The 57,671-nt window shown below is 38.7% G+C and carries 52 protein-coding genes, 1 riboswitch and 2 other annotated features (1 of these 55 running past the window's edge); of the genes, 4 read left to right on the top strand and 48 right to left on the bottom strand.

The features are described 5' to 3' along the window. The 8 genes from pstA (AC2VNP_RS15935) to AC2VNP_RS15900 all read right to left on the bottom strand — a co-directional run. Positions 1–425 carry the beginning of a phosphate ABC transporter permease PstA gene (gene pstA / locus AC2VNP_RS15935; RefSeq protein ID WP_486918279.1) on the bottom strand. It extends 454 nt beyond the left edge of the window, so the window shows 425 of its 879 coding nt (coding positions 1–425); the start codon lies at positions 423–425; the stop codon falls past the left edge of the window. A 1-nt stretch (position 426) separates the two neighbouring features. Beyond that, the gene (gene pstC / locus AC2VNP_RS15930; RefSeq protein ID WP_486918278.1) at positions 427–1,371 is read right to left on the bottom strand and encodes a phosphate ABC transporter permease subunit PstC; all 945 of its coding nucleotides are present in this window, start codon (positions 1,369–1,371) and stop codon (positions 427–429) included. 74 nt (positions 1,372–1,445) lie between these two features. Further along, positions 1,446–2,465 (bottom strand): PstS family phosphate ABC transporter substrate-binding protein, encoded by a 1,020-nt coding sequence (locus tag AC2VNP_RS15925; RefSeq protein WP_486918277.1) that lies wholly within the window; start codon positions 2,463–2,465, stop codon positions 1,446–1,448. A 333-nt stretch (positions 2,466–2,798) separates the two neighbouring features. Continuing rightward, on the bottom strand, positions 2,799–3,569 hold the full coding sequence (locus tag AC2VNP_RS15920; protein ID WP_486918276.1) for a response regulator transcription factor: 771 nt from the start codon (positions 3,567–3,569) through the stop codon (positions 2,799–2,801). A 137-nt stretch (positions 3,570–3,706) separates the two neighbouring features. Next, positions 3,707–4,522, bottom strand: a complete 816-nt coding sequence (gene pstB, locus AC2VNP_RS15915) for a phosphate ABC transporter ATP-binding protein PstB (protein ID WP_486918275.1) — start codon at positions 4,520–4,522, stop codon at positions 3,707–3,709. Between the two features lie 76 nt (positions 4,523–4,598). Next, on the bottom strand, positions 4,599–5,453 hold the full coding sequence (gene pstA / locus AC2VNP_RS15910) for a phosphate ABC transporter permease PstA (RefSeq protein ID WP_486918274.1): 855 nt from the start codon (positions 5,451–5,453) through the stop codon (positions 4,599–4,601). After that, entirely contained in the window at positions 5,446–6,447 is a 1,002-nt protein-coding gene (gene pstC, locus AC2VNP_RS15905) for a phosphate ABC transporter permease subunit PstC (protein ID WP_486918273.1), read from the bottom strand. The genes pstA (AC2VNP_RS15910) and pstC (AC2VNP_RS15905) overlap by 8 nt, the downstream gene beginning before the upstream one ends. 94 nt (positions 6,448–6,541) lie before the next feature. Then, positions 6,542–7,537, bottom strand: coding sequence for a phosphate ABC transporter substrate-binding protein (locus tag AC2VNP_RS15900; protein WP_486918272.1), 996 nt, complete (start codon positions 7,535–7,537; stop codon positions 6,542–6,544). Between the two features lie 452 nt (positions 7,538–7,989). Between AC2VNP_RS15900 and AC2VNP_RS15895 the strand changes: the two genes are divergently transcribed. Next, the gene (locus AC2VNP_RS15895; protein WP_486918271.1) at positions 7,990–8,127 is read left to right on the top strand and encodes a hypothetical protein; all 138 of its coding nucleotides are present in this window, start codon (positions 7,990–7,992) and stop codon (positions 8,125–8,127) included. 60 nt (positions 8,128–8,187) lie between these two features. Here AC2VNP_RS15895 and AC2VNP_RS15890 read toward each other — a convergent pair whose 3' ends face one another. Genes AC2VNP_RS15890 through mntA form a run of 3 tightly spaced genes read right to left on the bottom strand, consistent with a single transcriptional unit; the run spans position 8,188 to position 9,742 of the window. Beyond that, a complete protein-coding gene (locus AC2VNP_RS15890) occupies positions 8,188–8,922 on the bottom strand; it encodes an MBL fold metallo-hydrolase (RefSeq protein ID WP_486918270.1) in 735 nt (244 codons plus the stop codon). A 6-nt stretch (positions 8,923–8,928) separates the two neighbouring features. After that, positions 8,929–9,342 (bottom strand): type VII toxin-antitoxin system HepT family RNase toxin, encoded by a 414-nt coding sequence (gene hepT, locus AC2VNP_RS15885; protein WP_486918269.1) that lies wholly within the window; start codon positions 9,340–9,342, stop codon positions 8,929–8,931. Then, positions 9,335–9,742, bottom strand: a complete 408-nt coding sequence (mntA, locus tag AC2VNP_RS15880) for a type VII toxin-antitoxin system MntA family adenylyltransferase antitoxin (RefSeq protein ID WP_486918268.1) — start codon at positions 9,740–9,742, stop codon at positions 9,335–9,337. The genes hepT and mntA overlap by 8 nt, the downstream gene beginning before the upstream one ends. Before the next feature lie 198 nt (positions 9,743–9,940). Here mntA and AC2VNP_RS15875 point away from each other — a divergent pair, with 198 nt between their 5' ends. Next, positions 9,941–10,867: an NERD domain-containing protein gene (locus AC2VNP_RS15875; RefSeq protein ID WP_486918267.1), complete on the top strand. Its 927-nt coding sequence runs from the start codon at positions 9,941–9,943 to the stop codon at positions 10,865–10,867. 726 nt (positions 10,868–11,593) lie between these two features. On the opposite strand, the gene rpmA is transcribed toward AC2VNP_RS15875, so the two are convergent. The 4 genes from rpmA to AC2VNP_RS15855 all read right to left on the bottom strand — a co-directional run bounded on the left by rpmA (position 11,594) and on the right by AC2VNP_RS15855 (position 14,166). Continuing rightward, positions 11,594–11,878, bottom strand: coding sequence for a 50S ribosomal protein L27 (rpmA, locus tag AC2VNP_RS15870; protein WP_275117092.1), 285 nt, complete (start codon positions 11,876–11,878; stop codon positions 11,594–11,596). 14 nt (positions 11,879–11,892) lie between these two features. Then, positions 11,893–12,222, bottom strand: coding sequence for a ribosomal-processing cysteine protease Prp (locus AC2VNP_RS15865; protein ID WP_486918266.1), 330 nt, complete (start codon positions 12,220–12,222; stop codon positions 11,893–11,895). A gap of 11 nt (positions 12,223–12,233) precedes the next feature. Further along, complete coding sequence (gene rplU / locus AC2VNP_RS15860) at positions 12,234–12,539, bottom strand: 50S ribosomal protein L21 (protein WP_486918265.1); 306 nt, start codon at positions 12,537–12,539, stop codon at positions 12,234–12,236. A gap of 14 nt (positions 12,540–12,553) precedes the next feature. After that, positions 12,554–12,632, bottom strand: a sequence feature (ribosomal protein L21 leader region). A 55-nt stretch (positions 12,633–12,687) separates the two neighbouring features. After that, the gene (locus tag AC2VNP_RS15855) at positions 12,688–14,166 is read right to left on the bottom strand and encodes an Rne/Rng family ribonuclease (RefSeq protein WP_486918264.1); all 1,479 of its coding nucleotides are present in this window, start codon (positions 14,164–14,166) and stop codon (positions 12,688–12,690) included. Between the two features lie 352 nt (positions 14,167–14,518). On the opposite strand from AC2VNP_RS15855, the gene AC2VNP_RS15850 reads away from it, so the two are divergent. Next, the gene (locus AC2VNP_RS15850; RefSeq protein ID WP_486918263.1) at positions 14,519–14,908 is read left to right on the top strand and encodes a response regulator; all 390 of its coding nucleotides are present in this window, start codon (positions 14,519–14,521) and stop codon (positions 14,906–14,908) included. Positions 14,909–15,060: 152 nt separating this feature from the next. Here AC2VNP_RS15850 and AC2VNP_RS15845 read toward each other — a convergent pair whose 3' ends face one another. From AC2VNP_RS15845 to AC2VNP_RS15705, 29 genes are all read right to left on the bottom strand, one after another. Continuing rightward, a complete protein-coding gene (locus tag AC2VNP_RS15845; protein WP_486918262.1) occupies positions 15,061–15,843 on the bottom strand; it encodes a M50 family metallopeptidase in 783 nt (260 codons plus the stop codon). Positions 15,844–15,895: 52 nt separating this feature from the next. Beyond that, entirely contained in the window at positions 15,896–16,690 is a 795-nt protein-coding gene (locus AC2VNP_RS15840; protein ID WP_486918261.1) for a peptidoglycan DD-metalloendopeptidase family protein, read from the bottom strand. 467 nt (positions 16,691–17,157) lie between these two features. Continuing rightward, complete coding sequence (gene cobA / locus AC2VNP_RS15835) at positions 17,158–17,955, bottom strand: uroporphyrinogen-III C-methyltransferase (RefSeq protein WP_486918260.1); 798 nt, start codon at positions 17,953–17,955, stop codon at positions 17,158–17,160. Between the two features lie 19 nt (positions 17,956–17,974). Further along, positions 17,975–20,143 carry an assimilatory nitrate reductase catalytic subunit NasC gene (gene nasC / locus AC2VNP_RS15830; protein WP_486918259.1) on the bottom strand — a complete coding sequence of 723 codons (2,169 nt, stop codon included), beginning with the start codon at positions 20,141–20,143 and terminating at the stop codon, positions 17,975–17,977. A 69-nt stretch (positions 20,144–20,212) separates the two neighbouring features. Then, on the bottom strand, positions 20,213–20,539 hold the full coding sequence (gene nirD, locus AC2VNP_RS15825; protein ID WP_486918258.1) for a nitrite reductase small subunit NirD: 327 nt from the start codon (positions 20,537–20,539) through the stop codon (positions 20,213–20,215). Positions 20,540–20,554: 15 nt separating this feature from the next. Next, positions 20,555–22,987 carry a nitrite reductase large subunit NirB gene (gene nirB / locus AC2VNP_RS15820; protein ID WP_486918257.1) on the bottom strand — a complete coding sequence of 811 codons (2,433 nt, stop codon included), beginning with the start codon at positions 22,985–22,987 and terminating at the stop codon, positions 20,555–20,557. A gap of 48 nt (positions 22,988–23,035) precedes the next feature. After that, entirely contained in the window at positions 23,036–24,544 is a 1,509-nt protein-coding gene (locus AC2VNP_RS15815) for a NarK family nitrate/nitrite MFS transporter (RefSeq protein ID WP_486918256.1), read from the bottom strand. A 1,004-nt stretch (positions 24,545–25,548) separates the two neighbouring features. After that, complete coding sequence (gene minD / locus AC2VNP_RS15810) at positions 25,549–26,343, bottom strand: septum site-determining protein MinD (protein ID WP_486918255.1); 795 nt, start codon at positions 26,341–26,343, stop codon at positions 25,549–25,551. Positions 26,344–26,392: 49 nt separating this feature from the next. Next, positions 26,393–27,082: a septum site-determining protein MinC gene (minC, locus tag AC2VNP_RS15805; protein ID WP_486918254.1), complete on the bottom strand. Its 690-nt coding sequence runs from the start codon at positions 27,080–27,082 to the stop codon at positions 26,393–26,395. Positions 27,083–27,186: 104 nt separating this feature from the next. Then, entirely contained in the window at positions 27,187–27,711 is a 525-nt protein-coding gene (mreD, locus tag AC2VNP_RS15800; protein WP_486918253.1) for a rod shape-determining protein MreD, read from the bottom strand. After that, positions 27,708–28,577 carry a rod shape-determining protein MreC gene (gene mreC, locus AC2VNP_RS15795; protein WP_486918252.1) on the bottom strand — a complete coding sequence of 290 codons (870 nt, stop codon included), beginning with the start codon at positions 28,575–28,577 and terminating at the stop codon, positions 27,708–27,710. The genes mreD and mreC overlap by 4 nt, the downstream gene beginning before the upstream one ends. A 19-nt stretch (positions 28,578–28,596) precedes the next feature. Next, positions 28,597–29,637, bottom strand: a complete 1,041-nt coding sequence (locus AC2VNP_RS15790; RefSeq protein ID WP_486918251.1) for a rod shape-determining protein — start codon at positions 29,635–29,637, stop codon at positions 28,597–28,599. A gap of 140 nt (positions 29,638–29,777) precedes the next feature. After that, entirely contained in the window at positions 29,778–30,470 is a 693-nt protein-coding gene (gene radC, locus AC2VNP_RS15785) for a RadC family protein (protein WP_486918250.1), read from the bottom strand. Between the two features lie 68 nt (positions 30,471–30,538). Beyond that, positions 30,539–31,111, bottom strand: coding sequence for a Maf family protein (locus AC2VNP_RS15780; RefSeq protein WP_486918249.1), 573 nt, complete (start codon positions 31,109–31,111; stop codon positions 30,539–30,541). A 629-nt stretch (positions 31,112–31,740) separates the two neighbouring features. Continuing rightward, on the bottom strand, positions 31,741–32,913 hold the full coding sequence (locus AC2VNP_RS15775) for a hypothetical protein (protein ID WP_486918248.1): 1,173 nt from the start codon (positions 32,911–32,913) through the stop codon (positions 31,741–31,743). Between the two features lie 176 nt (positions 32,914–33,089). Beyond that, a complete protein-coding gene (locus AC2VNP_RS15770) occupies positions 33,090–34,313 on the bottom strand; it encodes a type II secretion system F family protein (protein ID WP_486918247.1) in 1,224 nt (407 codons plus the stop codon). 26 nt (positions 34,314–34,339) lie between these two features. Beyond that, the gene (locus AC2VNP_RS15765; RefSeq protein WP_486918870.1) at positions 34,340–35,374 is read right to left on the bottom strand and encodes a type IV pilus twitching motility protein PilT; all 1,035 of its coding nucleotides are present in this window, start codon (positions 35,372–35,374) and stop codon (positions 34,340–34,342) included. Between the two features lie 17 nt (positions 35,375–35,391). Further along, positions 35,392–37,065 (bottom strand): GspE/PulE family protein, encoded by a 1,674-nt coding sequence (locus tag AC2VNP_RS15760; protein WP_486918246.1) that lies wholly within the window; start codon positions 37,063–37,065, stop codon positions 35,392–35,394. 42 nt (positions 37,066–37,107) lie between these two features. Continuing rightward, positions 37,108–38,592: a hypothetical protein gene (locus AC2VNP_RS15755; RefSeq protein ID WP_486918245.1), complete on the bottom strand. Its 1,485-nt coding sequence runs from the start codon at positions 38,590–38,592 to the stop codon at positions 37,108–37,110. After that, positions 38,589–39,149, bottom strand: coding sequence for a hypothetical protein (locus AC2VNP_RS15750; RefSeq protein WP_486918244.1), 561 nt, complete (start codon positions 39,147–39,149; stop codon positions 38,589–38,591). The genes AC2VNP_RS15755 and AC2VNP_RS15750 overlap by 4 nt, the downstream gene beginning before the upstream one ends. Before the next feature lie 38 nt (positions 39,150–39,187). Beyond that, positions 39,188–40,321 (bottom strand): type IV pilus biogenesis protein PilM, encoded by a 1,134-nt coding sequence (gene pilM / locus AC2VNP_RS15745; protein WP_486918243.1) that lies wholly within the window; start codon positions 40,319–40,321, stop codon positions 39,188–39,190. Between the two features lie 28 nt (positions 40,322–40,349). Next, complete coding sequence (locus AC2VNP_RS15740) at positions 40,350–41,507, bottom strand: pilus assembly PilX N-terminal domain-containing protein (protein ID WP_486918242.1); 1,158 nt, start codon at positions 41,505–41,507, stop codon at positions 40,350–40,352. 11 nt (positions 41,508–41,518) lie between these two features. Further along, positions 41,519–41,974, bottom strand: coding sequence for a PilW family protein (locus AC2VNP_RS15735; RefSeq protein WP_486918241.1), 456 nt, complete (start codon positions 41,972–41,974; stop codon positions 41,519–41,521). Further along, on the bottom strand, positions 41,974–42,429 hold the full coding sequence (locus tag AC2VNP_RS15730; protein ID WP_486918240.1) for a type IV pilus modification PilV family protein: 456 nt from the start codon (positions 42,427–42,429) through the stop codon (positions 41,974–41,976). Before AC2VNP_RS15730 ends, AC2VNP_RS15735 begins: the two co-directional genes overlap by 1 nt. A gap of 11 nt (positions 42,430–42,440) precedes the next feature. Then, positions 42,441–43,193, bottom strand: a complete 753-nt coding sequence (locus tag AC2VNP_RS15725; protein WP_486918239.1) for a prepilin peptidase — start codon at positions 43,191–43,193, stop codon at positions 42,441–42,443. A 136-nt stretch (positions 43,194–43,329) separates the two neighbouring features. Continuing rightward, entirely contained in the window at positions 43,330–43,725 is a 396-nt protein-coding gene (locus tag AC2VNP_RS15720) for a type II secretion system protein (protein WP_486918238.1), read from the bottom strand. 203 nt (positions 43,726–43,928) lie between these two features. Continuing rightward, positions 43,929–44,012, bottom strand: a riboswitch (cyclic di-GMP riboswitch). Between the two features lie 266 nt (positions 44,013–44,278). Further along, positions 44,279–46,015, bottom strand: coding sequence for a sensor domain-containing diguanylate cyclase (locus tag AC2VNP_RS15715; RefSeq protein ID WP_486918237.1), 1,737 nt, complete (start codon positions 46,013–46,015; stop codon positions 44,279–44,281). Positions 46,016–46,136: 121 nt separating this feature from the next. Continuing rightward, a complete protein-coding gene (locus AC2VNP_RS15710; RefSeq protein WP_486918236.1) occupies positions 46,137–47,441 on the bottom strand; it encodes a bifunctional folylpolyglutamate synthase/dihydrofolate synthase in 1,305 nt (434 codons plus the stop codon). Positions 47,442–47,584: 143 nt separating this feature from the next. Then, positions 47,585–48,853 carry a bifunctional folylpolyglutamate synthase/dihydrofolate synthase gene (locus AC2VNP_RS15705; protein ID WP_486918235.1) on the bottom strand — a complete coding sequence of 423 codons (1,269 nt, stop codon included), beginning with the start codon at positions 48,851–48,853 and terminating at the stop codon, positions 47,585–47,587. Between the two features lie 126 nt (positions 48,854–48,979). Here AC2VNP_RS15705 and AC2VNP_RS15700 point away from each other — a divergent pair, with 126 nt between their 5' ends. Then, the gene (locus AC2VNP_RS15700; protein ID WP_486918234.1) at positions 48,980–49,858 is read left to right on the top strand and encodes an ATP-grasp domain-containing protein; all 879 of its coding nucleotides are present in this window, start codon (positions 48,980–48,982) and stop codon (positions 49,856–49,858) included. 131 nt (positions 49,859–49,989) lie between these two features. Here AC2VNP_RS15700 and AC2VNP_RS15695 read toward each other — a convergent pair whose 3' ends face one another. The 4 genes from AC2VNP_RS15695 to spoVID all read right to left on the bottom strand — a co-directional run bounded on the left by AC2VNP_RS15695 (position 49,990) and on the right by spoVID (position 57,187). Continuing rightward, complete coding sequence (locus AC2VNP_RS15695) at positions 49,990–52,632, bottom strand: valine--tRNA ligase (RefSeq protein WP_486918233.1); 2,643 nt, start codon at positions 52,630–52,632, stop codon at positions 49,990–49,992. Between the two features lie 149 nt (positions 52,633–52,781). Further along, positions 52,782–53,067 (bottom strand) — a binding site (T-box leader). A gap of 521 nt (positions 53,068–53,588) precedes the next feature. Next, positions 53,589–54,620, bottom strand: coding sequence for a spore coat protein YsxE (gene ysxE / locus AC2VNP_RS15690; protein ID WP_486918232.1), 1,032 nt, complete (start codon positions 54,618–54,620; stop codon positions 53,589–53,591). Further along, entirely contained in the window at positions 54,617–55,540 is a 924-nt protein-coding gene (locus AC2VNP_RS15685; RefSeq protein WP_486918231.1) for a hypothetical protein, read from the bottom strand. The genes ysxE and AC2VNP_RS15685 overlap by 4 nt, the downstream gene beginning before the upstream one ends. A gap of 153 nt (positions 55,541–55,693) precedes the next feature. After that, on the bottom strand, positions 55,694–57,187 hold the full coding sequence (gene spoVID, locus AC2VNP_RS15680; RefSeq protein WP_486918230.1) for a stage VI sporulation protein D: 1,494 nt from the start codon (positions 57,185–57,187) through the stop codon (positions 55,694–55,696). Positions 57,188–57,671 lie beyond the last annotated feature (484 nt).

The following is a 57,671-nucleotide window of genomic DNA, read 5'->3' as shown; positions in this document are numbered from 1 at the left end:
AAATCTAAACCTCGTACAAATAAAGTTAATCCTAATAAACCAAATACAATGGATGGCACTCCTGCTAAGTTAGCAATATTGGTTTGAACAAATCTCGTGAATTTTCCTTTTTTCGAATACTCTTCTAGATAAATAGCAGTTCCTACACCTAATATAAAAGAGATTGGAGCGGTGACCACCATTAACCAAATGGTTCCAAAGATTGCTGATTTAATTCCAGCATCTTCAGGACGTCTAGAAGGAAAACTGGATAAGAAATCCCAATTCAAATAACCAATTCCTTGAGTGAATATCCGATATAAAAGTATAAATAATACTAGTAAAGCGAAAAACGTTGCTCCAATAAACAGCCCTCTGTATAGTTTGTTCTTAACTAATCGGCCAGAAATATGGTGAAGGACTTTCTGCTGGTCGATAATATTCATTTTAATATTCCTCCCTGAAACGCTTCGAAATATATTGTGCTAACAGGTTCATAATTAGTGTGAATATAAACAGCGTCATACCTACGGCGTAAATACTATAGTATTCAATCGTTCCATACCCTGCATCTCCTAAGCTTACTTGAACGATGTAAGCTGTTAGAGTTTGAATAGCTGACGTAACATCATAAGTAATCGTAGGATTTGCTCCCCCAGCCACAGTAACAATCATCGTTTCACCGATTGCTCTAGATATGGCTAGTACAAATGACGCAATGACACCTGAAAGTGCTGCAGGCAGTACAACTTTAATGGCTACTTCAAACTTTGTTGAACCCATTCCATAAGCTCCTTCACGAATAGAACGTGGCACCGAACTCATGGCATCTTCTGATAAGGAAGCGATCATTGGAATAATCATGATACCAACAACAAGGCCAGGACTTAATGCATTAAATAAAGACAAACCTGGAACAACTTTTTGTAAAAGTGGTGTGACAAATGTTAAGGCAAAGAAACCATAAACAATTGTCGGAACACCGGCTAGTACTTCTAATATCGGTTTTACAATTCTTCTAGTACGATCTGAGGCATACTCACTCAAGAATATCGCTGCACCTAATCCAATTGGTATCGCAAGTAGCATCGCTATAACTGCAACCTTTAATGTCCCCACGATTAAAGGTGCAATTCCAAAACTAGGATTACTATGCATTGGATACCATTCTTTACTTGTAATAAACTCAATAAATGATACTGTTTTAAAGAAAGTGAACGTTTCACTCAACAAAGTAAAAACAATGCCGAAAGTTGTTAATACTGAAACAACTGCACACGCTAAGAATAATTTAGGCATAGATTTTTCTATTATATTTCCAATCTTTCTAGATGATTGCTTTTCTTCTATTAACTGTGCAACTGTTTTCCCCTTAGGGCTTTGCAAAGCCATGTATTACACCCCTTTGATTTTCATAAATCAAGGTAAGATGTGCGCTGCAGCACACCTTACCCCTTCGTTATTTATTATTTTGCTGCTGCTTCAATTTTCTCTAAATTAGCATCATACCGTTCTTGCGGAAGGTTGATGTAACCAACTTCAAGAGCTAAGTCACCAACATGTTCGTTTAAGAATTTTAGGTAGTCATAAACTTCAGGACGTTTTACAGACTCAATGTTTACATATGTGAAAATTGGGCGAGAAAGTGGTGCGTATGTTCCATCGTTAATTGTCTCAATTGTCGGAACGATAGCCCCGCCACCATTGTCAATTGGTACAATCTTTAATTTATCTTGGTTTTCTTCATAATAAGCATATCCAAAGTAAGCAATTGCGTGAGGGTTTGCTACCGTACCATTTACTAAAACATTATCATCTTCAGAAAGGATAGCATCTTTACGAAGGTCATTATCCTTGCCTAAGATAACTTCTTTCCAGTAGTCAAATGTACCAGAGTCTGTACCTGGGCTATAGAATTCAATTTTTTCTGCTGGCCAACCTTCACGAATGTCAGCCCAAGTTTCTACAGTAGTTCCATCTGTCCACATTTTGCTTAATTCTTCCACTGTTAAATAGTCTACAAAGTCATTCTCTTGGCTAACTACTACAGATAAACCATCATAAGCTAATTCAAGTTCAATATATTCAATGCCATTTTCCTTAGCTAACTCTGCTTCTTCTTCTTTAATGTGGCGAGAAGCATTACTCATATCTGTCTCACCAACAACAAAGCGCTTAAATCCTCCACCAGTTCCAGACACACCTACTGGAGCACGAACACCTGGTTGAACTTGTGTATACTCTTCAGATACAGCTTCTAAGATTGGGAATACTGTTGATGAACCATCAATTGCAATTTCCCCTGAGAGAACTGCCTCTTCATCTTGTTTTTCTTCATCTTGTTTTTCTTCTTGTTGTTGCTCTTGGTTCGTATCATTTGATGAGCTTGACCCACCTGTTTCATTACTACCTGCACCACATGCAGTTGCGATAATCATCATTGAAGCCATTCCTACTGTTAAAGCTGAGCGTTTAAAAAATCTCATTAATATTTCCCCCTAAGAGTTAATTGTTTTTTAAAATTTGTTTTAATAATTGATAGAATAGGTCAAATCGTTTATACCCGCTCTACCATCCCTCCTCAGCGCGCTTGTGTTTCTTTCTACGTTTCTAAGAATACTCTCAATCTATTAACCTGATATGAATAAATTGTAAACCTTTTGTAAAGATCATCATTTTAGTTGATTTACATTTCGACACATTTGCGATAAAAGCCTGATATTTCAACTTTTTTCTTGATCTTTTATTGAAAAATGTTCCAATTATTTTTTCGAGAATAAATAAAAAAACTGCTGACTTTTAGTCAACAGCCTTAAAACTCATATAATTACAACCCAACCAAAACTTAAAACCTTCGAACTCATGTCCTGAAGCATATATCCAACATTTCTAACGGTTTTAATGTACTTTTTTTCACTATGAGAAGGTTCTATTTTACTGCGAATACGATTAATAAATACGTCTATGATCCGATGGTCGCCTGTCTCCTCATAACCACGAATGGCAGTTAATAATTTTTTTCGAGACACTGCCTTCCCCCGATACTCATACAAAAACGTAAGGATTTCAAATTCCTTTTGAGTTAATTCAATTGGTTCTTTTTTATAATATACTGTATAACTCTCTGGAAATATATCAATGTCTCCTATAGTTAGTTTACGGCTTTTCTTTTGAATAGAAACTATTTCATTAAGATTTTTACTTTCTCCTAAGCCTACTTGTGCTCTCCGTAAAATAGCTTTTATTTTAGCTACAAGTTTTTTTGAATGAATCGGTTTTGCATAATAAGCATCTGCACCTAGTTCTAAGCCCAGTACGGCATCTAACTCATGGAACTGATCTGATAATAATATAATTGGTGTCCAATTTTTTTCTTCATAACGCATGTGACGACAGAGATCAATTCCATCAATTTCTGGGGCATGTATTTCCGAAATAATGGTTACTGGTTTCCTTAGTTTAATTAATTCAACAGCTTCTTTATAATTTATTGCAGTTACTAAACTATATCCTACTTCTTCAAGTCGGTACCGCAAAGTCTTGATGAGAGATTGATCAGTAGAAATTAATAGGATGTCATTCCCATTCACCTTTTCTTCCCTCCCAAACACCCTAATAATCAATCGTGGTGTCCATTTTTATTTTATTATACATGATTAATGTAAATTTTCTGTTAAATTTTTCATAGTTAAGTGCGCGCCTCACAATTAAAGGCACGCACCTCTTCTTAACCGAAACGGCCCGTTATATAGTTTTCTGTGCTTTCATTTTGAGGATTTGTGAAAATTGTATTCGTATTATCAAACTCTACTAAATCACCATTTAATAAGAAAGCAGTTTTATCAGAGATACGAGCAGCTTGCTGCATATTGTGTGTAACGATGATAATTGAATATTCTTGTTTTAATGATTGAATTAACTCTTCAATATTAGCTGTAGAGCGTGGGTCAAGTGCTGAAGTAGGCTCATCCATTAAAATCACTTCTGGTTGTACCGCTAAGCAGCGAGCAATGCATAACCGTTGTTGTTGTCCACCCGATAATCCAAGAGCAGACTCGTTCAATCGATCTTTTACTTCATCCCAAAGCGCTGCTCCTCTTAAACTTTTTTCAACTAACTCAGCTAACTTCTTTTTGTCTTTTAGTCCGTGAACACGCGGTCCGAAAGCTACATTATCAAAAATCGATTTTGGAAATGGATTGGGCTTTTGAAACACCATACCTATAGCACTGCGTAATTCAACGAGATTGACAGAAGGATCAAAGATATTCGTCTCATGATAGATGACTTCACCACTTATTTTTACTATCTGTACTAATTCAATCATGCGATTTAAAATTTTTAAGAATGTTGACTTGCCGCACCCTGAAGGACCGATAATCGCAGTAACTCCATTTTTAGGGATATCCATTTCAATATTTTTTAACGCTTGATCGTTACCATACCATAAGTTTAAGCCTTTTACATTAAAGATATTTTCTTGTACATTCGTATTAACCTTCATCGCTTCTCCCGGTTTTACGACAGTATCAATTATTGCCATTTTAGGGCCTCCCTTAATTTCATTTTCATCTACCTACGCCATTGACTAGAAAATAGCTTTACATCCCTTTTCTCACTTACAATAATTCATTCTTCTTTCGAAAATGATTTCTTATTAAAATAGCTGATAAGTTTAATAGGACGACCATCAAAATTAACACTAACGCTGTACCATAAGCAATTGGACGCACAACAGATGACTGTGCATGTTGTGTTGCTAGTATATATAAGTGATATGGCAGAGCCATAAAATTATCCTGAATAGAAGAAGGTAAAACTGGTAAGAAATACGCCGCTCCCGTTAAAATAATAGGTGCGGTTTCCCCAGCAGCACGGGCTAAGCCTAGAATAGATCCTGTAGCCATACCAGGAATAGCTGATGGAAGTACAAGTTGACGGATCGTCTGCCATTTCGTTGCCCCTAACGCTAATCCACCCTCACGAAATGTGGTCGGGACAGACTTTAATGCTTCTTCAGTTGCTGTAATAACCCAAGGTAATACCATTATTGCTAGTGTAATAGCTGCTGTAATTAGCCCAGTCCCCAGCTTTAGCATTGAAGCAAAGATCGCTAAACCGAATAATCCATAAACAATCGATGGTACACCGGCAAGATTTCGGATACTCATCCTAATCATTCGAACAACCGGACCTTGTTTAGCGTACTCATTAAGATAAATAGCTGCCCCGATACCGACAGGAACTGAAATTAATATTGTTAACGAAGCAACATAGAAAGTACCGATGATCGCTGGCCAAATTCCACCTTCAGTCATGTTTTTTCTTGGGATGTCTGTAATGAAGGTCCAACTCAATACATGAGCGCCATTACTGACGATCCAATAGAGTAGTAGCAGGAGTGCACCAATGGTCAATGTTGCAAACAGACCACAAATCGTAAACCATATTTTTTCTGTCATTTGTTTAGTCATTTTGGAGTTTCCTCCTTTGTCTAGATATGAGAATATCTGCAATTAGATTTACGATAAATGTAATTGCAAATAGAATAAGCGCTGTTACAAATAATGCACTATAGTGAAGGCTCCCCCATGCTACGTCTGAACCTTCAATTGCAATATTGGCAGTTAATGTTCGAACAGAAGTAAAGAAATCTGGAATAACGACCCCGAAAAACTCACGTAGTGGCATATCGATTGCATTACCTGCCGCCATTAACACCGTCATCGTTTCACCTACTGCACGCCCAAAACCTAACATAATTCCTGCGACAATTCCCGATTTTGCTGCAGGAACAAGAATAATTTTAATTGTTTCCCACTTTGAAGCACCTAAAGCATAAGCTGCTTCACGATAATCTCTTGGAACACTTTTAATTGAGTCTTCGGAAATACTAATGATTGTCGGTAACACCATTACCGATAATATAAGTGATGCTGTAAAGGCTGTTAATCCATTTGATAGGTTAAAAATGTTGGCAACGATTGGAGATAAGATAACTAATGCAATAAACCCTAATACTACTGAAGGGAAGATTGCTAAAATTTCTACAATCGGTTTTAAGATTTCACGTACTTTTTTAGGTGCGATTTCAGCAATGAAGATCGCTGTAAATATTCCCCAAGGTATAGCAATTAGCAAGGCTCCTGTTGTAACCATAAAAGAACTAATGATAAAAGGGAGCGCACCATAACCTGCACCTTGTGGAGAGGAAGGATACCATCTTGTACCTGTTAAAAATTCCATTAATCCTACTTCTCGGATTGCACCAGAACCTTCTCTTACTAAGAAGAAAAGCAATAAAAGTAGAATAAAGATGGCCATTATACCGAAAATAAAAAAGGCTTTTTCAATCATGTAGTCTAGAATGTTTGATTTGAACGATTTCTGGGTTAACTTTTCCTTTGTGACAAGCTTTAGCTCATTAATTTGAGCATCATCCCTTGTCTTCTCAGCTTGTAATGCCACAATGTTCCCTCCAAAATGAAAATATCATTTAAATAACACGGGGAATTATCCTAAAGTGGATAATTCCCGGCTATGTTTTTTTCAAAGATTTTAATTAGAAATCTAATCCTAACTCTGCGATTACTTCGTTATTTCGGTCTTCATATTGACCAATTTGGTAGAAACCAACATCGTAAATTACTTGATGAGCATCTTCAGAAGTAATTACCCACTTTAAGTAATCTAAAAGAACCCCTTCAGGCACTCCATTTGTGTAGAAGAATAGAGGTCGTGCGATTGGATATGTCCCTGAGTCAACATTAGCTGCTTCAAACGGTGTTACATACTCACTGTTTTCATCTAGTGCAATGTTTACAGCATTGATTCCATCAATGTATCCAATACCGATATAACCAATTGCATTTACTTCCTGCTCAACTGCTTCCTTAATTGCTGAAGAACCCGGCATGAATTTTGTTCCTGCACCAAAGTCTTCACCATCCATTACATTTTCATTAAAGTAAACATAAGTACCCGAGTTTGACTGACGAGAGTATACAGAGATTTCTCCGCCTTCTTCCCAACCTAAGTCAGCCCAATTCGTTATTTTTCCTGTAAAAATATCTTTAACCTGCCCCAATGTCATTTCAGTAACTGGGTTATCGTTATGAGTAGCTACTGCTAAACCATCTTGTGCGATAATGAATTCATATGCTACAGCTCCATTAGCATCTGCTTCTTCCAGCTCTTCTTCTTTCATCGCACGTGATGATTGAGCGATGTCAACATTATTGTTAATCATTGCTGCAATACCTGTACCTGAACCACCACCAGTTACAGAAAGACCAGCATTTTCATTGTATTCCATGTACACTTCAGCAAGCGCTTGTCCAAGGTTTACCATTGTGTCTGATCCGCGAATATCAAGAGCACCTGCAGGTAACTCTGCTACCTCTTCAACTTCTTCTGTTGGAGTTTCGTTTGAATTATCTCCTCCTGTTGTCCCGCCATCGTTTGCTGTCGGCTCTGATGAGTTACCCCCACCACATGCTGCTAAAGCCATAATTGAAGCCCCTAGAACTACGGATAAAACTCTTCCTCTAAATTTCATAGTATTGCTCCTCCTTCTCCAAATCACACTTTTGTTTTTTGTGTTTCTTATGTTTCATTTCGATTACAAGTATAAAATTTGAATATTAAGGAATTCATGAGGAGGCGTTAACAAAACGTTAAACTAATATAAACAACCATTAATATTTGGATTAAGGAAACGTTATTTTACTTAATATTTCTTTAATATACAGTTTCTTCAAACGAATAAATTATTAATTCCAGTTGATATTACGCCAATTTTCTACTATATTTATCATTACAGATTCCCAGAATATGTGAAACTATATGATGATTTGTAATTATTTAAAAATAAACTTGTCTGTCTTATATTTCCATATTTTTTCTAGTATGATGGCAATAACACATCAGCGATTGCTTATGTGAGATCAATGTCACTGTCTCATGAGTAATTAGTTGTAAGACACTCAACTCAATGGAGGGAGAATAATTATGAAAAAATGGTTACTTACTTTAATGTCTGGCGCTTTAGCAATTAGTGTTTTAGCAGCATGCGGGGAAGTTAATGAGGACTTCACGGAAGATCAAACGGATGATATTCCAATTGAGGAATCTGAAACAACAGATTAATTTCTTTCATAATGTAAAAAGGGTGGAACCTATACCTCCACCCTTTTTCTATGACTTCTTTTAGTTTTCATATACCCAGCCTGTTTTAGCTAGTTCTGCTGGTCCTTGGTAGTAGGCTTTTACTTGTTTTATTAACTGGTTACGATCACCGAAGTGTGGTAAATGTGTTAATAACAGCTTTTTAGTATTTGCTTTTTGTGCAAGTAAACCGACGTCTCGGCTGTTCATATGTCCTGCTGCAGTAGGATCTTGATGTTCATAAAAGCTACATTCGGCAATTAGTAAATCACAATCTAGAGCAAACTTATGCAATTCTTGAAAATAACTCGTGTCTGCTGTATATACAATCGTTGTGTTACCATCTGTTATTTTCATGGCATAACAAGGGGCCGGGTGTTTGGTTTTCAAAAAAGTGATTGTAAAAGGACCTACATTTAATACTTTTTCAGGATTATATGGAATTGCGTTGACATGCGGTTCATAAGAAAGCTGATTATATTTTTCCTTATCAAGTAAATGTCCATAGACGGTGAGCTTTTTGTCCTCAGCTTTCCAGGCGTTATGTATTAGACGTGCATATTGGAGCACACCAATATCTGAAAAGTGATCATGATGGTAGTGTGAGAAGATTAATGCATCTAGTTTCTCAATTGGGCAATAGTTCTGAAGTTGACTCACTACCCCGCTTCCACAATCAATTAGTAATCGAAAATCATCCTTCTCAAGTAAATATCCACTAGATGCCTCTCCCGCTTCAGGAAAACCATGCCAATAACCAATTACAGTAAACTTCATCCTGCTTCACTCTCCTTTAGTCTGTAAGATCGATTTTGTATATTGTTGAAAATCTGATAAGTGATTTTTTAAAATACTTTCTAAGATTGCTAAATTTACTTTTTGGTAATCGTGGACAGCTATATTCCTAAACCCAACCATTGCTTTCATTTTTTGATTTAAACTTTCACAAATGATATTACTTTCATGCAAGACGTCAAAAGCTTCCCTACTAGTTTGGGGGAGGCCTAACTTTCTTGTAGCAATTAAATGCATAGCAAGATCAATTGATGCTTCACATGCTCTCTGTATGTTAAGGATGATAGAATCTTGTTTCGTGTAATTCTTCAAGTTTTCTGGATTATTGGCATACTCTTCATTAATTCTTTTTAAACATCGTTCAATGACTGTTACTTTATTAATGATTACGTCATCATTCATATACGCTTCCACTCTCTTTAATTTGATCTAGAATAGGTTTTCTTTCTTCATTCAATTTGGCATACTTTTTTAAAGTAAGCATTTCAAATTCCTGCCATGCTCTTTCATCAGAACAATAAATTAATTTTCCATAACCTACAATCTGTGCTTGAAACACAGTTGATGCTTGCTCGAGATCAACTAAATCCACTTCTCTTTTTATAATGTCAGCTAATTGTTGAGCTAACATAAACCTCTCATAATGGGTTAGCTTTGTTTTTGATAAAAAGGCAATATCTATATCGCTTTTTTCAGTTTGAGAACCTTTAGCAAAGGAACCAAAAATATAAATCATAATAGGGTTGAGATGGTCTACAAGTTCATCTATTATTACCTTTTTTATTTGCGATAACGATTTCATTTGATCCCCCATCTCTTTTATCCACTTTTCATCATGTATAAGTAATTAGCCTCTTATACATTAATTTCCTGCAAAGAAGGAAATTAATACTCTGTTTGTGCTGATTATTATTCAGTAACTAAGGCCGATTTTTACTTGCCTAGAATTAGAAGATTTTCTAAAATAAAATGAAGTATTACATTTACTAGGAGGGTTTAAATGATTATTAAAGCACGTGAAGAAACATTAGAATTAAAGTTATGGCGAATTTTAGTGTCTCGCATGAGGTTATCTGAACACGATATAAGTTATTACCACAGTCTAGATAAAGGCTTTCAAGGAGAGCTGCAGTTTGATTATTTAATAAGGAATTTAAGAAATGACATATTAATTCTGAATGATTTATTATTTGAGCATAACCATACGATATTTCAGATTGACTCTGTACTTATCACCGGTGACACCATCTTCTTAAATGAAGTTAAAAATTTTGAAGGGGACTATTATATCGAAGGAGAAAAGTGGTATCCATTAACAACAGCTGAAATTAAACGCGAAGTTAAAAAACCCTTACTCCAGCTAAAACGAACCGAATCGATGTTTCTTCAATTAATCCATCATCTAGGTTTTTCATCTATTATATCCACTGTTAAATCACAATTGGTTTTCATTAACCCAAACTTTTTCCTCTATCATGCACCACCACAATTCCCTATTATCTTCCCGACACAAATCCAGCGATTTATTAACAAGTTAGATGACATGAGGGAAATAAAGAATAGAGACATTTTTTATAAATTAGCAGATGAGTTAGTATCTATTCATATTAAAAATTCTCCATATAACAGGCTTCCACAATATAATTATGACCAACTAAAAAAAGGAATACCATGTAAAAAGTGCTCGACTTTTATAAGCGAATTTAATCATTCGATATTAATTTGTCAGCAATGTGGCTTTCATGAAAAAACCTCAGCTGCCGTTTTACGATCCGTTGAGGAATATGCGTTGCTTTTTCCCGATCATCGTATCACCACAACAGCAATTTACGACTGGTGTAACATCGTCCCCACTTATTCTATTAGAAAAATTCTCTCGAGACATTTCAAACTTATGAGACAAGGAAAGTCATCGTACTATGTTTAAGGAAAGAGCAGCGTATTATGATTGCATTATCGTTATTTTACTGTATGCGTTATCTTAATTTTTCTGTTATTACGCACATTCCTTTTCCTTTCGTTCACGGTTTCTCCTAGTTTTTCCCTCTAGCGCTCACGATTCCTTCCCTTTCATTCACGTTTTCTCCTAGTTTTTTCCTTTAGCGCTCACGATTCTTTCCTTTTCTTTTACGCTTTCTCCTAGTTTTTTCCTCTAGCGCTCACGATTCCTTCCCTTTCATTCACACTTTCTTCTAGTTTTTTCCTCTAGCGCTCACGATTCTTTCCTTTTCTTTCACGCTTTCTCCTAGTTTTTCCCTCTAGCGCTCACGATTTTTTCCCTTTCGTTCACGCTTTCTCCTAGTTCTTCCCTCTAGTGCTCACGATTCCTTCCCTTTCGTTCACACTTTCTCCTAGTTTTTTCCTCTAGCGCTCACGATTCTCCCCCTATCGTTCACGTTTTCTCCTAGTTTTTTCCTCTAGTGCTCACGATTCTTTCCTTTTCTTTTACGCTTTCTCCTAGTTTTTTCCTCTAGCGCTCACGATTCCTTCCTTTTCTTTCACGCTTTCTCCTAGTTTTTCCCTCTAGCGCTCACGATCCATTCCTTTTCGTTCACGTTTTCTCCTAGTTTTTTCCTCTATAGCTCTCCATTTCTTCCCCCAAACCAAAAAACCCGTTGAACTCAATTGAGTTCAACGGGTTTTGGTTACAGCATTATTGTGCTGCTGGGTATACACTTACTTGTTTGCGATCACGACCAACGCGCTCGAATTTAACAACGCCGTCTACTTTCGCGAATAACGTGTCATCTCCACCTCTACCTACGTTTACACCTGGGTAAATGCGAGTTCCACGTTGACGTACTAGGATTGAACCACCTGTTACAGTTTGACCATCAGCACGTTTCGTACCTAGACGCTTAGAGATAGAGTCACGACCGTTCTTTGTACTACCTACCCCTTTTTTACTTGCGAAAAATTGAAGGTTCATTTTTAACATTGAATTCACCTCCCCTAATTTTGGATTGTAATATGCTTACTGTATTCTGCTTCAATTGAGCGTAAGGCTACGACCATTCCTTCTAAAAGAAGTTGTACTTTCTCATAAGTTTGTACGTCTAGTCCATCTGGAACCGTACAGCGGAGAAAGCCACCGTCACCTTCTAAGTCAATGTGGGGTTCCACTTGACAAAGCTCTGCTATTGCATTGATCGCTCCAAAAGAAACGGCAGAAGCACCTGCACAAACGATGTCCTGACCATAAGGACCAGCCTCTGCATGGCCACTCATCGTAAATGAATGTATGTGTCGCTCTTCATTACGTTCTATTTGAACTGTAATCATCGTTCTACCTATTATGCGTTGATTTTTTCAATAACAACTTTAGTGTAAGGTTGACGATGACCTTGCTTACGACGGTAGTTTTTCTTAGCTTTGTATTTGAATACAGTGATCTTCTTAGCACGACCGTGTTTTTCAACTTTAGCCGTTACTGAAGCACCTTCAACAAATGGAGCTCCAACTTTAACGTCGTTACCACCAACAAATAGTACTTTATCGAAAGTCACTTGCTCATCTTCAGTGTTTAACTTCTCGATGTAAACCTCTTGACCTTCTTGTACTTTGATTTGCTTTCCGCCTGTTTCAATAATTGCGTACATGTACTTGCACCTCCTTGAATTCTAAGACTCGCCATTTGCAGGTAGCTAAGTGATAGCTTTTAACAAACCTGATCTGTGCGGTTGTAGCTTTTTGGGTGCGATCCAAATAACTAACAAAGAATATAGTACCATATATAAAAACTAAAAGTCAATGCTCTTTCCTTAACCGTTCTAGCTTATTCTTGGCATCTTCCAGGTTGCCCATAAACGGGATTTCATATTGTTGTTCCGTCATTTCTCGGTTTTCAAAAATAAAAATACGATAATGGAGTGCTTCTTCCAAACGCTTCAAATGCTCATCCTTTTTTCCTCGCAAAACTTGAGAGACATGCGGTGGTAATTCTAGAACGAGTGCCTCATGATCCATCCCGCGGTATTCCCATAATAATCGCTCAATATGAAAAGCTTGAGCTTCATTAGAAAGTACCGAGCCTTTGCCTTTACACGTAGGGCAGACTTTTGACAGGCTGTCATGTAGATTTTGCCTGATCTTTTTTCTCGTCATCTCGACCAGACCAAGTCCTGTTAAACCAAGAACATTCGTCTTCGTACGGTCTTTTTCCAATGCATTTTTAAAGTAGTTTAGTACATCAATTTGATCTTGCTCTAATTTCATATCAATAAAATCAATAATAATGATCCCTGAGATATCTCTAAGTCTCAGCTGTCTTGCAATTTCTTTTGACGCTTCAATATTCGTGCGCTTAATCGTATCTTGTAAGTCACTTTTTCCAATGAACTTTCCAGTGTTCACGTCAATTACGGTGAGCGCTTCTGTTTGGTCGATCATAAGATAAGCGCCATTTTTTAGCCAAACTTGTTGTCTCATCGCTTTGTCTAATTCTTTATCAATACCAAAGGCTGAAAAAATATTTTCTTTTCCTTGGTAAAAATGGAGCTTATCTTTTCTATGCTCCCCTAGAAGATCAACTATCCGTTTGTAATCATAAAAGTTATCTATGTACACTGCATCTACAAGATCCAAAGAAAAATCACGAACAATACGTTCTATTAATCCAGTGTCTTGATGAATGAGAGATGGCGGCTTTTCCTCTTTCTTTTCCTTCCAGGTGTCTTGCCAAAATCCTCGTAGAATACGGATATCTTCTTCAATCTCTTCTGGTGTCGCCCCTTCACAAACGGTACGGATGATTAAGCCTTCCTCATTCTCAGTCAGCTCTTCTCCTAACTTCTGCAATCTCGTTCTTTCTTCTTCTGATCGAATCTTACGGGAAACTCCTATGTAATTTCCATTTGGCATATAGACGACAAACTTACCAGGAAACGAAACAACACCAGATAATCGAGGACCTTTTGTACCAAAACCTTCCTTTGTTACTTGTACGAGAAGCTCCTCGCCTTTTTTTACGAATTCACTAATATTCTTCTTCTTTTTTTCTTCGTCTGTTAAAGACAACTGCTGAAACGACAATAAATCATCTCGGTATAAAAATGCATTTTTATCACGCCCAATATCTATAAAAGCAGCCTGCATTCCTGGTAGAACGTTTACCACACGTCCTTTGTATACATTCCCGACAATTCGCTTCTCAACGGAACGTTCAATTAGTAACTCAACTACTTTCTCATTTTCAAGAATGGCTGCTCGCCGTTCTCTTGTTGCCATATTGAAATAAATACGATACAACTGCCATCACCAACTTCAATTTATATCTTCCTATTGTACTGTAATCTTCACTAAAGTGAAAACTCGTTACTCCTATTTTGTCCTGACTTCTTCATTTTTTCTCACTCTGTTCTTCTTCTTAAAAGAAAAAACTTGGTCTTATGAGAGCGGAACAGAAATCAAAAGGTCAAATTCAACTAATAGATACGTTAAGAAAACAACACAATTCGACCTTTTTCTATTTTAATTGTAAATATTTTAATAAAGAAATTGCTATATTTTTTACAAAGAGTTAATATAAATAATAAATAGATAAATAAATATACATTTTTTTCAGATTGCGGGAGGAATTATGGGTAGGAAACCGTTTATTTATTTGGTTGAAGATGAGCCGGCTCATGCAATGTTGATAACCTATCATATTGAAAAGCTTGGTTATGAAGTTGTTCACTTTGATAATAGTCCTGATTTCCTTCGAGCGCTGCCAGACGATCTTGATTTTCTCATCGTCAGTGATCAATTAGCTGATATGGATTCTTCTAAATTGTGTCAAATCGTCCGAGAGAAGCTCGATAAACCTGTTCGTGTCATTGTAACTAGTACTGGAGTTTTCAATCATCAACTTAGCGAATACGCTTCCTTTACTTCTCACTTACAAAAACCTTTTTCAATAACTGACTTAAAAGAAAAACTACAATTAACGTTTAAACAACCTGTTCTTACATACCAGCACGGTAACTAAGATAACATATAAAATAAGCAGACGATCTCACTTCGTCTGCTTTTTATTTTGTATTGATTTAGGTTAAACGTTTCTATAAAAGCTTCTTAAAAATGCTCCTATTGTCGATAAAATCACTACATGAGATATACTAACTGTCTTCCGTTTCACCCTTAAGAAATAAACACTTCCTTTAACTCTCGGTCAAACGCTTTTTGATTAAAATAAGCATCTAGTAACATTTTCTCTGAGACGCAGTGATTTCGGTCAATTGTAATCGTATGTTGATGTCCACGACGAAACTGCTCCAATACTTGACGGACTTTCATATTTTGGTGCACTTGCAGCGGATATCGCTTTAAGTGACGTTCTTCTAAGTAAAAACGATCCAACAGAAACCGCATAAAGATGTAATGACGCTGTTTCCATTCTAAATAATTGGCAATACATAAAAAGGAAAGAACGACCCAAAGATTTAAATGAAAAGGAAATAGTTTCAGACTGATCATTCCAATGATGACAATACCTGTTGTAGATAGTAATAATGTTAACTTCTGTCCTTGCTTATAAGGAAGCTTATACGTACAGGCTAAATGTAATATACGCCCGCCGTCCAATGGCCAGATCGGTAATAAATTAAACCCGAGTATCATTAAATTATGCCAAACAAAAAGTTGATGGTCTGCCGTTGACCAAAGCGGTGTTTGGACCAAAAGAAAAGATGCTCCAATCATCCAGAGGTGTTGGGCGGGGCCGGAAACAATGACAATCAACTCCTCGTGAAACGGTCGATTTGAGCTCTCATTCATTTCAGCCACACCTCCGAATGGAAGCAACTCTATTTTTGAAATCCTCCACTTAAACCATTTTGCAGCAAATACATGTCCCATCTCATGAATAAACACGATCAAAAACACCATGATGACTTCTTTAAAATAGCCTGTAATGATCCCCATTCCGAGCACGAACCAAAATAGAGGATTAATTTTTATTTTTGAAAGAAGCGAATTATTCAAAGCTAATCACATCGTTTGGATCAATATAGTCTTCGCCTTCTTTAATGGATAAATAATATATTCCTTTTTCTGCTCCTTCACTAGCTGAAACTCTACCAACCGGTTTTCCAGCTTCAATATGATCATACAACTTTACATCGACGGTTTCTAACATTCCATACCAAGATTGACCTCCGTCATAATGCTGAATGGCAACGGTCCGACCTAGTCTCTCTTCTTCACCTACAAAAATAACAAGACCCGACTTTACGGCTTCAACATTCGCACCGATTTCGGTTTCTACTAATATCCCTGTACCATTTTGTTGAAAGTCTTCACGGATCTGTCCGGTTGCAGGTACAGCATAGGCGACTGGAGGTGCTTCTTCTGTATCTTCAAGTGCTACGTCCATAGACATCGGTAAAAGGGCTAGCGGACGGCCGAATTGATTTTCATACCAATCAGCAATAGCTGCAAACTGAAATTCCTGCTCATAAGACTGCTTGACAACTTGCCTCGCACTTTCAAGCTGTGGCATACTACTATTGAACATGATGGCAACAAGTAAAAATAAAACAACTGCGATGAGTGATCTCATTAAAAACCAATCTTTTTGTTTCCACTTTTCTTCTATAGCCGTTTTCTTCTTTTCTTGGAAAACGTAAAAGTCTGGTTCATCTCTCGATTCGGTATGGCGATCGTATAAAAGCGGTGCTGACCGTTCTCGTTCTTTTCGAGCCCCTTTCCCTTGAGCCTCTCTTCTTCTAGACTCTATTTGTCTCCTAATTTTATCAATTCGTTTAGACATCACATACCCCATCCTTTTCACGACAAATTCTTCTAGTGCGTGTTCAAAAAGGAGGACAAAAAGATCCAAGAAGTTCGAGGCGATGCAGTTGCGAGTACCACAGCGTATGCTATTAATACGTGAGGAACACAGCAACAAACCAACGACCCTCCACAGGATGTGGTGACTTCGACGTTCCCACAGGACGTGGGGGCTTAGTCGAAGATCATCTACTGACGGAGATTTTTCCCGGACTTTTTGAACATCCTCTTCTAGTCTCGTCCCACTTTTTTACTCTATCTTATGACTTGTCCGTTCTTTATATGACTAAATCCAATGTTTAAATGTTTCATAGAAAAGCGTAGTGAGCAGATGTTGATCTATCGCAAGGAGGTGAGGAAGTGTCGCTAGTCGCTGGAGCTAGACATCTTCGTTTTTTACCGTAAAAAAAGACACACGGATAGGTATGTGCCTTTGTAAAACCAAACTTATCCAATATTCACTTCTTGCCAATTAGAAATGGAATCAGCCTCAAGTTCTTCATACCATGCGAGCTTGTTCCTTAACTGGACGACCTCGCCTACAATAATTATTGCTGGAGATTTTATTTCAGCATTAGCGGCTTTTTCAACAATCGTAGCTAGGTCGCCAACGAGTGTTCGTTGCCTTTTCGTCGTCCCTTGTTCAACTAAAGCGATTGGGGTGTTAGGTGAGCGCCCATAAGTTACTAGATTTTCGCATATCAATGAAAGATTGGACAGCCCCATATAAAATACAAGTGTATCCGAACCCGTTGCAAGGTGCTCCCAGTTCATTGCTGCTTCGCTTTGATCTGAACGCTTATGACCTGTAACAAACGTTACTGACGAACTATAATCCCTATGTGTCACCGGAATTCCTGCAAACATCGGAGCAGAAATCCCTGACGTAATTCCTGGTATAAATTCAAACTCAACCTGATGATCAGCACAATATTCAGCTTCTTCCCCGCCACGCCCAAACATGCATGGATCCCCTCCTTTAAGACGGACGACTTGTTTTCCTCGTTTCGCTTGAAGGACTAATATTTCGTTAATATGCTCCTGTGGAATCGTATGTTGATTAGGCATCTTACCGCAATATATGAGCTCGACATTACGGTTCGCATAACCGATCAGTTCAGGATTAACTAATCGATCATAGACAATGACTTCTGCGTCTTGAATGGCTTCTAACCCTTTAATCGTTAAAAGTTTGGGGTCGCCGGGTCCCGCTCCTACTAGAAAAACTTTTCCTTTCTTTTTCATGTTATCTCCCCCTCTTTATTTATGAAGTGACCACTGATTCTTGTGCAACCTTTTCTTTTACTGGTTGAACCGGACTGATTTTTACAGAACTGACTTTAAATTCTGGCATCCGACAAACGGGATCTAAAGCTGGATTCGTAACCCGGTTTATACATTGGAAATCCCCCCAATGGAATGGTGCAAATAACGTGTCCTCGCGTATACTTTCAGTGACTTTACTCTTTACAATGACAGAACCTCTTTTGGACTCAATCCGAACGAACGTGTCGTTTTCAATGTTATATTTTGAGGCTGTTTGTGGATGGATTTCTACATAAGGTTCCTTTGATCGCTCGATTAGCTCCTGGCTTCTTCTCGTTTGGACCCCTGTTAAGTAGTGCTCCATTAAACGTCCTGTCGTAAGAATTAGCGGGTATTTCTTGGTCGCTTTCTCACTACGAATCAGTTCATGTCCAGTGTGGAATTGTGCACGACCGTCTGTGGTATGAAAGGATTTTTCAAACAGGCGCACAGTTCCTTGGTGTGATGGGTCTGGGCACGGCCAGAAAACACCCCCATCTTTAACTCGATCATACGTAATCCCGAAGTAATCAGCAGTTCCTCCTTTACTGGCCTGACGTAATTCATTAAATATGTCTTCCACTTTTTCATACGTAAAATAATGATCTTTTCCTATGGATTTTGCCAGCTCACAAATGATTTGCCAATCGTGCTTCACTTCTTTTGGTGCTTTTCGTTCGGCATGTCGGTAAACGACTCTTCCTTCTAAATTGGTCATCGTCCCTTCATCTTCAAGGTAAGAAGTCGTCGGTAAAATTAAATCAGCCATTCGAGCTGTTTCTGAAATAAACATATCTACTACAACGAGAAAATCTAGTTTTTCTAGTGCCTTCTCTACAAAAATAGCATTTGGACTGGAGACGACTGGGTTTGAGCCCATTAAGAACAACGCTTTAATTTCTTCTCTGTCGATCATTTCGATAAGTTCATAGGCAGAAACACCTTTGCGTGGTAACTCACTTTCATCTACACCCCAAATGGAAGCAATATATTTTCGATCAGTTTCATTTTCGATCGACCGGTAGCCTGGGAGCTGGTCGGCTTTTTGTCCGTGTTCCCTCCCACCTTGGCCATTCCCTTGACCCGTGATGGCACCGTATCCACACGCATACTTACCAATCTTTCCTGTTGCCAGCACTAGGTTCAAAAAATGCCGAACCGTTTGATAGCCGTTCGCATGTTGTTCAACACCTCTAGCAGTAAAAATCATCCCCGTCTCCGCTTGACCATACTGGCGTGCCGCTTCTCGTATTTCATCGATAGTAATGCCGCATTGTTTTGCAATCGTGGCCATTGATAAATGATTTACCTGTTCTAGAATTGGCTCAAAGCCTTTCGTCCGATTGGCAATAAAGGTTTCATCACAGTACTTTTCATCGACAAGCACTTTGAGCATTCCCATAGCCAAATTTGCATCTGTCCCCGGTTTCACCTTAATGTGCAGATCCGCAAATTTAGTCGTTGCTGTTTCACGAGGATCAATCGCAATGATAAAAGCCCCATTCTTCTTCGCTTTTCGGAAATATGGCATAATCGTCGGCTGGCACTCCGCAATGTTCGTTCCGGCTAAGATAATACACTTCGCATCGGCAATTTCAGTCAGCTGATTCGTCATCCCACGGTCGATACCAAACGTCGCGTTGGCAGCTGATGCTGCTGCACTCATACAGAATCGTCCGTTGTAATCAATATACTTGGTTTTCAAACCAACTCTAGCAAACTTCCCTAGTAAATACGCTTCCTCATTCGTTAACGAACCGCCGCCGTATACACCGATTGAATCATTCCCGTACTTCTGTTGTAATGATGAGAATTGTTCTGCGATCATTTCTAGTGCGAGGTCCCAGGAAATTCGAACCCATTCTCCATCAATCTTATATAACGGGTACTTCACACGCTCCCCATTAATCGCATGTTGATGAGCTTGAAGCCCTTTAATACATAGCCTTCCTTCTGACGTTGGATCTTGTTTATTCGGTTTTACTTTAAATCGTTTTCGTTGAATGATGTGCTCCTCAATCAATTCCATTGAACATTGCATACTACAGTATGGACAACGGCCTTTCATGATCTGTTCAGAGCTTTGTTTTAGCTGCTTTTCACGAAAATATTGAATTAAATCGCTCATTACTTAACACCCTCTTGCTCCCCAAGTATAGATGGTATCACGGGCTATTTATAGGAACCCTCTATTCTCCTAGTTAATGACAAGAAAAACATTCTCTTCTTCAATTATCGCTTCATAGGTTTTAACGCAACCTGTATCCGGTTTTTGAACCAATCCATCATTTAAACAAACTTTCCAATCGTGTAATGGACAGAAAACATGGTCACCGGCGACAATCCCTTGAGAAAGGGGCCCGCCTTTATGCGGACATTTGTTAGCAACCGCGCGAACGGCACCCGAAGCCAAGCGGAATACAGCTACACTCTGATCACCAATGATTACTTCTTTCCCATATTTTTCAGGTATATCCGTTAGTTTGCCGATCATCACTTTACTTCCAGCTTGAATTTTACTCATAGACAGTTCCCCCTTTTATTGAATGACTTCAACGTGTTTATTTTTAAATAATTCAGTTTGCAGTTCGTTACTTTCGTAAATTTCGCTCCAAGGTTCTTTAACAGTTGATAAGACAATTTCCATTCGCTCACTTAATTCTTTTCGATTTTGCTCATTCGAAATGACCTGGTCGATGACATAATCAAGTCCAACTCTTTCAATCCAATGCGATGTTCGCTCTAAATAACGCGCATTTTCACGATATAGTTGTAAGTAAGCAGCCGTTATTTGGAGGACCTCTTCACTTGTTTTGACTTTGCAAAGCAGATCGCCTTTTCGAAGTTCAGTTCCGCCGTTCCCTCCGACATAAATCTCCCAAGCTCCTTCAACCCCTACAATTCCGACATCTTTAATTCCTGATTCTGCACAGTTTCTCGGACAAGCAGATACAGCCATCTTAACCTTATGCGGTGTATTTAAGCCTTCGAATTTTTTCTCAAGAGTAATACCCATTCCTATTGAGTCCTGCGTTCCAAAGCGACAGAAGCTCTCACCTACGCATGTTTTTACCGTTCGAAGCGTCTTGCCGTACGCATGACCGGACGGCATCCCAATTTCTTTCCAAACATTCGGGAGGTCTTCTTTTTGAATACCGAGTAAATCGATTCGCTGACCACCGGTTAATTTCACGAGCGGTACGTTATACTTTTCAGCTACTTCAGCAATTCTTTTTAATTCTGTTGGGTTTGTAACTCCCCCATACATCCTAGGTACAACTGAATAAGTACCGTCCTTTTGGATGTTCGCATGCATTCTTTCATTTACAAAACGAGACTCTCTTTCATCTTCAAAGTTTGTTGGATGAACCATTCCTAAGTAGTAGTTAATAGCTGGACGACATTTTGAACATCCACCTTCATTTTTCCACCCTAGTACATTCATCACTTCTCGTGTATGGGTTAGCCCTTTTTCACGAATTTCAGCAACAACTTCTTCATGAGTTAAATCTGTACATCCACAAAGGGCTTCAGTTTTCGCGGCAGCATCAAATTCATCTCCTAATGTATCGGCCAGCAATTCTGAAATCATCGGCTTACACGTCCCACAGGAGCGACCGGCACTCGTACAACCACTGACTTCTTCTACTGAACAAAGGTTTTGATCACGAATTGCTGAAACGATCGTCCCTTTTGTAACACCATTACAGCCGCATACATTGTCATTCGCTGTTAATGAAGCAGTTAAACTTTCAGACACCCCGTCATTACTTTGTAAAATATTAATCGGCGCCATATCTGAAACATCTGCACCTTCATTAATCATACTTAACAGTTTTGTACTTTCTTTTGTATCTCCATATAATACAGCGCCAACGACTTTGTTATTGCGTATCATTACTTTTTTATAAATCCCTTCAAATTCGTCATAAACGCGGACACTTCTCGTGGATCCATCATCGACGAACTCACCTGCAGAAAACACATTGACACCTGATACTTTTAATTTAGTTGATAGAACGGACCCTTGATAACCAGCACCGGCGTTTTCCCCGACAATATGCTTTGCAAGTACTTTTCCTTGGTCATAAAGAGGTGCGACTAATCCATAAACGACTTCGCGGTGTTCCGCGCATTCCCCAACAGCATAAACATCTTGAGCACTCGTCTGCATGTAATTATTAACGACTACGCCGCGATTGACTTCAATGCCACTTTCACTTGCTACTAGCGTATTCGGGCGGATTCCAACAGCCATGACTACGAGGTCTGCTTCAGTTTCCGATCCATCTTTAAAAATTATTTTTTCGACTCGATCCGTTCCCTCAATTTTGTCTGTAAGCTTTGGCATCAGAAAATTCATTCCTTGTTTTTCAAGCTCAACTCGAAGGAGCTTTGCTGCATCTTGGTCTAGCTGTCTTTCCATTAAATGATCTTGTAAATGAACGACATCAACTTCCATACCTAGGTTTAATAGACCACGGGCCGCTTCTAATCCAAGTAAGCCCCCACCGATTACGACTGCTTTTTTATAGTTTTTAGCCGTATCAATCATCGTTTCGCAATCCTTTATATCTCGGAAAGCTATGACTCCTTCCAGGTCAGCACCTGGAACTGGTAATATGAACGGGTTAGAGCCTGTCGCGATAATGACGTAGTCGTATTTCATTGCTCGATCTTTGTTGGTGTATAGAACTTTCTGCTCTGTGTCTAATCTCGTAACAGTCTCATTTGTAAACAGCTCAATTTCATTTTCTGTATACCATTCAATACTATTAATCTCTATATCTTTTATCGTAGTATCTCCAGCTAAGACCGCTGAAAGCATAATGCGGTTATAGTTAACATGAGGTTCGGTCCCAAATATCGTGATTTCAAATTTGTCTTTTCCATTGGTAAGCTTTAAAATTTCCTCAATACAACGAACTCCAGCCATTCCATTTCCAATGAGCACCAGTTTCTTTTTCTCCATCTTAACCCCTCCTGAAAATCTATAAGTTTTTTATTTGTACTACTTGCTTTATAGAGCTTTTCTTTCTAGTACTTTTTCCTCTGATCCAACCACTTCTTCTTCTCGATCGACTGATGATAAATGATAATCTTCAGCAAATGAATTATCAGGTTCTTCTAAAAGGAAGTAACAAATAACGAAGCTAAGAAATGCACCAATTGCTAGAATAAAAAAGAATTGTTGCGGCGTAACGAGTGTAAATAGCGTTAAGTAAATGGTTGAACCGACATTTCCGTAAGCACCTGCCATTCCTGCTACTTGACCGGTGATCCTTTTTTTAATCATCGGAATAACTGCGAAAGTTGCCCCTTCTGCTCCTTGAATAAATACAGAAGTTAAAACAGTAACAGCAACAGCTACAATTAGCGGCCATGATGAGTCGATAAAGCCCATCGCGACTAATCCTAACGTAATCCCAACCATGTAAACGAGCATGACTTTTCTTCGGCTTCCCATTCGATCAGATAACATTCCTCCAAGCGGTCTAGCAACTAAATTAATGAAAGCAAATGAGGCAGCGATAAGACCAGCTGATGTGGCACTAAGGGAAAAAGTTAACTGAAAAAACATCGGGAGCATGGAAACAATCGCTAATTCTGCCCCAAAGTTAGCAAAATACGTACTGTTTAATGCAGCTACATTTTTAAATTTGTATTGATCATCTTTAGGTACACCCTTTTTTAAGATTGGGATATTCACTTTCAGGATTTTGTAGACTTGAAAAACAATTGTCAGTGCGATCGCTGTATAAAGGGCATACAGCACATTTGTTGAGATAAAGCCCATCCCTTCCAATCTCCAAGACAGTACGGCTAATGCACCACCTAATGGCACCGTCCAGATAATGAGCCAAACTAAGTCCCCCCAGCTACTAACTTCCATCGCCCCAGTTCGTTTCGGTTTGATGTATTCTTTTCCTTCGGGAGTATCTCGAACATTCAAATAATAAATGACGCCATAGACGAGACAAAAGACACCGGTTAAAGCAATCGCATAACGCCAGCCGTTATCTCCACCAAACATCGTTAAAGCGATCCAAGGAAGTAACATTGCACCTGCAGCTGAACCAAAATTGCCCCATCCACCATATATTCCTTCGGCAAATCCGACGTCTTTCGGTGGGTACCATTCAGCCACCATTCGGATCCCAATAACGAAACTTGCACCGATACTACTTAACAAAAGCCTGGAAATCATCAACTGTGACCAACTATCTCCAAAAGCAAATATAAACGTTGGAATGGACATGAGGATGAGTAAACCCGAATAAACCACTCGCGGTCCAAACCGATCTAACAGAACACCAATAATAATTCGCGCTGGGATCGTTAAAGCGACATTGATAATCGCCAGTGCTGAGATATGTTCCCTTGTCAGCCAGTCGGAGCTTTCTAGCATCGTCGTAGCAAGTGGAGCCATATTAAACCAAGTGAAAAAAGATACAAAGAATGCAAACCAAGTAAAGTGTAAAATTTTCGTCCTCTCATCCTTAAACGTAAATAAATCCGAAACTTTCAATCCAATTACCCCCTCAATTTTCTTAGGACTTCTTCCGACTGGTTGTTGATCTATGGAAGACAATTAAAACTATCGGTTTATAAGGATTTATACTTATAAAAAACGTGTTCATTGAGCTAGTGTATCGTGGTTGTAATATAGGCTTTGTTGTAAATGTATTTTTCTGACTTTTTTGATTAATTTGATTGTGCCATAAAAGTAAACTGCTGTGTTCGAGATTGAAAGAAGATCTAACAAGGTTTTCCCTATAGCAATAATGAAAACGCTGTTATTTTTGTTGGTGTTTTTGGATTGCAGGTTAGTTAGGTATAGGGAAGTGATTTGGGGATCAAGCGCGGGAACCAGTATTAGAGGGTGTAAAAGAATAGGATTTGGTATATGTGGGATTGATGAGTATAGATCTTTGTTGGTTGGATTAACTTTTGAGTGCGCTATTAGAAGGGGTTATCGTATTTCATAACACTTGTGAGTCAGCGGCGATCTCAAGGTCAAGGGATACTAAGATTAGAGCACTAATAATTGTATTGGCTGTTACCCTCTTTGTTTCACGCTTTCTCCTATTTTTTCCCTTTAGCGCTCACGATTCATCCCCTTTCGTTCACGCTTTCTCCTAATTTTTTACTTTATCGCTCATGATTCTTTCCCTTTCGTTCACGCTTTCTCCTAGTTTTTTACTTTCGCGCTCACGATTCTTTCCCTTTCGTTCACGCTTTCTCCTAGTTGTTTACTTTCTCGCTCACGATTCTTTCCCTTTCGTTCATGCTTTCTCCTAGTTTCTTCCTCTAGCGCTCACTATTCTCTCCTTTTGGTTCATGCTTTATCCTAATACTTTCCTCTAGTGCACACCAATCTCTCTCTTTGGTTCACGCCTCCTCCTAAATTCTTCCTCTAGCGCGCATCATTCGCTGTCTTCTGGTTTATGAAACTATCTTCTAAACATAAAAAAATAAAAGCGCAACGGATTTTAGACAAATCCATTACGCTTATACTCTTCAAATCTACTATTAACGGATACCAAAGAATTTCTTTACTCTTGTAAAGACGCCTTTGTCCTCACCAAGTGACATAAGAGGAACCGTCTCACCTTGAATTCGTCTTGCAATATTGCGGTATGCAAGCGACGCTTTGCTTCCTGGGTGAAGAGCAACAGGCTCTCCTTTGTTTGAATGCTTAATGACATTTTCATCATCAACGACAATTCCTAGTAATTCAATTGCTAGAATACTAACAATTTCATCGACGTCCAGCATTTCACCGCTCTTCATCATATGATTACGGATACGGTTTACAATCAGTAATGGTGGTTCTACGTTCTCTTTTTCTAGTAAACCGATGATGCGGTCTGCATCACGAACCGCTGATAACTCAGGAGTCGTCACAACAATCGCTTTATTTGCGCCAGCAACAGCATTTTTAAATCCTTGCTCAATTCCGGCTGGACAGTCGATTAAGACATAATCATAATCTCGTTTTAACTCTTCTACAATCGTTTTCATTTGCTCAGGTGTTACTGAAGACTTGTCCTTTGTTTGAGCAGCTGGCAATAAATATAAACATTCGAACCGCTTGTCTTTAATTAGGGCTTGCTGCAAGCGACAACGTTCTTCTGCCACATCGACAAGATCATAGATGATTCGGTTTTCTAATCCCATGACAACGTCCAGATTGCGAAGACCAATATCTGTATCGATTAAGCAAACTCTTTTACCTGAAAGGGCTAGGGCTGTTCCGATGTTAGCGGAAGTTGTCGTTTTCCCGACGCCCCCTTTTCCAGAAGTAATTACGATAGCCTCTCCCACACATATTTCCCCTTTCTTCCTCTATGTCAAATTCCAACCGATGTTCCCTTTAAGTAGTCACCTTTTCAAGTGATCGATTTAAACTTGGACGTAACCAAGGTAATTGTTGAATTCGTTCCAAAACAATGGAATTATCATTAGAATTTATGTAAGCACACTCCATTTGACGGTCCACTTGTTCATTTCGATTGGGCTCTTGACGTAAATGTTCATTAATTTTTAACTGTGAAGGTGCCATCACAGATGCTGCAATGACTGCCGTTTCATCTCCTTCACTTCCAGCATGCGCCATTCCCCGTAATGCTCCCATTACAAAGATATTACCTGAAGCAACTACTGCTCCTCCAGGGTTAACATCACCAATCAATAATAAATCTCCATTAACTTTAAAAACTTGACCCGAGCGAACGATTTTAGACACCATGACGGTTTGCTTTTCCTCTGCCAATCGTTCTGCTTCTTCTTTAGTAATGACTTTCGTTTCAATTTGATCAATGACTAAATTTTTACCTTCACAAACGAGGTCTTGAAGTGCCTTCTCTTGTTCCTTAGTTAAATAACGGTTGCCCGTATCAATATAAACTTTCACTGCAGGACCATCGGATTTCTCGTAATGTTTAGAAGATAACTTTTCTTTCAGCTCTTCCATGATATTTTCGAAACTACAATTATCACTTAATAAAAATGTTAATCCGTCTTTTGTCCCTTTTATTGTAACGTGGTGTTTCTTTTGTAACATTTATAGTTCACCTCAGAGTAGGTTAGATCCATTTACACCATTACTGTTATTTCTACAAAAAGACTAAAATCTCCTCTTTTAGCGGAAAGAATTTTCAATTTACTTTAATGTTTTTGTATTTCTTCGATTTTCTTTAAGTAAAGAAGATACTTACGTAAAGGATATAAAATGATGAGTGAAAAAATAAAATTTAAACCTAATGTTGAAAATAAACGTCTTTGTAAAAACTCATCATGTGTCATTGCCGTAATATTAAGCATCGAATTAATTCCAAATGTAAAGTATTCTACAATGATGACCGCTACTAATGTAAGTAACACAACAACGGTATAGCTTCTTCTCACATAAAGGTGTGACAAGGATAATAGATAAGCAATAAATCCAAGACAAAACATATACACACCAAGTAATTCTGTATAAACGACATCATAAAGAAGGCCAAAGATTAAGCCATATATAATTGCATGAGTCTTCCCTAAGAAAATACCAATAATGACCATTGCAACGACAACAAATCTAGGGATAAACAGCAGATCACTCCAATATTGCTCAGGTGCATATACTTGAAAGAGTGACCCTTCAATGACAAAAATAAATAACATAATTAAAGGAAGAAGAATTCGATTCACAATCCATCTCCCTCCGTAAGTTCAGGATCTAATGTCGTACTAGTTCTTTCAATTACAATAACATAGTCTAAACCATAGAAATCTGCTGCAGGTTGGATATACGCGTTTTTTGTTAGCCCGTATTCATCTGGCTCAATCTCAACAATTTCACCGATAATTAAACCACGTGGATACACCCCACCAAGCCCCGAAGTTGTAACTGTTTGTTCTACTTCGATATCAGCGTCAATATCTAGTTTCTTCAACATCAGCATTCCTGTTTCTGGATCAAAGCCTTCAATAAAACCATATGCAGGTACTTCAGATTGAACCATTGCAGACACACGGTTGGTACGATCATTATCGGTTAACAATTGAACTTTAGAAGAAAATTGTCCGACTTGATGAACCTTACCAATTAACCCACCTGCGGTAATGACCGCCATATTTCTTTGAATGCCATGTTCTGATCCGCGGTTAATTCCTATAAATTCGCTCCAACGATCTGGGTTACGATGAATTACCGTTGCTGTTCGCATTCGATAATCACTTAACGTTTCTTCTATTTCAAGTGTTGCTTTTAACGTATCATTTTCTGCCTTTAACATATTACGCTCCACCGATACTTGAGCGTACTCTTCTAATCTTGCTTTTAATACTTGATTTTCCGCATAGAGTCCTTGTAATTCATTGAGATTCTCAAAGAAACCCGCTGCAAATTGAGCGGGTTTGGAAACAAGGGTTTGAACCCATCCAACAGTGTCCTTCATAAATTGCTCTGGCCAAGTTACTCGGTCACGGTCACTCATGGAATATCCAATTAACGCAACAAGTATAATAATGCTCACCATTAAGACAATGAGCCGTTTATTTGAAAAAAATGTCATTGTCTACACCTACTTACAATTACGATTTGCGACCGGAACGAACTGTAATTCCCGCTCTCGAACGGAATAAATGAATATTTTCTAACGCTCGACCTGTACCAAGTGCTACACAATCGAGTGGATCTTCTGCAACAATAACCGGCATATTCGTTTCATCACTAAGGACACGATCTAAATTACGAAGAAGCGCCCCGCCACCTGTTAATACGATTCCACGATCCATAATATCTGCTGCTAATTCAGGAGGAGATTTCTCTAGTGTGTTTTTCACTGCATCCACAATTGCATCAACCGTATCTTTTAGGGCATCTGAAATTTCAACAGCTGTAACTGTAATCGTCTTTGGCAATCCTGTTACAAGATCACGACCACGAATGTCCATGTCCTCTACACCTTCAGGAGAACCTGCGGAACCAATTTCTAACTTTAATGCTTCTGCCGTACGTTCACCGATCATTAAGTTATACGTCTTTTTAATGTATTGAATAATCGCATCGTCCATTTCATCACCGGCAACTCGGATCGATTGACTAGTTACAATACCACCTAAAGAAATAATTGCAACTTCTGTTGTTCCACCGCCAATATCAACAACCATACTACCGGTTGGCTCCCATACTGGTAAGTCTGCACCAATCGCTGCTGCAAACGGCTCTTCAATCGTATAAGCTTCACGAGCCCCCGCTTGTTTTGTCGCATCTTCAACAGCGCGCTTTTCAACAGCAGTAATACCCGATGGTACACAAACCATCACATTTGGTTTTCTTGTAAAAATCGAACGTTGCCTGAGAGCTTGTCGGATAAAATGTTTTAACATCGTTGCAGTTGTATCAAAATCAGCAATTACGCCATCTTTCATTGGACGAACGGCAACGATATTTCCTGGAGTACGACCGATCATATTTTTTGCATCGTTACCTACCGCCTCAATCGAACCTGTATCTGTTCGCAAAGCAACTACTGAAGGTTCGCGAACAATAACACCTTTACCCTTCACATATACGAGGGTATTGGCTGTACCTAAATCAATTCCTAAGTCTTTTGAAAAACCACCAAACATCTATGTATCTCCCTTCATGAAACCCAAAACTCATAAAGTATATTATACTGAATATCATTGCAAATGAATAGTCTCAAAGTACCCTATGCGATAATTTTACACGTTTATTTTAAGAGTGAAATATTGGATTTCTTAATATTTTATGTCAAATATCCTTTCTCCTTTAAACTTATATACGTTCGATCCCCAATTATGACATGGTCCAACAGCTCAATTCCAAGAATTTTTCCACATTCGCCTAAACGTTTCGTTACCTCAATGTCCTCCCGACTAGGCGTCGGATCACCTGAAGGATGGTTGTGCAGACAAATGAAAGAAGCTGCCGAACGGCGAAGGGCTTCTTTGAATACCTCCCTTGGATGGACGATGCTTGCATTCAAGCTGCCAATAAAAATCGTTTCCCGATGAAGGACGTGGTTTTTCGTATTTAAATAAAGACATACGAAATGCTCTTGCGTTAAAGACCGCATGTCCTCCATTACGTAGCGTGACACATCTTCTGGTGACCGTATGACGTATCGTTCTTCAAGTTTAAGGTTCGTAATTCGTCTTCCTAACTCTAGGACCGCACAAACTTCAACCGCCTTTGCTTCACCAATCCCTTTAATTTCCTTCAGTTCTTCAACAGTCGCATCTTTTAGCATCGTTAACCCGTCAAATTTCTGTAGAACACGTTGAGCCAGTTGTAAAACGGATTCATCTTTTGAACCCGTTCGTAAAATAATTGCAAGCAGTTCTTGGTTCGATAAGTACTTAGCCCCATCAGCTAGAAGCCTCTCGCGGGGACGCTCGTGATTAGGTACATCACGAATTAGAAGGGACTGCTTGGTCAAGTAACATCCTCACCTTCCTAGCGTTTGCCATTTTTCTTCATTTCATCCAATAGAATAGGAATTTTTATCTATATATTAGGGATAATTCCGAAGTGACTTAATTCTCGAACGGTCAAAGCTAATGGCAAGCCTACAACCGCAAAATAATCGCCAGCAATTTCTCGGACTAATGTAGCTCCAAAGCCTTGAATTCCGTATGCTCCTGCCTTATCAAAAGGTTCATCGGTATCCAAGTATCGTTCAATTTCAGCATTGGATAGTTCCCAAAATTGCACACGAGTCTCAACAAAAAAGGTCTTTCGTTGTTCGCTGCTTAAAATTGCGACACCTGTTATCACAGAATGCTGTTTTCCTGATAAAGCAGTTAGCATTTCTTTGGCGTGATCACGGTCAGTAGGCTTTCCAAGAATTTGACCTTCTAATACGACGACGGTATCCGAACCTAGCACGACAGTATCTTGATTTGATTTAAAAACAGCTTCTGCTTTTTGTAAAGCTAACGACTGAACAAATTGTTCGGGAGAAAGGGTGGGATCGATCGTTTCATCAATATCGCTCGTTTGCACGGTGAACGAAATGTTCGCTTGTTCCAATAATTCTTTTCTACGCGGAGAACCTGAGGCTAATATGAATGGTTTCATGAAGGGCACATCCTTTACAATAAAATCTTAGTAATAGGTCTATTGTACAAGGATTAGTTAAACTATACCAAATGATACTATTGACTTTAAAGAGATGTTATCGAATCTTTACAGTAATTAAACATTTCGATAAGATTAATTGCTAAGAGCCTAGCTAAACCGACTCGCGGCCGCCGATTGGTATATCAGGCTGGGGAAAATTAGATCCTGTCGGGTCGATCCACAGCATGAAACTTGAAGTCCATTAATTAAGGGGACTGAGAGGCTCTTATTTGAGCTAAATCCTACTATTCAGACGATTTATAGGACTCAGAGGCCCTTATCTCGTTAGTTCTTTAAAAAAACAACACAAATTGTAGTAAATAAGGGCCCCTGAGTCCGTTACGGAGCAAAAAAGCCACTTTTTACTGAATTAAGGGCCTGTGAGCCCGCAAAAAAAAAACAACACAAACAACTTAGGTCCATTAAGCATAGGCCCCTTAAATCATAGGAACATAAAGACGCTCAGATTATACTCTGAGCGTCTTCTGCTTTCTTATAGTTCTATCGTTATTGCATCTATGCTATTTATCATTACTTTAATTAGCAACTCTCTAGAAATCAAAGCAAACTGAATTTTGTTTAGGAAGTTATTTTATCGTTTGAATAAATGCGTCATACGCAAGTAATGCTTCTAGAAGGTGTTGCTGGATGCCCCATAGGTTTGCTTCTTGTTGTTCCCCTTTATACGCTTCAATTTGAGTAGCGGCTCCAGCCATGCTTGATAGGAATTGCCCAGCATGCTCTTGTGCTTCTCCCGGCAGTTCAGCTAGTATGGTTGAGCCTTGATTTCTCCACTTCAGATATTGCTCTAAAAAGGTGTCGATGTTTTCTAAGGCGTAACTTTGTCCGGATAAGCCAGCCACTGAGAAGCGAGCTAAATCGTTAAACATTCCGCCACCTTGAGCAAAGAACTCTTTTACAGCTTCACTTTCAATCGACTGCATAGAACCATTTACAGCAAAGGGCTTAACATACGTATCTTGACCGTGTTGTTGATATATTTGGCTTAAGCGACCAGCCTCTTCTTTTTGAAGCCCAAGTCCGATGAACATCAGCATCGGCTCACCATCGGTTTTTAATACGGCTGCTTGTCCTCTGCTTTTGATCGAAGAAACAATTTCGTTTCCTTTTTCACTACTTGAAAAAGCGCCGCCTTGAACAATTTCAACCGATAAGTCCGGCAGTGTTACAGCTGAAGCCTGTCCATTCGCCATTGTTTCAACCGCTTCATTTGGCGGAACTAGCGAAGCCGTTGTGTTTCGATCCGCGTCTCCGGTAAAAGCGGTTAAGACCATAAATCCGAAACCGACGCCGACGATAATTGCTGATACACCCGCGATAATAAGTGAAATCGGCAAGCCCGAGAACGTGTTCTTTAATCGATCTGCCGCCTTTTTCTTTCGTTTGTTTGGCGGGAGTTTGGGAACCCACTTCCGATTCCCATCATCCCAATACGGTTGTTCTCTCGTTTCTCTTTCTTCTTTCATCTGATTAAAATCGATGATATTGCTTGTAAAATAACTTTGAGTATCATCCACCTTTTCCGGCTGCTGTTCTTCTATTCGTTCGGTCTTTTTTTCCTCTTTCCATTCGAAGTCTCGTTCTAACGGAGGTGGTTCTGGACTTTTCGGTCGGATCGGTTCATTCAAAGGACTGGACTCAACCGGCTGATCGTTTTTTGTTTTCTCTATTTGATGAAACGAATGTTCTTTACCGTTCAACTTCACTGAAATGCGTTGCTTTTCTTGCTCCACCATCACTCGCTCCTCTCCTGCTTCTTATTTTCTTAATTCTATTCTATTAATTTGGATTAGTAGATAGAACTAAAAGTAGAAATTTAATAGAGAAGAATTTGAAATCATTCAAAGCACGACTCTAGACAATAAAAAAAGAACAAAACTTAGGAGTAAGTCTTGTTCTGGTTGCTGATTCGATATTAACCAAAGTTGTTATAAATAGAAAACATCGGCAACATAGCAGCAAGCACGATTGTTCCTACTATCACCCCAAGGATGACGATCATTAACGGTTCGATAATCGCACTCATACGTGAAGCCATTTGTTCTACATCTTCTTCATAAAAATCGGCAACCTTTTCTAGCATCGTATCTAACTGACCTGTTTCTTCACCGACTTTAATCATATGACTTACAATCTTGGGAAAAACCCAGCTTTTATCTAATGGGTCTGATAAGCTTTCCCCTGCTCTAAGAGACTCTTTTGATTCATTAAGTACTTTTGCTACAACATCATTGTTCGCAATTTCCGCACTCATCGTTAAGGTTTGCAAAACAGGAACTGAGCTGGAAAATAGCGAAGCCATTGTTCGCGTAACTCTGGCGATAATTGTTTTTTGAAATAATAAGCCGAAGACTGGAATTTTCAGTTTCATATAATCTAGCATAAAATGCCCTTTAGGATTTCGATAGATCGCAATAAAAATAAGCACAAATAAAGCAACAAATAATAGAACTATATACCATCTGTAAATCAGGAAATCAGAAATACTCATGACGATTTGAGTAGGCACTGGGATTTCTCCACCCATGCTCGTTAAATTGTTTAGAAGGCTTGGTAATACATTTGTTAATAGGATGATAACAACGACTACGGCAATAATCGATACCGCAATCGGATACATCATCGCTGACTTTACTTTTTCTTTTACACGATGTTCTTTTTCATAGAAGGTTGCTAAACGATCCATGACATTTTCTAAGTCCCCACTCGTTTCCCCAGCACGAACCATATTGACAAAGATTTTATCAAAGATCTTTGGAAAGTCGGAGCAAGCTTCAGAAAAGGATGTTCCTGAACGAATATCATTATAAACATCATCAAGTGCTTTTTGAAAAATCTTTGATGAGACTTGTTCAGATAAAATGCGAATTGACTCGGTGATCGGTGTACCTGCCTTTAATAAGGTAGCTAACTGCCGGCAAAAAACTACGAAGTCACGATTTTTAACAGGCTTCCCAATGACGATGTTTAACTCATTTAAATCTTTATTCCAAACCGTTTCCTTACGTTTTGAAAGTTCTGCAATATAAAGCCCTTGACCTTTCAATTCCTTAACGGCTACTTCTTGTGTCGGGGCGTATAGTTTTCCTTTTACTTCTTTTCCCGTTTTTGAATCAATTGCTTTATAGAGAAAGAGCATAATGTTCTCCCTTTCATACAAGATTTTTACTCATGTCGGTCCCATCCAGGAACAAATTCATCAGCGACAGCACGAGTCACTACCCCTTTATGAACTAGGTCGGTAACTGCCATATTAATCGTCTGCATGCCACTGCTTTTACTCGTTTCCAAGATCGTTAAGATTTGATGAATTTTATCTGAACGGATCAAGTTCGCAACTGCTGGATTACTTACTAATATTTCTAATGCTGCAACTCGTCCTGTTTCATCGGCTGTTGGCATTAAACGTTGTGAAATAACCCCAGACAGCGTACTCGCTAATTGCATTCTTATTTGCTGATGCTGTTCCCCTGGAAACACGTCAATAATTCGGTGAACCGTTTGAGAAGCTGTTGTCGTATGAAGAGTACCTAAAACGAGGTGGCCCGTTTCTGCAGCTGTAATCGCTGTTTGGATCGTATCTAAATCACGCATCTCACCAACTAAAATGACGTCAGGATCTTGTCTTAAAGCTGCACGCAAACCAATCGAAAAAGATTGACTGTCTTGTCCAATTTCACGTTGGTTGACGATACTCTTTTTATGATGATGTAAATACTCAATCGGATCTTCGAGTGTTAGGATATGCTTACTCATATGTTCATTAATATAATCTATGATCGCTGCAAGCGTTGTTGACTTTCCGCTACCTGTTGGACCTGTAACGAGTAGTAAACCTTGTGTTTGTTTGGCAAAATACTTAACGACTTCTGGTAGATTTAAATCACTTATCGTAGGGACTTTACTATGAATGACACGACAAACGATACCAATGGCTCCCATTTGCTTAAATAAATTGACACGGAAACGACACGCATCTTCTAATGCATATGAGAAATCTAATTCATTCGTTTGTTCAAATTTTTCAAACTGACTTGGAGTTGTAATTTGCCTGGCTAAGTCAAGGGTCATCTCATTTGTTAAAACTTGTGAGCCTACTTTTTTTAGCTTACCGTTTATTCGCACAATCGGTGTCGTATCGACGGTAATGTGTAAATCAGATGCTTCATGTTGAAAGGCAAAATATAATAGTTTATTCATATCCAAGACCAATCACCCTACTCTCCAACGGTTACTCTATAGATTTCATCCAATGTCGTTAATCCTTTAGCTACTTTCATGAGACCATCTTCAAACATCGCCACAAAACCTTTTTGCTCTACGTAATGACGATACTCAGAATCAGAAGCTTTTTTCGTAATCATTTCTCTCAAGTAATCATCAATCATGACGGTTTCATGAATTGCCATTCGTCCTTTGTAACCCGTACTATTACACGTAGCGCAACCTTCGCCTTTTACGATCTTTGTTGTTTCAATTCCTCTTGAAGTGAACAGTTCTCGTTCTTTATCGGTTAATTCGTATGGAACTGCACACGAAGGACATACGCGGCGAACCAATCGTTGAGCAACAATACCGGTAAGTGATGAAGACACAAGGAACGGTTCAACTCCCATATCGATTAAACGGCTAATCGCACTAACGGCATCGTTTGTATGCAAAGTGGTTAAAACTAAATGTCCAGTCATCGCTGATCGCAAAGCAATTTCAGCTGTTTCGGAGTCACGAACCTCACCGACCATGATAATGTCTGGATCTTGTCGCAAGATCGAACGAAGACCGGTGGCAAACGTCATACCGATACTTGAATTCACTTGGACTTGGTTAATTCCTTTTAACTGGTACTCTACAGGATCTTCAACCGTAATAATGTTAACACCTTCTGAATTTATGTTGGATAATGCCGAATACAAGGTCGTCGACTTACCGCTTCCAGTAGGACCAGTAACAAGCATAATCCCATAAGCTTGTTTGAGCATCTTTCGGAAATTTGCTTCATTTCTTTCAGAAAAACCTAGTCGGTCAATTCCTAATAAAACATTACCTGTATCTAGAAGACGCATGACCACCTTTTCACCAAAAATGGTAGGTAAACACGAAACACGCAAGTCTATTCTGCGGAGATCAACATCCATTTTAAACCGTCCATCTTGCGGTAAACGCTTTTCAGCAATATTTAAATGCGATAAGATCTTGACCCTTGATACAAGAACGTTGTGCATGTTTTTAGGGATCGTTCGTTCAGGGCGAAGAACCCCATCGACACGGAAACGAATGACGGTTTCTGTTTCTAGCGGATCAATATGAATATCACTGGCACCGACTTGGGTTGCTTGGCTAATTAACTGATTCATCATTTTGGCAACCGGTGAATCATCAGACTGTTGAGCCTCAATCAGCGCTTCTTCATCATCATTCGTATTGATATCTTTTAACATTTGATCAATCGATTTTTGCATTCCATAGTAACGATTAATCGCTAAACGCAGCTCTTCTTTTTTCGCTATCGCTGGCTCGATTTCAAACCCCGTACTTAACCGAATATCATCAATGGCAAAGTAATCAAGCGGATCTGCCATCGCAATCATCAGACGATCCCCTGTACGTTTAACCGGAAGCAGTTGATAGCGACGTGCTAATTCTTCATTAATTATCCCAATAATCTTCGGGTCAATTTTTTGTTTATATAAATTGATATGAGGAATACCAAGCTGAAACTCAAGGACCTCTATAATTTGTTGTTCGTCAACAAAGTTCATTTGGACGAGCTGATCTCCTAAGCGATTGTTCGTTGACTTTTGTTCGTGAAGTGCTTCCATCAGTTGATCTTCCGTGATGACACCTGCTTCAACGAGCAAATCTCCTAACCGTCTGCGTTTTTGTATGGCCATCTTTATAGCTCCTTTTCTATCAAACTAGCTATTAGGCTGTAATCACTTTTCTGTAAAACTAACATACCCATTCAAGGTAAGCATGAAATCGAGCAGTGCTCCTTGCGCCTGCCACAAGTGAGATCGTTGGTTATGACTTTGATAGTTCTTTAATGCCGTTTCAAGTTGTTTGGTATAAATCAATGTATTTTCTAATTGTACCTTCCAATTCATATCCGAGCTATTCGTCATCACTTCTCTCGCTCTTAGTTCATAGACACGAATTTTAGCAGCAATCCATTCCATTTGTTCCGATGAAATTTGATAATTAGTTTCCGTCAACCCTTTTGTAATAACAGGAGACACAGCTGAAACCACATCCTGTGCATCTTTTGCTAATGCCGTATTTCCTTTCGCGTTAAAAGGAACTTGATCGACCCACGAATGAAAATCTTTATTTACAGACTTCAAGTAATTAGCTAGCTGATCAGCTGAAGATTTGTCATGAGCCACCCCTGTATAAACAACAAATCTAGTTTCATTGGCTTGGCTTTCTCTCTCAATTTCTCTTGGGTACATGCCGGCATTTCGTAAGTTAGTTACTTGTTCAAATAACGTCGCTTCCGTATTGTATCCGCCGGTTTGAACAACGTAAAATACTAGATTCGCTTCTTGTTCACCTGCTGCTGGCTCCAAGTAACGTTTTGATTGATCAATAGGCTTAGCTTCTATATTTGATGTTGGTGTGTCTGGTGATGCAGCAGGAGAATTTTCACCATTTGTTCCTGTCTCATATGGACCTTCACTTCCACTGCTAATTTCAGGTGTTACTTCTATATATCGGTTTAATTTATTGGGATCAAAATTATAATCTAACTTAAAGTCTCCGGCATCTTCAATAAACTCTAAAAAGTCTTCACAATAAAAAGCACGGAGTGTTGCCGACGCTTGTAATCGTTCAGTTTCACTGTCTAAAGAATAATCATAGCTCTGTACATGAATGATGCGTTTTAACTTTTCAACTTCTTCAATGAAAGAATGTACATCCGCTTCTTTTCCGTTCATACTAATAGACATTTCAATAGAGGAGACATGAAGTGCATTTACATCAGCCACTTGTGTTTCAAGAAGAGAATATAAGTCCTCGTCTAAAATGTTTCTCCAGGATTGTACGTCTTGTCCTTCATTTTCCTGTGCCTCACTTCGTTCACTTGGATGAATACTGATCGATACACTATCAATCACAGCACCTGTATCTAGTTCAGTTCTCTCAAGGTCCGCAATCACTTGTTCCACATTAGGGCGCATTGGTACACGATCAAGGAGTGCTTTTTTCTGAAGTGGTGTTAAAGATTGAGCCGTTAGTTTACTAATCTGTGTTTGGTAGTGAGCGATGTCCGTTTGAATACGCTGGAGTTCCTCTTGTTGACTACGTTCCTCTACCTGTAAAGGTCGAACGAAATACATATAAAATACTGCTAATAATAAAAAGAAAATAAGAACACTGTATAAGATCGGATTTTTATTGTTATTCAACCATTCAGTCACGATTCTTCACCTACTATCGTATCGAGCTTTAATGTAAATTGAGTTTGATACAGTAAATCTTCATTTGAAGTTGAAATCGTTTGTACTTCAGCACTCGTCACTAACTCTGCCTGTAATAGCCGATTTAAATAAATCGCAGCATCGCCTTTTGAATGGAACGTGATTTGCATCGAAAGATCACCATTGTTTAAAAATGAATAAGAATTTACTTCCGCTCGATCAGGCAGCAACATGTAGACACGTTCTTTTAGATCGATCGTATCTTTGTAGATCGTATCTAGTAAAGTATTCATGTTCGTATAATAGTCAATATAGTTGTATTCCGTCATTCCCGTTGTTTTCGTAAGAAACTCTTGTTCAGCAGCGTTTCGGACTTCCGTTTGAGTCGCAACTTCCTGTTCTAACGATTGAACGGAGCTATTCGTATCAACATACATAAAAGTTAGAAAGCTAGCGGCTACAATAACCGCACAAGCGCCCGCAACTGGAATGACGGGAACGCCTCCTCTTTCTTTTGCTTTTACTCGTTGAGGTAACAAATCAATGCTAATATTCACAGGTATCGCTCCAATCCTTTTGAAACGTAAGTAGTCATTTACTTCTTTTTCTTCTCTCTTTTTTCATTGCCCCGCATCGCCAGTCCGATCGCAACGCTGCACCGATCTAGCAAGTCATGTTGCATAAATCCAATATCGACAATAGAACTATAATCAATTTGAACCACTTCGTTCGGGAGTCGTTCAACTAATCTTGAAAAAATGTGCTGCGTTTTTTCCCCCGTAACAATCATTCGATCAAACTCACTATCTCGTTCTCCTAAAGAATAGCGGTAGAAGTTTTGTGCTTTTTGAATTTCATTGAGTAAATCTTCAACATACGATTCCATTTTTACGTCTTTTGTGATTTCTGTCGTCGCAGCCACTTCTTCCTGTAAAGGTATTTCTTCTGCATCAAAAGAAAGAACGTCGTCTGCTGGACTCAAATCTACCGTTAATTCACTACTACGGTTTAACTCCATCGTACGTGAAAAAACAATTAATCCGTCTTTGAAAATATGAATATCTACAGTTCCACTAGACGCATCAATAATCATTTCAGTACCATTCAGCCAGTTTGGATGCGTGTGAAGTAATAGACGTTGAAGGGCTAACGCTCTTAACTCCGCCTTTAACGGTTTAAAGCCTGCCTCTTCACAGCTTTCTAGCAAACCTTCCGAAAGTTCACGTGACGTTGCAAAAAATAAAATCTCACTACGCGGTCCTTGCAGCTCCTTCTCCACACTTTCTGTTAATTCTTCTAAAGTAAAGTCATCTTCGTCTGATGAATTTTCTTTCTTTTGTTCAGGTTGGATTGAACCAATTTTAACAAAATCATAAATCGGATCTTCAAATGGAAGGTGGATCGTTTCACCAATCTGAAACTGCAGCAACTTCGCTAATTCAGGCTCGCCTACATCTGGTAGTGTATTAACTTTACGAATTAACGAATGCTGTGTCGGGATCGCTAAATGCGCATGTTTTGAAGCTTCTTTATGTTGCTGTAAGTATGTCGAAAGTGCCGTTTCAAGCAAGCCCTTTTCTTGCACTTTTCCACCGGCAATAACCGTATCTGTTAATGTCGTTTCATAGACTTGCTGCAAGACAGGCAGCTCCTTGTCCATCTTGATCGTCGCAAACGTCACTTTCTTCTCACGAAAATCGATGCCTGAGTATTTGTTGATGAAAAACATAGGGTCACCTCAAAGATTAAATTTATCTCTACTTTCGATCCGTCTTCATATTAATAATGTCTGGAGGATTGTTTCCTCCCCAATGATAGTCATCGCTTGTAATGGGAGGAATTACACTTGGTGGTGTTGGTTCGTAACCACCTCCGCCGCCATCATCTTGAAATCCACCATCTTCCATTACAATTACCGTAGATGCATTTGAAGATACTTTAAATTCATTTGCAATAATACCTCCACCTAAATAGTAAGTACAATTCCCACCTACTGTCATTATCTGGGTTATTAATACACCGCTAACTGTTACTTTACCATCAGAACCACATCCAGTAATCGAAACCGAATTTGCATAAGTTAAATAACCTTCTTGAATGGCGATTCCTACAGCATTACCACTTGCATTAATTTGGTTATAATATCTTATTTTATTTACATCTTGTATGGGGTAACCATTCCAGTTATCTTTTGCTAAGGAAACGTCTAATCCATAATAGTTAATAAAACTTTGTAAATTTGTAATAGCTGGTTTGACTATCTTTTTCCATTCAGTTTGATTTTGATGAACATCTCTACTACTTGTAAATAAAACACTGTCACCAGCATTACCAGGAAATTTGGGAGGTTTAGGTGGTTCCTCTTGCCCTGGTGGTAGTGGTGGTATTACAATAAATTCATCCTGATCAGGAACACTCGCTATCAATTCTAGTGATCTTTCAAATTTGCCTTCTCCACCTACATATTCTGCCACTAAATTGTAACTAAACTTCTTATGTTCTGATGTATCAATAGATTTAACATCAGTTATCGACACTCGAACACCCCGACCGTCAATTTCAAATGTTATCTGATCTGGTCGATCCATTTCTATATAATAGTAGGGCCCACTTTTTATAATTGGGATATCCTTATCATCCTCGTCTTTTACTGGAAAAAGAATATTTTCACCATCATGATACATGAGTAGCCCATCCTCGACCCAAAATGTTTCCATTTCACGCATCATTAAATCTAAGCCCGCTTCTAATTTATAAAACTCTTCCTGCTCCGCTATTGTGGTCACATTCATTTTTTTACCATAAAGAGTTGTATTTAATAATGCCGCTCCTACGATTGAAACAAACACGATAATAAATAATGTTAATATGAGGGCAGCACCCTGTTCATTTTTTATAGCTTTAAATTCATCCACTCGCCAACACCTCATCTTAGAAAACGTGTAATCGGATCATGATAAACGGTCGTTTGCAATTGAAACGTTCGATCTCGTTTTTTTAATAATAAAGAAACATTGTATTTCACTGGATTTTCAACAGGATCAGGTGTTACTGTAAAATCTTCAACATGACTGGTCAAAATATGATCACTATCTTTTAGATAAACTTGATTTAATGAGTTATTGTAGCGAATAAGGGTCTCACCATCGTTCCTTAATTCCCAATCGTCTAATGTAAAATAAAACTGTGCACCATCGCGAAGGTTTTCACTCATATACTGGGAAATAAACCTCGCTTCATGTTGTAACTGATTGTCTATACTTGTTTCTTGATGAACTTTCATTGTCGTATTCACTAATAAAAACACAGGAACCGATATTATCCCCATAATTGTAATCGTAACAAGTAATTCTACTAAAGTAACTCCACGTTGGTTTTTCATTATTGTTTCTTCACCACCGTTACGATTGTAGCTTCTTGACTGTTTGGTTCTCTTGATTTTAAAGTAACTTTTACTTCATAAAAATTATCAATAGCTCTTTCATTTACTTGTGGGTCAGATGTAACATTTACTAGATTACTAAAATGTATTTGATACATGACTTCTAAATCCGTTAGTTCTGGTTCCACTGTGCTTGTAATATCTATTGGTGAACATCCGGAATTCGCTGAACAAGTTCCATATATCGTTCTATTCTCTAATCCCTCAGGATAAGTACTAATTCTAGCTGTTTCCACCACTTCTTGAGCAGAATACTGAATTTGACTTTCTTTTCCTTGAGATACGGTATTCGTAAAAGTCCCTGTCATTAATGTGAGAATAGGAATGACAACAATCCCCAAAAGGGTAATAGTTACAAGTAACTCGATTAATGTAATTCCTCTTTGATCCTTCATAACCTCACACCTTACCATAATAAGTTCAAATACCAATTCCATATGTCATAACCAAATAAGTAAGCTAACAGCGTCCCAATAAAAATAAACGGCCCAAACGCAATCGGTTGTTTACGCTTCACGATGCCAAGCACCAAGAGCGTAATGCCGACAATCGTACCTACAAATGATGCTAATACGAGACTCATAACGGTCATCCACGGACCTAATGCAACACCGATCGCCGCATAAAGCTTTACATCACCACCACCCATACCACCACGGCTGACGATAGCAATCAGTAGTAACAATGCAAAACCAACAACCCCACCAAGTAAATAGTACCAAAACGGTTCCGTCCCAATAAATAAGCGACTAATGATTAATAAACCAAGCATTGGTAACGTCACCACATCTAAAATAAGTTGTTTGCGAATATCGGTTAAGACTGAAATAACAAGTAAAATAGTTAAAATGAGTGCAGGAATTAACTCTAGTTGAAGACCAACAAATTTATAAACAATAAAAATCGATGTTGCTGTTAATAATTCTCCAAATGGATATAAAGGAGAAATTTTTGTTTGACAGTAACGGCATTTTCCTTTTAAGAATAAGTAACTGAATACAGGAACTAGATCAAGTACAGTAAGTTTATGCTTGCAATTTGGACAATGAGAAGGTGGGAATGCTATGGATTCTTTGTTAAGTAGACGGATGGCTACTACGTTTAAGAAGGAGCCGAGTAATAACGCAAGTAATAAAAAGTAAATATCTAATAATATCAATTAAATCTCTCCTCATCAGAAATAATACATAACATCCCTTCTTTATTTAATAAATAGAGTTAAAATTTTCTAATGCAAGTATTAAATTATTTAAAAAGCTGTCGCTATCAATTATAGCGACAGCTAGTAATCCTTATTAACGTGCGTATTGAGACCCACTAGGTAAACATGCTGCTCCGATTTTTACAGTACTTGTAGTAGCGTTACCTTCAATAGAGAAAGCTGCAGCTGTAGCATCACAAGCTCCAAAAGTTTCAATTGTAGGCAGCGGATTAATATTTAATTCACCTAGTCTTGCAGCAACAGTTTCCCCAGTTGGATAATCACCTGTCTCTACTTTGTATCTTTGCAAATCATCATTAATAATCTTTACATTCTGTTCATTTGTTGCTTGACGTGCTTTATCACTATTCTGCCCTAACATCGGAATAGCAATCGCCGCAATAATCCCTAAAATAACAATTACAACTAGTAACTCAATAAGTGTTAAACCTTTTTGATTTTTAAGACGTTTTTGAATAAGTGCCTTCATTTAAATATCTCTCCCTTTTTTCTCATAGTTAATTTATTTTTTGAGCTTGTCCGCTCTCAAAACCGTACCTAATTTCTTGTTGCTAGACTTGACCTAATAATGATGCTTTTGACTTTGTTCGCTAACTTTTTTACCTTAATTTGTCATAAAATGACAAATTAAGTGCAAAAAAATAACCTTTACTAGACCTCCTCCGAGATGTCATATGTAAAAGTCGGTTGCACCACTAGCTCCGTACGACTTAGGTGCCCACATACAAGTCGTATTTCATCGCGCCTTTAATTTCAATATATTGAACAATTCTAGTAATAAATACTCTAATCTCTTATGTTTCAAACCTATTATAACAAGTCCTACTACTAAGATCATTAGAGAAGTGTAATTCCCTTTAATTTACTAGTCTGTTTGCTTCATCCTTGCAACTCTGATTATAGCAAGATTCTCCTAAATGAAAATACTTTTCGGTAAATTTTTTTATGGAATTTATATCAAATTTACTACTTTAGTCACAAAAGTGACAATAGTAATTTTTATTAGAAGATAAACTGTGTCGTTACCTCGTCAACGTATCTTCTAACGTTTCCACTGCTACTTGTACTTCAGATCGATCCCCATACACCGCCACGCGGTTTCTGCCTTTTTGTTTCGCTCCTGTATACATCGCACGGTCTGCTTGGCGGACAAGTGATACCGGATTGGACTCTTCATCATCGCTAGTTGCCACACCGATACTCGCCGTGATCTGAATCGTTTTCATTTCTCCTTCGTTGAGGTCGTTATGAATAAGGAACTGGTGTTGGGCAATGCGCAGACGTAATTCTTCCGCTTTCATGTATGCGGCAGTTGAATTAGTGTTTGTTAATAGAATGACAAATTCTTCGCCGCCATAGCGAGCGACAATTCCGTTTTCCCCTATTGTCTCTTCCATCAGCCTTGCGATTTGACAAAGTACGTCATTACCGGCTTGATGGCCATACGTATCATTAACAGACTTAAAATGATCTAAGTCTAGTAGAATGACCGCTACTTTATCGTTCTGAATGACGCTTTGTTCATAGTTTTCAATTAATAGTCGCTCAAACGAACGATAATTATAAAGACTTGTCAGCGGGCAACGTTCACTTTCTTTTTTCGTTGCTTCGTAATGACGGGCGTTATCAATCGCGACACCGACGAAGTTTGCGAGGATTTCCATTAACGTGACATTTTGCTTTTTATAGGCACTTTTTTGATTAACAGCGATCGTGATGATGCCTTTCAACTCACGATGTTGAATAATTGGGACGACCATTACGGAATGAGCTGTTTTTAACCAAAGACGCTCTGGTGTCGGCCATTGGCTCCTATTTTGAAAGACAACGGCTCTTTTTCTGCGGTACACTTTTTCAGTTACTGAATCAATTGTCTTTCCCGTTGAAAAAAGAGCAGTGGGGTCTTTTTGATAGGCTTCTAGTAGTTGCAGCTTCGTATTTTCAATTGTGTATAAGTAAATATAATCACTTGGAAATAAGTCTTTTATTTTATTGATAAATAAGTGAGCAGTCTCTTTTACTTCCCACGTACTGCTTAATTCAATGCCTAGTTCATTTACTTTTTTGAGTTGGTCATTCATTAGTTCACTTCTGCGATAGACTTTTAACATAATGGAAATTCCTATAAAAGCAACTGCAACGATTCCAGACGCCCCGTACCCAATTTCTTGGTACATCATGACAAGAATTACACTCATCGGCAAGACGAGTGCTGCAGTCGCCAGTTCCCATATCGTTCCTCTATCAAAGAACTTTGTTTTGACTTTCGCCAGATGATTTCGAATGAGGTAGATTAATACATGGTTAACGAACAGAAATGTACATACATACGCTGCTAACGGAACAAAAAAAACTAACGCATTTGGAAGCGGTAATCCAACGGCGAAGTAATACATCCCCGCGGCAGAAAGAGACGTTATATAGAACATAATGGAATTCAGTGGAATTCGATACAAGCTTTCACGATTTATTCTCATTAAAAGAAGGGAAAATAATAGTGCAAATTGGGTCACGATGATTTCAATTAAGAGACCATATAAAAGAAAACTAGCAAGAGATACCCATTGAAATAAGACGAATGAATACCCTCGATAATGAATGGGAAAAACTGCAGCGATTGCAGCTAAAACGAATAGAGAGAGGATTTCTTTTTCATTTCCAGCAATTTGAGAGAAAGCATGTTGATCAAAAGCAGTGATGAAAAAAACAGTCATAATAAACCAAATTGTCCACAATGATGCTTTTACCGTACCCGACACAACCCTTCCCCCCTCTATGAATTATTTTCTGAAATTTCGATCTCTCTTTATTATATTACTACAATAGTGTAAAAATTCCTAATTTAATGGTAGTGTCAATATAATTAATGGTTATTTTTTACTACAAATTTACTTTCCTTTGCTCTATCAAATGTAATCTTGCTTGTGAAATAAAATATAAAGATCCAGTTATAAGTAATAAGTCCTGATCTTCTAGCAACGGAAGTTTCGTTTGAATAAAATGCTGCCAGTCACTGACCTTCGTTTTATCTTTAAAACTGCAATTGTCATATAAATCAGTAGCTGTTGCTGCCCGTGGAAAATCAAAACTAGTAAAATTAACTTCGTCTATTACGTCATATAGAGGGGTGAGCATCTTTTCAACGTTTTTTTCTTTGGTGGCCGCAAATAACACCTTAATGTTCTTATCTGCAAACTGTTCACGTAAAACGGTTGCTAGCGCTGCTATACCTTCCTCATTGTGAGCACCATCGATGTAAACAAGAGGTGTTTCACTGATTTTTTCGAAGCGTCCGATCCACGCCGCCTTCTTTAGAGCCCTTCGAATTTCTTCTTCTGTAATGAGAAGCGCTTGATACGTTTTTAAATAATCAATAACCATTAAGGCAAGCGACGCATTTTTGATTTGATGTTTCCCAAGCATCGTCAGTTCTAGTGCGTCTATTTTACGAAATGGTGATGTAAAGGTGAATGTCTGTAAACCACTTGTTGAAGCTGTGTCTCCGATGAAAAAGTCATTGGCTAACATATAAAGTTTTGAGCGCTTTTGCTTCGTTTGATGTTTAAAAATAGCTAAGATGTTGTCTTCACATTCCGTCGTGATGAGTGGTACGCCCGCTTTAATGATTCCTGCTTTTTCCCGTGCAATCTCTTCTTTCGTTTCTCCTAGTAAATGCATGTGATCCATACCAATATTTGTGATCGCAGTTACTAGCGGCATCGAGACATTTGTTGCATCGAGACGCCCTCCCATACCTGTTTCTAAAAGCACAAAATCGACTGGACGGACTTCTGCGAAATAGTAAAACATCATGGCCGTTAAGCTTTCGAATTCGGTCAACATCGCTTGTCCATTCGCTTCAAATCGTTCGCGTGCTGGTGTTAAGTGATCAAAGACGCTGACAAAGTCCTCTTTTGTAATCGGTTCTTTATTAATAGAGATTTGCTCTTCATAGCTGAGTACCGCAGGCGTTGTAAACGCACCGACATCGTAACCAGCTTCTAGTAACATCTCTCGAATAAAATTTAACGTCGATCCTTTCCCGTTCGTACCCGCAATATGAATAATTTTTAACCTTCGATGAGGGTTTCCGATCTCTGCTAGAAACCCTTCCATATTCTCTAAACCTAGTTGAATGACATTACGGCTTTGAATAAAATCCACTATTTCTTCAAATGTTTTCATCCCTGATACGCCCCTTTCTTCCTTTGTAACAGTATCTATATTATATCTTCAAATCACGTCAAATAGAAAAGCCCCTGCACAAAGATCACTCTTTTAGCTGAGGCATTTCTTTAATTTAATTATCTAATTTATCCCCCGATTTCTCAAGCTTGCCTTACATACGAAAGAAAATTAAGTGAGCCTGTGACGACTAAAATCTCGTCCTTTGCTAGGTCACCTCTTAATTGGTCGAAGGCGGTCTTGTAATCCTCTTCAAATTGTATTGCATGATGGTCAAGTACACGATAGATCTCATCTCGCTGAATAGAACGCGGATGAGGGAACGTTGTTACAATAATCGTATGGGTGAGTTGCTGCAACGATTGGATCATTTCTTCTACATCTTTATCGATCATTGCTGAAAATAGGACAATGAATTTTTTATCTTGAAATGTATTTAGTAATGTTTCAACAAGGGCTTTGATCCCCTCTTGATTATGACCGCCGTCCATGATAACCATTGGTTCAGTTTGCACGACTTCAATTCGGTTGTTAATTTTTGCTTGTTGTAGACCCGCCCTTACTGCCTCTTCTCTCACATCAACATCGTGAAAGGCTTCTAGTAGTTCAATCGTTCGAATCGCTAGTGCAGCATTGGTTTGTTGATGGGTACCGAGCATTGTAAGCTGTAAGTCGGTGTAGGTATGTTGTTCAGATGTATAAGTAAACCTATCGTTTGAATGGTGTACCTCAAATTGACTTCCTAATTGGTGTAATGATGATTGTTGTTCTGCTGCCGTTTTCTGGAGCAGTGAAACGACTTCTTGCTGCGTACATCCTGAAACTAAAGGGATCGATGGTTTAATAATTCCTGCTTTTTCATTTGCGATTTGCAGCAGGTCATTTCCAAGAAATTCAATATGATCCAAGCCAATATTCGTGATAATCGCGACTAGTGGTGTAAGAACATTCGTCGGATCTAACCGGCCTCCTAATCCTGTTTCAATAATTATAAAATCCATATTCTCCACTTGAGCAAAATATAGAAAAGCGAGTGCTGTCATCACTTCAAATTCAACAGGTGCACCGTAATCAGATCGTTCTAACTCCTCGATAACCGGGAGTATTTGTTCCACTAACTGTACAAAATCTTCTTGTGAAATCGGCTTTCCGTCTAGTTGAATTTGATCGTTTCGTTGAAATAGATAGGGTGATGTAAATGTACCGACTCGATACCCAGCCTCATTTAAAATAGATCGTAAGTAGGTTAAGGTTGACCCTTTTCCATTCGTACCGGCAAGGTGAATACTTCTTGTCTTCTCATGCGGGTTCCCTAGCTTTTCAAGTAAGACTTGCATTCTTTCAATTCCGAAATAAATTTTGTTTTCCTTTGTTTGTTCGATTAATTCATTTGCTTTATGGTAAGAAAGCATGGAAAAAGCTCCTTTGAAAAAAGTATGCAAAATAATGTCTTTTCCTTTATGATGAAACAAGACAGTTCAATATACTACTATTTAAACACTTATTGATATTCAAAGAAATAGATCAGGAGAGGTTATATGAAAAAAAAACGAACAGGATGGCTCATTTATAACCGAGAAGATGCTGACAAAAATCAAGCATATATCGATTGGATGTTGGAAGAAGCTAACTTATTAGGCATCGATTTATCGTTTTACTTCAAAGAGGAACTCCTTTATGGCGTCATGGGTCAGCAACTCTTTATTCACCACCATCAAAATGAACTTCAACTACCGGATTTTGCAATCATGCGAAATATTGATCCACTATTCAGTCAACAATTAGAAGCACTAGGTGTTACTGTCTTTAATAACTCGTTCGTTTCCACGCTTTGTAACGATAAAGCAAGAACGCACCAGTTTTTAACGCGGGCCGGCATTCCGATGTTGAACACTTTATTTGTAAAAAAGAATGAATTTGTGCCCACCCACCTTCCGTTTTCTTATCCGGTCGTTGTCAAAGAAGTCTCAGGGAGAAGTGGACAGCAAGTATACGCTGTTGAAAATCTACAGGCATTGGAAAAGTTGTTAGCTAACATCACTTCTAACGACTTAATTATTCAAGAGATGGGCGACGTTCCTGGGAAAGATGTTCGCGTCTTTGTGATTGGTTCTACGATCATCGCTGCGATCTTACGCTATTCTTCAACCGATTTCAAAGCGAATTTTTCCTTAGGAGGAAGTGCTAAATTATACGAGTTAAATGATAAGGAAAAAGCATTAGTGGAAAAAATTATTGCACAGTTTGACGGACAACTTGGCCTGGTTGGGATCGATTTTCTTTTCGATAAAGAAGGCCAGTTCATCTTTAATGAAATTGAAGACGTCGTTGGCTCACGAACCTTATCAGCCAATTCCGATTACAATATCGTCCGCCTATACTTACAACATATGATGAACGTATTAGCGGATGTTTAAGAGAGATATTCCTTTTGTTCCTACGGCAGTAGCAGAAAGTATTAGAAAATTAAAGAACGGGATAATGTAAAAGAAGACGAAAATCGCAATGATTTTCGTCTTCTTCGTGTTTTTGTATTGGGATATTCGTTTTACCCTTTTAACTCTGTAATGCGTGCTTTCACGGCTTCACGCTTTTCGATATAATCTTTTTCTTTCGCTTTTTCTTCTTCGATGACTTTCTCTGGTGCTTTTGCAATAAAGCCTTGATTGCTTAGTTTTTTCTGTACGCGTTCTACTTCTTTGTCGTACTTCTCCAGTTCTTTTTCAAGACGAGCAATTTCTGCATCAAGATCAAGCAGACCAGCCAGTGGTAAGTATAACTCAACACCCGTTATGACGTTAGACATTGACTTTTCAGGTGTCGGTATGTCTGTTCCAATTTTTAATTCACTTGGGTTACAGAACTTCTCAACATACTGAAGGCCACGATTTAATTGGTCTAATACTTGAGCATCTTTTGCTTTAATGTGAAGCTCGATTTGTTTACTCATTGGTACATTTAACTCTGAGCGGGTATTACGAACCGAACGAATGATGTCTTTTAGTAGGTTGAAATCAGCTACAGCATTTTCAAACATTAAGTGCTCTTGCTTTTCTGGCCAAGCAGCAACTGTAATGGATTCGCCATCATGCGGCAAATGCTGCCATATTTCCTCGGTAATAAACGGCATTAACGGGTGTAATAAACGAAGCGTTTGATCTAACACATAAGCGAGAACAGAACGTGTCGTTTTCTTCGCTTCTTCGTTATCACCGTAAAGTGGAAGCTTCGCCATTTCAATGTACCAGTCACAGAAATCGTCCCAAATAAAGTTATAAAGAACTCGGCCAACTTCTCCAAATTCATACGCTTCTGTTAAGCGGGTAACCGACTCAATTGTTTCTTGAAGTCTTGTTAAAATCCACTGATCGGCAATCGATTTTTCTCCAGAAAGATCAATTTCCTCATACTTCAAGCCGTCCATGTTCATTAAGGCAAATCGAGACGCATTCCAAATTTTATTCGCAAAGTTCCACGTAGACTCTACTTTCTCCCAATAGAAACGTAAGTCATTTCCTGGTGAGCTTCCTGTTGCAAGGAAGAAACGAAGCGCATCTGCACCGTACTTGTCGATCACATCCATCGGGTCAACACCGTTACCGAGTGATTTACTCATTTTACGACCTTGTGAGTCACGAACGAGTCCATGGATCAGCACATCTTTAAATGGACGCTCATCGGTAAATTCAAGACCTTGGAAAATCATACGTGCTACCCAGAAGTAAATGATGTCGTATCCAGTAACGAGTACATCGGTTGAATAGTAACGTTTAAAGTCTGCACTTTCTGTGTCCGGCCAGCCCATTGTTGAAAACGGCCATAAGGCAGATGAGAACCACGTATCTAATACGTCTTGATCTTGCTCCCAGTTCTCAATATCTGCTGGTGCTTCATGTCCAACATACACTTCACCCGTTTCCTTATGGTACCACGCTGGAATACGGTGTCCCCACCATAATTGGCGAGAAATACACCAGTCACGGATGTTCTCAATCCAGTGAAGATATGTTTTTTCAAAACGTTCTGGAACAAAGTTTACTTTTCCTTCAGATTTTTGCAGTTCAATGGCTGCTTCTGCTAGCGGCTCCATTTTAACGAACCATTGGGTTGAAAGATAAGGTTCAACAACAGCCCCGCTACGCTCGGAATGACCGACCGAATGTGTATGTTCCTCAATTTTGAAAAGCACACCCATATCTTGAAGATCTTTAACGATTTGCTTACGGCACTCGAAACGATCCATTCCTTGATACTTATCTGCATTCTCATTCATCTTGCCGTCTTCCGACATAACAAGTACACGCTCTAAATTATGACGATTTCCAATTTCAAAGTCATTCGGGTCATGTGCAGGTGTAATTTTAACGGCACCTGAACCAAATTCCATATCAACGTAATCATCACCGACAATTTCAATTTCACGGCCAACGATAGGTAGTTTTACTTTCTTACCAATTAAATGCTTATAACGGTCATCTTCTGGATGAACCGCAACCGCTGTATCTCCAAGCATTGTTTCTGGACGTGTGGTAGCTACTTCAATAGAGCCGCTGCCATCAACAAGCGGATATTTCATATGATAGAACGCACCTTGAACGTCTTTATAAATAACTTCGATATCGGATAAGGCTGTCTTTGTTTGCGGGTCCCAGTTAATAATGTACTCTCCGCGGTAGATTAAGCCTTTTTCATATAAGCGGACAAAAACTTCACGAACGGCTTTAGATAGTCCTTCATCTAACGTAAAACGTTCACGAGAGTAATCTAGAGCTAGTCCAAGCTTAGACCATTGCTGGCGAATATGTGACGCATACTCTTCTTTCCATTCCCACGATTTTTCGAGGAACTTTTCACGACCTAAATCGTAACGGCTCAGTCCTTCTTCACGAAGCTTACCTTCTACTTTTGCTTGGGTGGCGATACCGGCATGGTCCATTCCAGGCAGCCAAAGCGCATCGTACCCTTGCATTCGTTTCGTACGAATTAAAATATCTTGTAAAGTCGTGTCCCAAGCATGACCTAAGTGAAGCTTCCCTGTTACGTTTGGTGGTGGAATGACAATCGTATACGGTTTCTTTGCTTCATCTCCTGTAGCTTCAAAAAACTTACCATTGACCCAAAATGGGTACCATTTTGCTTCAGTATCTTGCGGGCTGTACTTCGTTGGCATTGTTAATTCTTGATTTTCCATTTTGTGACCTCCTTTATATGTATAGAAAGAATTGGCTGTCCTCTAATTAAAAATAGGTTCAAGCCTTGCTTTTTCTGCTTTTTACAAGGCAACTTAACCGGTGATTACACACGATAAGTGCCGTAAAACATCAAAAAACTCCCTCCACCTCAAAGGACGAAGAGAGTTGTATTCGCGGTACCACCTTTGTTTGCAAGCTAAAAAAGCTTACACACTTCATTCAGGTAACGGCATCTGCCGACTCGATCTACTAGCAGAAAAATGATAAAGTCTCTTTCCGCTTGTTCCATTGTAAGCGGACAATACTTTCACTTAACTCGTTCAAAAGAGCTGCTCAAGGGTGACGTTCAATTCATACATCCTGAAAAATCTCTCAGCGACTGATTTTTCTCTCTGAAGGGTTCTGAACCTACTCTTCCCTATCTAAGCATTTATGTATATGGAAGTTCAAAAAATCGGGTTCTGCATATTATTCTACCTTTTTCGATACTTTTTCGTCAATAAAAGCATCGCCAATTTTTTCTTTTTTTATGCATGGGCTCTTGATTTCACATGAATACAGCCTATGCATATGTATATAGAAAGACTGTTCTAGGAAGGAGCCTCGATATGCCAAAGCGATATAAGCGTTTTCGACCACCTTTATGGTTAGTAAAACTACGTTTAGCTCTAATACAGATCCTGTTTCCACTTCTATGCTTTCAGTTTTTTCGAACCTTGCTTTTTCCAACATCCTTTGATGTCATCTTACTAGCTTTAATGGCACTTTTATATGGATTATTTTTCGCCGGAATTATTTAAGGTTAACGATACGTGCCAAAGTGGAAAGGGTTCCATATAAAAGGCTGTCCCATTTGTTTGTGTAAAGCCCCCTAAGCCTAACTGATATAAAGACACTAACTTTTGATTTCTTTATATCTCTAGGCAAGGAGCTTAGACACTTTTGGGACAGCCTTTTATTGTTGTTCAAATTGCGGTGTTTGTTCTTCTTTTTTTATTAAATATCCTTTTAACCTTTGCACTTTTCTCATCATATGAAAACGTTTCTCTAGTCTTTGGACATGATAGATTTCAGGTTTATCTTGGTTTTGTTGCAAGTACAGTTGTAATGAAAATAGTACAGGTTCTGGGAAGCATAAATAGCCAAACAGCAACTCTTTTTCCTCATCTAGTAATGAGATGTTTCGGTCATACGTTCCAAACCAACGAACCATCTCTTCTTCATCCCAAAGGTTATAACCAAACGATTGCCGGCAAAATAATGCTAGATCACGGGCAGGTGTATCCATTGAGGCACGTTCAAAGTTAAATAAAATGGGCTCGCCGTTCGCATTAAAAATCGTATGCTTTCTTGATGCTTTACCGTGACATAAAACCGTACGATACTTCCCTTTTTCAACACATATATCATACCAATTTTTCAAATGGCGCTTAGCATCTTCGACCATAAGTAACATTTGATGAACGTGTGTTAAATAAGATAATTGAAAGGGAGAAATATACGTTTTTCCTTCAGCTTGATCTGCAAAGCGTTCTAAATCTAGTCTACGCATATCCCATCGTCTTAATAATGATTGATAAGCTTCATCAATCGTTTCTTTTGGATAATCATCCGTTTTCGCAGTTAGTCGATGAATGATACCGAGTTGGTCCATAATTTTTTCTTCTCTAGACGTACGTCCCTGATATGGTTCCTCTTCTATCCACGGCATTAAATAGTAGGTTCGATCATCTGTTGAAAGGACATATTCTCCATACTTTGTAGGCAATATAGGGATCAATTGACGATACCCTAACCGATCTAATTTCCGCATCGCTTGAACGAAAAGTTCGCCTTGCTGACGATTCATATGAGCTTCTTTCAAGGCAAACATTCCGCGGTTTGTTTGTACTTGTTGGACTTTCCCCCAACTCTCAATATGCTCAGGATACAAGTCGTAATGAAACAGGATAGGCGCATAACGATCTAATAAAGCTCGATTGGTCATGTGGCCACCTTCTTTCTATCTTCTTTTAGCCAATTGAGTAGGCTCAAAACGAGTTGCCGGCGGTCATTCCATTCTTTTTCGAACGTAGAAAAATGAATTTCGATCTCTTCCTTCTCTTCACTTTGCTGAAAAAGTTCCATTGCATGAACTAACTCCCATGGAAGCCATGCTTCTGCAAGCAGTTCGTTACCATACATCTGTCGGAGTGGGATCTGCTCTTCGATTTCATTTAACAGTTTAACTAGCGACTCCTCTCCATTTTCAGCGACCCATTGTTGTAAAAATTGAGTTAAGCTAAAAAACCCGTACTCAGGTGCTTCTGCAGTACCTTGCCAGACAAACAGTTCATAAATCTTCTTTGCTTGAGTAGTAGACGAGACCTTGTCCATTATAGGAAGTCTTTTATCTTTATTTTTTTTCCTCAATTCTAGCGCCTTATGTTTTCTACGCATGGACTCTTGTATACACGACTGTAAAATGTTTCGCTTTTTATCATCGAGCAACGTTGTTTTGGAAACCCATACTTTCCACTCTGAGGCAGACGGAAACTCTCGTTTAGCTGTTGGAATACGATCATCTTTTGTTGTTGTACCAAATTCAATCATACGAGCGATAAAATGAGCCCACTTCTGTTCAAAATCTTTAGTTGGATAGGGATCAATAATATAATCGTGTACGGTTAACCAACCGTCTTCTACCTTAATGGCTTTTCTTTTATCTTTCGTTTGCAACATTCGATCGGTCAATTGATATGGATGTTGACTGCATTTTTCACGCCATTCCTGGTGCCAGTTTAACAATGATTCGTCATGCCAAATTCGATATCTTTTTCGTCCTTGGCTCGTATCAATAATTCCATCGTCTAATTGAGATTTCACTTCAAACGGATAATTTTCTTTAAGTAATGGGAGAATATCCATACTTGTTTTCTCCTTTTTTTATAGATGGAGGGCAACTCATTAGTACCTATGCCATCACAAAGATATCGAGAGAGAATTCCAATGTTCTCCTTATCTATCCTTTGTGAGGTACTTAGCACTTTGCTAATGAGTCACCCTCCTCGTTTTTACATATTAACGCTTAGAACCTACTGGGATGTACAAGATTTGTCCTTCTTCTACTCGCTCTTCATTTAGTCGGTTCACACGAATAATTTGACTAGTTGAAAGTTCATAACGTTCTGCAATTGTATCTAATGACTCATTTTCTTGAATGATGCACATTTTTAATTTTGAAAACTGCTCTTCCCCGTCTGCTAGCATTTTCGTTAAGTAAAGTGCATTTTCATCCGTTCTCGTTTTTGGCGCTTTTACAGCTTCTGCTGCCGGCTCCTCTTGATTTTCTACGGAAGCTTCATCCTCTACTTCTGCTACTGCAGCCGGCGGCCTCTCGGATAACTTTTTCAACGGGGCAAAGTTGATTTTTGTTTCTTCTTCTTCACGGCCAGCAGGTGCTTCTGCGGCTTGAAGTCCTTCTACTTTTTGTACTGCTTCTAATGCTTCTTCTTGTTCTACTTCTTCAATCGATTTTTCCCGTTCTTCTTGTTCTATTTCGTTTATCGCTTCCACTCGTTCTTCTTCCTCAACTGTCTCCTGCTTCACATGAGCTGCTTGTTCTGAAGAGCGTTGGTTGTTCGGAACGAGATTGTCGAATGGATTTCCTTCTTCAGGCTCAATCACTTCAGGACGAGCTTCAAAGTTCAATCCTGGAGTATGTTTTGGTATCACTGGTTCTTGATTTTGTATCGGCTCACTGCCTTCTACTTCAAATTTTGGAGTTTCATATTGTTGTTCAAATTCAGGCTCTTCCATGGCTGGAACGAGTTCCTTTGCTTCTACTACAGGCTCTTCTGCTTCTGCTTTTGGCTCAGGTGCGGCTTGCTTTCTCGCTTCAAAAGAAAATGACGGAAACGGCTGAAGCGATGGTGGCTTCTCCATCTCAGGTAATTCATCCGAGAATGAAGGATTTTGTGGGATTGACGGATACTCCACATTAGACGTTGCTTCCGAATAATAGGATGCTCGCTCCTCCCTTTCATCTGCTGCCTCTGAATAAGACGGCTCTGAATATGATGAATCTGATAGGTCTGAATATGATGGATCTGGTGCATAGGATGGTCGGTTCACTTCATGCTGTTGAGTACTCATCCCGCTAATAGCCACATCTGCTGTTAGTTGCAAACAACTTTTTTCTGGAAGATCGTAATCGAATGTCTCCACTTGTACGTAAACATCATCAATGTTTTGAATACGGCTTAACGGAATTGTGACATCAATAGGGAAGAAGTGTTTAATTTCACCGATGTTTTGATCATTTAAAGTCACTTCTTCAAATGAACGAAACGCAGCAACTTCTCCCTCTTCTGTGTTTTCATCCTCATTTTGCACAGGACGGTATTCTCCGAGTAAGCGGAGACCACCTTTAATAACTACATGGTCGTTCTTTTCTTCAATGCGGATTTCGGGATCTAATGACATTGAAAGTACCTCTGCAACTTCTTGCCCTTTATTTAACCACACCGATTCCTCAATGGAAAATGACAGTTTAGATGGATGATCTTGTGTCAATGGACGTTCCTCCTTGTTTCAAAAAAGTTTACCCCCAGTTACGCTCATGCTCTGTACATTAAACTGTATGACAAGACCTTCCTCGTTATGAAAAGAATTTAAAAAAAATGCTAAAAAATTGGTTTTACGAGCATATTAGGATGATTTATAGACGATTGTTCGTTATGATCCTTCCTTAGTCCGGAGGATGTTACTAGTTTATTGTTATTTTTTTAAAATTAGAATGGTTATGTTTAAAGTTTGGGGCTTAGGGGTTGGGGGTTAGGGGGTTGTGCATTTGCTAAATGGATTGCTTTAGCAGTTATAAATATCGGGGGACGGCTGTATTGACCTGAATTCGTTCCCTTATGATGTGGTTATTTCAGGGGGCAGGCTATGTTCACTCACTTTAGTTTCTGTATCATCTGGTTTTACAGGAGCTCGGGCTCTATTCTCTCCCTTTAGTTCCCGTATCATCTGGTTTTACAGGAGCTCGGGCTCTATT

The sequence above is a fragment of the Alkalihalobacterium sp. TH-98 genome (assembly GCF_057473385.1).
The sequence above is the reverse complement of the archived record's forward strand: the minus strand, read 5'-3'. Positions and strand labels throughout refer to the sequence as shown.

What these genes read in the sequence shown, in the direction of transcription:
- AC2VNP_RS15875 (WP_486918267.1), top strand. Translation starts at nt 9,941, where the DNA reads ATGATTATTAAAGCACGTGAAGAAACATTAGAATTAAAGTTATGGCGA.
- AC2VNP_RS15710 (WP_486918236.1), bottom strand. Translation starts at nt 47,441, where the DNA reads ATGAAAACATTTGAAGAAATAGTGGATTTTATTCAAAGCCGTAATGTC.
- AC2VNP_RS15790 (WP_486918251.1), bottom strand. Translation starts at nt 29,637, where the DNA reads ATGTTTGGTGGTTTTTCAAAAGACTTAGGAATTGATTTAGGTACAGCC.
- AC2VNP_RS15840 (WP_486918261.1), bottom strand. Translation starts at nt 16,690, where the DNA reads ATGTCTAAACGAATTGATAAAATTAGGAGACAAATAGAGTCTAGAAGA.
- AC2VNP_RS15850 (WP_486918263.1), top strand. Translation starts at nt 14,519, where the DNA reads ATGGGTAGGAAACCGTTTATTTATTTGGTTGAAGATGAGCCGGCTCAT.
- AC2VNP_RS15865 (WP_486918266.1), bottom strand. Translation starts at nt 12,222, where the DNA reads ATGATTACAGTTCAAATAGAACGTAATGAAGAGCGACACATACATTCA.
- AC2VNP_RS15760 (WP_486918246.1), bottom strand. Translation starts at nt 37,065, where the DNA reads ATGGCCATACAAAAACGCAGACGGTTAGGAGATTTGCTCGTTGAAGCA.
- AC2VNP_RS15720 (WP_486918238.1), bottom strand. Translation starts at nt 43,725, where the DNA reads ATGAAGGCACTTATTCAAAAACGTCTTAAAAATCAAAAAGGTTTAACA.
- AC2VNP_RS15845 (WP_486918262.1), bottom strand. Translation starts at nt 15,843, where the DNA reads ATGGGGATCATTACAGGCTATTTTAAAGAAGTCATCATGGTGTTTTTG.
- nirB (WP_486918257.1), bottom strand. Translation starts at nt 22,987, where the DNA reads ATGGAGAAAAAGAAACTGGTGCTCATTGGAAATGGAATGGCTGGAGTT.
- AC2VNP_RS15735 (WP_486918241.1), bottom strand. Translation starts at nt 41,974, where the DNA reads ATGAAAAACCAACGTGGAGTTACTTTAGTAGAATTACTTGTTACGATT.
- pstA (WP_486918274.1), bottom strand. Translation starts at nt 5,453, where the DNA reads ATGACTAAACAAATGACAGAAAAAATATGGTTTACGATTTGTGGTCTG.
- ysxE (WP_486918232.1), bottom strand. Translation starts at nt 54,620, where the DNA reads ATGACCAATCGAGCTTTATTAGATCGTTATGCGCCTATCCTGTTTCAT.
- AC2VNP_RS15855 (WP_486918264.1), bottom strand. Translation starts at nt 14,166, where the DNA reads ATGGCAACAAGAGAACGGCGAGCAGCCATTCTTGAAAATGAGAAAGTA.
- pstB (WP_486918275.1), bottom strand. Translation starts at nt 4,522, where the DNA reads ATGGCAATAATTGATACTGTCGTAAAACCGGGAGAAGCGATGAAGGTT.
- AC2VNP_RS15770 (WP_486918247.1), bottom strand. Translation starts at nt 34,313, where the DNA reads ATGCTCTTTCTCTATAAAGCAATTGATTCAAAAACGGGAAAAGAAGTA.
- pilM (WP_486918243.1), bottom strand. Translation starts at nt 40,321, where the DNA reads ATGTTTTTCATCAACAAATACTCAGGCATCGATTTTCGTGAGAAGAAA.
- pstC (WP_486918278.1), bottom strand. Translation starts at nt 1,371, where the DNA reads ATGGCTTTGCAAAGCCCTAAGGGGAAAACAGTTGCACAGTTAATAGAA.
- mreC (WP_486918252.1), bottom strand. Translation starts at nt 28,577, where the DNA reads ATGACATTTTTTTCAAATAAACGGCTCATTGTCTTAATGGTGAGCATT.
- AC2VNP_RS15700 (WP_486918234.1), top strand. Translation starts at nt 48,980, where the DNA reads ATGAAAAAAAAACGAACAGGATGGCTCATTTATAACCGAGAAGATGCT.
- nirD (WP_486918258.1), bottom strand. Translation starts at nt 20,539, where the DNA reads ATGAGTAAAATTCAAGCTGGAAGTAAAGTGATGATCGGCAAACTAACG.
- nasC (WP_486918259.1), bottom strand. Translation starts at nt 20,143, where the DNA reads ATGAGCGATTTAATTCAATATTTTCGTGAAAAGCAGCTAAAACAAAGC.
- rplU (WP_486918265.1), bottom strand. Translation starts at nt 12,539, where the DNA reads ATGTACGCAATTATTGAAACAGGCGGAAAGCAAATCAAAGTACAAGAA.
- cobA (WP_486918260.1), bottom strand. Translation starts at nt 17,955, where the DNA reads ATGAAAAAGAAAGGAAAAGTTTTTCTAGTAGGAGCGGGACCCGGCGAC.
- AC2VNP_RS15685 (WP_486918231.1), bottom strand. Translation starts at nt 55,540, where the DNA reads ATGGATATTCTCCCATTACTTAAAGAAAATTATCCGTTTGAAGTGAAA.
- AC2VNP_RS15730 (WP_486918240.1), bottom strand. Translation starts at nt 42,429, where the DNA reads ATGAAGGATCAAAGAGGAATTACATTAATCGAGTTACTTGTAACTATT.
- AC2VNP_RS15695 (WP_486918233.1), bottom strand. Translation starts at nt 52,632, where the DNA reads ATGGAAAATCAAGAATTAACAATGCCAACGAAGTACAGCCCGCAAGAT.
- AC2VNP_RS15765 (WP_486918870.1), bottom strand. Translation starts at nt 35,374, where the DNA reads ATGAATAAACTATTATATTTTGCCTTTCAACATGAAGCATCTGATTTA.
- AC2VNP_RS15925 (WP_486918277.1), bottom strand. Translation starts at nt 2,465, where the DNA reads ATGAGATTTTTTAAACGCTCAGCTTTAACAGTAGGAATGGCTTCAATG.
- hepT (WP_486918269.1), bottom strand. Translation starts at nt 9,342, where the DNA reads ATGAATGATGACGTAATCATTAATAAAGTAACAGTCATTGAACGATGT.
- AC2VNP_RS15705 (WP_486918235.1), bottom strand. Translation starts at nt 48,853, where the DNA reads ATGCTTTCTTACCATAAAGCAAATGAATTAATCGAACAAACAAAGGAA.
- AC2VNP_RS15890 (WP_486918270.1), bottom strand. Translation starts at nt 8,922, where the DNA reads ATGAAGTTTACTGTAATTGGTTATTGGCATGGTTTTCCTGAAGCGGGA.
- mntA (WP_486918268.1), bottom strand. Translation starts at nt 9,742, where the DNA reads ATGAAATCGTTATCGCAAATAAAAAAGGTAATAATAGATGAACTTGTA.
- AC2VNP_RS15900 (WP_486918272.1), bottom strand. Translation starts at nt 7,537, where the DNA reads ATGAAATTTAGAGGAAGAGTTTTATCCGTAGTTCTAGGGGCTTCAATT.
- minC (WP_486918254.1), bottom strand. Translation starts at nt 27,082, where the DNA reads ATGTTACAAAAGAAACACCACGTTACAATAAAAGGGACAAAAGACGGA.
- AC2VNP_RS15895 (WP_486918271.1), top strand. Translation starts at nt 7,990, where the DNA reads ATGAAAAAATGGTTACTTACTTTAATGTCTGGCGCTTTAGCAATTAGT.
- rpmA (WP_275117092.1), bottom strand. Translation starts at nt 11,878, where the DNA reads ATGTTAAAAATGAACCTTCAATTTTTCGCAAGTAAAAAAGGGGTAGGT.
- AC2VNP_RS15780 (WP_486918249.1), bottom strand. Translation starts at nt 31,111, where the DNA reads ATGAAACCATTCATATTAGCCTCAGGTTCTCCGCGTAGAAAAGAATTA.